Annotated in this window: 37 protein-coding genes and 1 pseudogene; 24 read left to right on the top strand and 14 right to left on the bottom strand. The window is 66.4% G+C overall.

What is annotated here, in order from left to right:
* Positions 1 to 281: pseudogene (locus BM060_RS33085) on the top strand (IS481 family transposase); the annotation flags it as partial.
* 308 nt (positions 282 to 589) lie between these two features.
* On the opposite strand, the gene metK reads toward BM060_RS33085, so the two are convergent.
* The gene (metK, locus tag BM060_RS29335) at positions 590 to 1,780 is read right to left on the bottom strand and encodes a methionine adenosyltransferase (protein ID WP_058070747.1); all 1,191 of its coding nucleotides are present in this window, start codon (positions 1,778 to 1,780) and stop codon (positions 590 to 592) included.
* Positions 1,781 to 1,796: 16 nt separating this feature from the next.
* On the bottom strand, positions 1,797 to 2,798 hold the full coding sequence (locus tag BM060_RS29330; RefSeq protein ID WP_074985626.1) for an ArsR/SmtB family transcription factor: 1,002 nt from the start codon (positions 2,796 to 2,798) through the stop codon (positions 1,797 to 1,799).
* A 291-nt stretch (positions 2,799 to 3,089) separates the two neighbouring features.
* On the opposite strand from BM060_RS29330, the gene tkt reads away from it, so the two are divergent.
* The 8 genes from tkt (at position 3,090) to BM060_RS29290 (ending at position 10,917) form a co-directional block, all read left to right on the top strand.
* The gene (gene tkt, locus BM060_RS29325) at positions 3,090 to 5,087 is read left to right on the top strand and encodes a transketolase (protein ID WP_074985623.1); all 1,998 of its coding nucleotides are present in this window, start codon (positions 3,090 to 3,092) and stop codon (positions 5,085 to 5,087) included.
* A gap of 112 nt (positions 5,088 to 5,199) precedes the next feature.
* A complete protein-coding gene (gene epd, locus BM060_RS29320) occupies positions 5,200 to 6,249 on the top strand; it encodes an erythrose-4-phosphate dehydrogenase (RefSeq protein ID WP_074985620.1) in 1,050 nt (349 codons plus the stop codon).
* 27 nt (positions 6,250 to 6,276) lie between these two features.
* Positions 6,277 to 7,440 (top strand): phosphoglycerate kinase, encoded by a 1,164-nt coding sequence (locus tag BM060_RS29315; RefSeq protein ID WP_074985618.1) that lies wholly within the window; start codon positions 6,277 to 6,279, stop codon positions 7,438 to 7,440.
* Between the two features lie 116 nt (positions 7,441 to 7,556).
* Complete coding sequence (locus BM060_RS29310; RefSeq protein WP_074985615.1) at positions 7,557 to 7,898, top strand: MliC family protein; 342 nt, start codon at positions 7,557 to 7,559, stop codon at positions 7,896 to 7,898.
* Positions 7,899 to 7,991: 93 nt separating this feature from the next.
* Entirely contained in the window at positions 7,992 to 9,056 is a 1,065-nt protein-coding gene (gene fba, locus BM060_RS29305; protein ID WP_074985612.1) for a class II fructose-bisphosphate aldolase, read from the top strand.
* Between the two features lie 71 nt (positions 9,057 to 9,127).
* Positions 9,128 to 9,550, top strand: a complete 423-nt coding sequence (locus BM060_RS29300; RefSeq protein WP_074985610.1) for a hypothetical protein — start codon at positions 9,128 to 9,130, stop codon at positions 9,548 to 9,550.
* 43 nt (positions 9,551 to 9,593) lie between these two features.
* A complete protein-coding gene (locus tag BM060_RS29295) occupies positions 9,594 to 10,364 on the top strand; it encodes a class I SAM-dependent methyltransferase (protein WP_074985607.1) in 771 nt (256 codons plus the stop codon).
* 61 nt (positions 10,365 to 10,425) lie between these two features.
* Positions 10,426 to 10,917, top strand: coding sequence for a M48 metallopeptidase family protein (locus tag BM060_RS29290; RefSeq protein WP_074985605.1), 492 nt, complete (start codon positions 10,426 to 10,428; stop codon positions 10,915 to 10,917).
* A gap of 411 nt (positions 10,918 to 11,328) precedes the next feature.
* Here BM060_RS29290 and BM060_RS29285 read toward each other — a convergent pair whose 3' ends face one another.
* Complete coding sequence (locus BM060_RS29285) at positions 11,329 to 13,761, bottom strand: penicillin-binding protein 1A (RefSeq protein ID WP_074985602.1); 2,433 nt, start codon at positions 13,759 to 13,761, stop codon at positions 11,329 to 11,331.
* Positions 13,762 to 13,946: 185 nt separating this feature from the next.
* On the opposite strand from BM060_RS29285, the gene BM060_RS29280 reads away from it, so the two are divergent.
* The 11 genes from BM060_RS29280 to hemE all read left to right on the top strand — a co-directional run bounded on the left by BM060_RS29280 (position 13,947) and on the right by hemE (position 29,672).
* Positions 13,947 to 15,011 (top strand): pilus assembly protein PilM, encoded by a 1,065-nt coding sequence (locus tag BM060_RS29280; RefSeq protein ID WP_074985600.1) that lies wholly within the window; start codon positions 13,947 to 13,949, stop codon positions 15,009 to 15,011.
* Positions 15,011 to 15,610: a type 4a pilus biogenesis protein PilN gene (gene pilN / locus BM060_RS29275; protein WP_009613648.1), complete on the top strand. Its 600-nt coding sequence runs from the start codon at positions 15,011 to 15,013 to the stop codon at positions 15,608 to 15,610. The genes BM060_RS29280 and pilN overlap by 1 nt, the downstream gene beginning before the upstream one ends.
* Positions 15,607 to 16,263: a type 4a pilus biogenesis protein PilO gene (gene pilO / locus BM060_RS29270; RefSeq protein WP_009613645.1), complete on the top strand. Its 657-nt coding sequence runs from the start codon at positions 15,607 to 15,609 to the stop codon at positions 16,261 to 16,263. The genes pilN and pilO overlap by 4 nt, the downstream gene beginning before the upstream one ends.
* Positions 16,260 to 16,784, top strand: a complete 525-nt coding sequence (gene pilP, locus BM060_RS29265) for a type 4a pilus biogenesis lipoprotein PilP (protein ID WP_074985598.1) — start codon at positions 16,260 to 16,262, stop codon at positions 16,782 to 16,784. The genes pilO and pilP overlap by 4 nt, the downstream gene beginning before the upstream one ends.
* A gap of 56 nt (positions 16,785 to 16,840) precedes the next feature.
* Positions 16,841 to 18,928: a type IV pilus secretin PilQ gene (locus BM060_RS29260; RefSeq protein ID WP_074985595.1), complete on the top strand. Its 2,088-nt coding sequence runs from the start codon at positions 16,841 to 16,843 to the stop codon at positions 18,926 to 18,928.
* Positions 18,929 to 18,936: 8 nt separating this feature from the next.
* The gene (aroK, locus tag BM060_RS29255; RefSeq protein ID WP_074985632.1) at positions 18,937 to 19,455 is read left to right on the top strand and encodes a shikimate kinase AroK; all 519 of its coding nucleotides are present in this window, start codon (positions 18,937 to 18,939) and stop codon (positions 19,453 to 19,455) included.
* A 51-nt stretch (positions 19,456 to 19,506) separates the two neighbouring features.
* Positions 19,507 to 20,613, top strand: coding sequence for a 3-dehydroquinate synthase (aroB, locus tag BM060_RS29250; RefSeq protein ID WP_074985593.1), 1,107 nt, complete (start codon positions 19,507 to 19,509; stop codon positions 20,611 to 20,613).
* 6 nt (positions 20,614 to 20,619) lie between these two features.
* Positions 20,620 to 22,296, top strand: coding sequence for an AAA family ATPase (locus BM060_RS29245; protein ID WP_074985590.1), 1,677 nt, complete (start codon positions 20,620 to 20,622; stop codon positions 22,294 to 22,296).
* Positions 22,297 to 22,515: 219 nt separating this feature from the next.
* A complete protein-coding gene (gene gltB, locus BM060_RS29240; protein ID WP_074985587.1) occupies positions 22,516 to 26,961 on the top strand; it encodes a glutamate synthase large subunit in 4,446 nt (1,481 codons plus the stop codon).
* 27 nt (positions 26,962 to 26,988) lie between these two features.
* Complete coding sequence (locus tag BM060_RS29235; protein ID WP_061562993.1) at positions 26,989 to 28,407, top strand: FAD-dependent oxidoreductase; 1,419 nt, start codon at positions 26,989 to 26,991, stop codon at positions 28,405 to 28,407.
* Between the two features lie 200 nt (positions 28,408 to 28,607).
* The gene (gene hemE / locus BM060_RS29230; RefSeq protein WP_074985585.1) at positions 28,608 to 29,672 is read left to right on the top strand and encodes a uroporphyrinogen decarboxylase; all 1,065 of its coding nucleotides are present in this window, start codon (positions 28,608 to 28,610) and stop codon (positions 29,670 to 29,672) included.
* 180 nt (positions 29,673 to 29,852) lie between these two features.
* On the opposite strand, the gene gabP is transcribed toward hemE, so the two are convergent.
* Both gabP and BM060_RS29220 read right to left on the bottom strand, forming a co-directional pair.
* On the bottom strand, positions 29,853 to 31,247 hold the full coding sequence (gene gabP / locus BM060_RS29225; protein ID WP_074985583.1) for a GABA permease: 1,395 nt from the start codon (positions 31,245 to 31,247) through the stop codon (positions 29,853 to 29,855).
* 261 nt (positions 31,248 to 31,508) lie between these two features.
* Positions 31,509 to 32,831 carry an MFS transporter gene (locus tag BM060_RS29220; RefSeq protein ID WP_074985582.1) on the bottom strand — a complete coding sequence of 441 codons (1,323 nt, stop codon included), beginning with the start codon at positions 32,829 to 32,831 and terminating at the stop codon, positions 31,509 to 31,511.
* 183 nt (positions 32,832 to 33,014) lie between these two features.
* Here BM060_RS29220 and BM060_RS29215 point away from each other — a divergent pair, with 183 nt between their 5' ends.
* Together BM060_RS29215 and BM060_RS29210 are read left to right on the top strand one after the other, a co-directional pair.
* Complete coding sequence (locus BM060_RS29215; RefSeq protein ID WP_074985579.1) at positions 33,015 to 33,908, top strand: LysR family transcriptional regulator; 894 nt, start codon at positions 33,015 to 33,017, stop codon at positions 33,906 to 33,908.
* A gap of 89 nt (positions 33,909 to 33,997) precedes the next feature.
* Positions 33,998 to 34,765, top strand: a complete 768-nt coding sequence (locus tag BM060_RS29210) for a ParA family protein (protein ID WP_074985576.1) — start codon at positions 33,998 to 34,000, stop codon at positions 34,763 to 34,765.
* Between the two features lie 18 nt (positions 34,766 to 34,783).
* Here BM060_RS29210 and BM060_RS29205 read toward each other — a convergent pair whose 3' ends face one another.
* From BM060_RS29205 to BM060_RS29170, 8 genes are all read right to left on the bottom strand, one after another.
* Positions 34,784 to 35,593 carry a universal stress protein gene (locus BM060_RS29205; protein ID WP_074985573.1) on the bottom strand — a complete coding sequence of 270 codons (810 nt, stop codon included), beginning with the start codon at positions 35,591 to 35,593 and terminating at the stop codon, positions 34,784 to 34,786.
* 76 nt (positions 35,594 to 35,669) lie between these two features.
* Entirely contained in the window at positions 35,670 to 36,113 is a 444-nt protein-coding gene (locus BM060_RS29200) for a PaaI family thioesterase (protein ID WP_074985571.1), read from the bottom strand.
* 104 nt (positions 36,114 to 36,217) lie between these two features.
* Positions 36,218 to 36,652, bottom strand: coding sequence for a thioredoxin TrxC (gene trxC / locus BM060_RS29195; RefSeq protein ID WP_074985568.1), 435 nt, complete (start codon positions 36,650 to 36,652; stop codon positions 36,218 to 36,220).
* A gap of 52 nt (positions 36,653 to 36,704) precedes the next feature.
* Positions 36,705 to 37,982 (bottom strand): bifunctional O-acetylhomoserine aminocarboxypropyltransferase/cysteine synthase, encoded by a 1,278-nt coding sequence (locus BM060_RS29190; protein WP_074985566.1) that lies wholly within the window; start codon positions 37,980 to 37,982, stop codon positions 36,705 to 36,707.
* 123 nt (positions 37,983 to 38,105) lie between these two features.
* Entirely contained in the window at positions 38,106 to 39,566 is a 1,461-nt protein-coding gene (gene selO / locus BM060_RS29185) for a protein adenylyltransferase SelO (protein ID WP_074985629.1), read from the bottom strand.
* Between the two features lie 63 nt (positions 39,567 to 39,629).
* Entirely contained in the window at positions 39,630 to 42,998 is a 3,369-nt protein-coding gene (gene mscK / locus BM060_RS29180) for a mechanosensitive channel MscK (RefSeq protein ID WP_074985563.1), read from the bottom strand.
* 131 nt (positions 42,999 to 43,129) lie between these two features.
* Positions 43,130 to 44,872, bottom strand: a complete 1,743-nt coding sequence (locus BM060_RS29175; protein ID WP_074985560.1) for a potassium/proton antiporter — start codon at positions 44,870 to 44,872, stop codon at positions 43,130 to 43,132.
* A 419-nt stretch (positions 44,873 to 45,291) separates the two neighbouring features.
* Complete coding sequence (locus BM060_RS29170) at positions 45,292 to 47,109, bottom strand: acyl-CoA dehydrogenase (RefSeq protein ID WP_074985558.1); 1,818 nt, start codon at positions 47,107 to 47,109, stop codon at positions 45,292 to 45,294.
* Positions 47,110 to 47,242: 133 nt separating this feature from the next.
* Between BM060_RS29170 and BM060_RS29165 the strand changes: the two genes are divergently transcribed.
* A complete protein-coding gene (locus BM060_RS29165) occupies positions 47,243 to 48,091 on the top strand; it encodes a 23S rRNA (adenine(2030)-N(6))-methyltransferase RlmJ (protein WP_074985554.1) in 849 nt (282 codons plus the stop codon).
* Between the two features lie 323 nt (positions 48,092 to 48,414).
* Here the strand turns inward: BM060_RS29165 and msrA are convergent, their stop codons facing one another.
* Positions 48,415 to 49,062 carry a peptide-methionine (S)-S-oxide reductase MsrA gene (gene msrA, locus BM060_RS29160; RefSeq protein WP_074985552.1) on the bottom strand — a complete coding sequence of 216 codons (648 nt, stop codon included), beginning with the start codon at positions 49,060 to 49,062 and terminating at the stop codon, positions 48,415 to 48,417.
* Positions 49,063 to 49,353: 291 nt separating this feature from the next.
* Here msrA and BM060_RS29155 point away from each other — a divergent pair.
* Positions 49,354 to 53,814, top strand: a 4,461-nt coding sequence (locus BM060_RS29155; protein WP_074985550.1) for an RHS repeat-associated core domain-containing protein, incomplete at its 3' end; no start/stop codon positions are given.

Raw genomic sequence — 53,814 nt, 5'->3', positions numbered from 1 at the left:
GTCCGCATCAGGCGCTGGGCCAGAAGCCGCCCTTGACGCGTTACCGGAGCAGCCCCAGGCCATACCCGGAAAAGTTGCTGGAAGTGGAGTACGAGCCCGGCGAGCGGGTGCTGACGGTACATACCAAGGGCCAGATTCGCCTCGATGGCCGAATGGTATTCGTCAGCGAAGGTCTGGCGGGTGAGCGAGTCGCCATCCGCCCCGCCAAGGAGGATGGCGTACTCGACATCATTTTCATCAACAAAACGGTCCGGCAGGTCGACCTCAGGCAGCCGGAGTGACCATGGGAAACCGTTACCCATGTGTCCCGACAGGCGTTACCTATGTGTCCCGGCAGAACACTTGCGAAACCCATGCGGTTGCGCTGATGGGTATCGCTTCGCTCAACCCATCCTACGAAAAGCCATGCTCGCTCATGCGGTAGGAGACTCTGTCCGCGATGGGATTGAGGTCGGAGCGAAGAACAGGATGCGTGCGCGAAGCCATGGCCCACCCCATACGAAAAATGCCGTTTCCCCCAGACAGAGAAACGGCATTCTTTCTTACCGTGAACGGCCCACCGGAGTGGGGCTATTCCGTCGGGCGAACCTTACAGGCCAGCCGCGTCACGCAGGGCGGCAGCCTTGTCGGTGCGCTCCCAGGTGAAGGCGGTGAAGGTATCGTCACCGTAGGTCAGCTCATACGGATTGCGACCGAAGTGACCATAGGCCGCAGTCGGCTGGTACATCGGGTGCAGCAGGTCGAGCATCTTGGTGATCGCGTACGGACGCAGGTCGAAGTGCTCGCGGACCAGTTGGACGATCTTCTCGTCGCTGATCTTGCCGGTGCCGAAGGTGTTCACCGAGATGGAGGTCGGCTGGGCCACGCCGATGGCGTAGGACACCTGGATCTCGCAACGCTCGGCCAGGCCGGCGGCAACGATGTTCTTGGCCACGTAGCGGCCGGCGTAGGCAGCCGAACGGTCGACCTTGGACGGGTCCTTGCCGGAGAAGGCGCCGCCGCCGTGGCGGGCCATGCCGCCGTAGGAGTCGACGATGATCTTGCGCCCGGTCAGGCCGCAGTCGCCCACCGGCCCGCCGATGACGAAGTTGCCGGTCGGGTTGATGTGGAACTGGGTGTCCTTGTGCAGCAGCTCGGCCGGCAGCACGTGCTTGATGATCAGTTCCATCACGCCTTCGCGCAGGTCGGCGTAGGAGACGTCCGGGTTGTGCTGGGTGGACAGCACGATGGCGTCGATGCCGACCACCTTGCCGCCTTCGTAGCGGCAGGTGACCTGGCTCTTGGCGTCCGGGCGCAGCCACGGCAGCAGGCCGGACTTGCGTGCTTCGGCCTGGCGCTCGACCAGGCGGTGGGAGAAGCAGATCGGCGCCGGCATCAGCACGTCGGTCTCGTTGCTGGCGTAGCCGAACATCAGGCCCTGGTCACCGGCGCCCTGGTCTTCGGGCTTGGCGCGGTCGACGCCCTGGTTGATGTCCACCGACTGCTTGCCGATGATGTTCAGCACGCCGCAGGTGGCGCCGTCGAAGCCGACGTCGGAGCTGTTGTAGCCGATGTCGATGATGACCTTGCGCACCAGGTCTTCGAGGTCGACCCAGGCCGAGGTGGTGACTTCGCCGGCGATGATGGCGACGCCGGTCTTCACCAGGGTCTCGCAGGCCACGCGGGCGTACTTGTCCTTGGCGATGATGGCGTCCAGCACCGCGTCGGAGATCTGGTCGGCGATCTTGTCCGGATGGCCTTCGGATACGGATTCGGAGGTGAAAATCGAGTATTCGCTCATCTAACGGTTCCTGTCTTTACCGGTGGGTGAGGACGCTTCGCGAATCCGGCTTGGCGAAATGCCGCACCTGGATCTGAAAGCCATTACGTAAACCAATGTACAAGCTCTCGCCGGGGGCGAGCCCCGCGGCATCGGCCCAAAGGGCCAGGTCTTCCTGTTCGAACCCCAGCCAGAGGTCCCCGCAGGCTTCGCGGGCCCAGCTCTGGTCGTGGCTGCACAGTTCGGTCACCAGCAGGCTGCCGCCCGGCTTCACCAGGCGCGCCAGCTGGCGCAGGGCCTCGGCGGGCGCCGCGAAATGGTGCAGCACCATGTTCAGCACCACGCAGTCGGCCGGTTCGGCGGCGTCCTGCAGAGCGTCGGCCAGGTCCAGCCGCACGTTCGTCAGCCCTGCCTCCAGGCAGCGCCGGCGGGCCAGGTCGAGCATGGCCACGCTGTTGTCCAGCGCGGTCACCCGCGCGAAACGCCGGGCCAGCTCGGGGAGGAATCCGCCGTCGCCGGGGCCGACTTCCAGCGCCGTGGCGCCGGGGGCGAAGCTCAGTGCGTCGAGCAGCGCCAGAACACTTTCACGGTATTGCGGCAGCCCTGCGATCAGGTCCTGCGTGGCCTGGAACTTCTCTGCGCTGCGGGCGAAGTAGTCGCGGCTCACCGCGGCGCGCTGGGCATGCACCGCGGCGACGCGGGCGTCCACCTCGGGCGGCAGCGCCAGCTCGTCCACTTCCGCCAGCAGCGCCCCGTGCAGCTTGCCGCCGAGGTTGTCGGCCTGGGGCAGGGCGCGGCGGTAGAAGATCGCGTTGCCTTCGCGGCGCGTCGCCACCAGGCCGGCCTGGGCCAGCACCTTCAGGTGGTGGCTCATGCCCGACTGGCGGATGGCGAAGATCTGCGCCAGCTCCAGCACGCCGAACGAATCGTTGGCCAGCACCCGCAGCACGTTCAGCCGCAGCGGGTCACCGCCGGCCTTGCACAGCGCGGCCAGCTCGTCGCAGGCATCGTGGCGGATCAGGGGCATGCGCAGGCTCATAGGGGGCGGAGTCTAGAGCCCCGGGAGGATGGTGGCAACGGCTGTATCAAAAAGTTTTGATATTGGAGACGGAAGGTAGCGACAAGCTGTAAGCGGCAAGCCGCAAGCAAGGGCGGGGAGGGCGCGCGGGCCAAACGCAGGAGTTTGCAGTTTGAAGCTTGGAGCTTGTGGCTTGCCGCTTCGGAACCGGCCGCCCGATTGTCATTGCCCCGCGATGGCCGGCTGGGCGAAAATGGCCGCCTTTTTTCATCCCTTCGATCAATCGAAGCAGCCCCCGCAGGAGATTCAGCGATGCCCAGCCGTCGTGAGCGAGCCAATGCCATCCGCGCACTGAGCATGGATGCCGTGCAGAAAGCCAACAGCGGCCACCCCGGCGCCCCCATGGGGATGGCGGACATCGCCGAAGTGCTCTGGCGCGACTTCCTCAGGCACAACCCGGGCAACCCGCAGTGGGCCGACCGCGACCGCTTCGTGCTGTCCAACGGCCACGGCTCGATGCTGATCTACTCGCTGCTGCACCTGACCGGCTACGACCTGGGCATCGAGGACCTGAAGAACTTCCGCCAGCTCAACTCGCGCACCCCGGGCCACCCGGAGTACGGCTACACCGCCGGCGTCGAGACCACCACCGGCCCGCTCGGCCAGGGCATCGCCAACGCCGTGGGCATGGCCCTGGCGGAGAAGGTGCTGGCCGCGCAGTTCAACCGCGAAGGCCACGGCATCGTTGACCACTACACCTACGCCTTCCTCGGCGATGGCTGCATGATGGAAGGCATCTCCCACGAGGTCGCCTCCCTGGCCGGCACCCTGCGCCTGAACAAGCTGATCGCCTTCTACGACGACAACGGCATCTCCATCGACGGCGAGGTCCACGGCTGGTTCACCGACGACACCCCGAAGCGCTTCGAGGCCTACGGCTGGCAGGTGATCCGCAACGTCGACGGCCATGACGCCGACGAGATCAAGACCGCCATCGAGACCGCGCGCAAGAGCGACGCCCCGACGCTGATCTGCTGCAAGACCATCATCGGCTTCGGCTCGCCCAACAAGCAGGGCAAGGAAGAAAGCCACGGCGCCGCCCTGGGCGTCGACGAAGTGGCCGCCACCCGCGCTGCGCTGGGCTGGAACCACGGCCCGTTCGAAGTCCCCGCCGAGATCTACGCCGAGTGGAGCGCCAAGGAAACCGGCGCCGCCCGCGAGGCCGAGTGGAACCAGCGCTTCGCCGCCTACCAGGCCGCGCACCCGGAACTGGCCGCCGAGTTCCAGCGCCGCGTCAAGGGCGAACTGCCGGCCGACTTCGCCGAGCAGGCCGCGGCCTACGTCGCCGAAGTCGCCGCCAAGGGCGAGACCATCGCCAGCCGCAAGGCCAGCCAGAACGCGCTGAATGCCTTCGGCCCGCTGCTGCCGGAACTGCTCGGCGGCTCCGCCGACCTGGCCGGTTCCAACCTGACCCTGTGGAAGGGCTGCAAGGGCGTGACCCCCACCGACGCCTCGGGCAACTACGTGTTCTACGGCGTGCGCGAGTTCGGCATGAGCGCCATCATGAACGGCGTGGCCCTGCACGGCGGCTTCATCCCCTACGGCGCGACCTTCCTGATCTTCATGGAGTACGCCCGCAACGCCGTGCGCATGTCCGCCCTGATGAAGCAGCGCGTGCTCTACGTGTTCACCCACGACTCCATCGGCCTGGGCGAGGACGGCCCGACCCACCAGCCCATCGAGCAACTGGCCAGCCTGCGCCTGACGCCGAACCTGGACACCTGGCGCCCGGCCGACGCGGTCGAATCCGCGGTGGCCTGGAAATACGCCATCGAGCGCAACGACGGTCCCTCGGCGCTGATCTTCAGCCGCCAGAACCTGCCGCACCAGGCGCGCGACGCCGAGCAGCTGGCCAACGTCGCCCGCGGCGGCTACGTGCTCAAGGACTGCGCCGGCGAGCCGGAGCTGATCCTGATCGCCACCGGCTCGGAAGTCGGCCTGGCCGTGCAGGCCTACGACAAGCTGAGCGCAGAAGGCCGCCAGGTGCGCGTGGTCTCCATGCCCTCCACCAGCGTCTTCGAGCAGCAGGACGCCGGCTACAAGCAGGCCGTGCTGCCGGTGCAGGTCGGCGCGCGCATCGCCATCGAGGCCGCCCACGCCGACTACTGGTACAAGTACGTGGGCCTGGAAGGCCGCGTGATCGGCATGACCACCTTCGGCGAGTCGGCCCCGGCGCCGGCGCTGTTCGAGCACTTCGGCTTCACCGTCGAGAACGTGCTCGCGGTTGCCGAAGAACTCCTGGAAGACTGAAAAGACGCTGGAGGCTGGAGGCTGAAGGCTGGACGACAAGCGGCGCCGAGCTGCTGTTTCGTCCAGCCTTCAGCCTTCAGCTTTCGAGCGGCTTGTGATTAGGCAGGCCCGAATGCCCCGGAATCCGTCCTACCGTGTCGCCCTCAATGGCTACGGCCGCATCGGCCGCTGCGTGTTCCGCGCCCTGCACGAGCGCGGCGCGAAGGCCGGCTTTTCCATCGTCGCGCTGAACGACCTGGCCGACCTGCCGAGCCTGGAATACCTGACCCGCTTCGACTCCACCCACGGCCGCTTTCCCGGCGAGGTGAGCGTGGCCGACGGCTGCCTGCACGTCGGCGGCGACTGCGTGAAGGTGCTGCGCCAGGCCGAGCCCGAGGCCATCGACTGGGCGGCGCTGGACCTCGACCTGGTGCTGGAATGCTCCGGCGTCTACCACAGCCGCGCCGATGGCCAGCGCTTCCTTGCCGCCGGCGCGCCGCGGGTGCTGTTCTCCCAACCCATGGCCAGCGAGGCCGACGTCGACGCCACCGTGGTCTTCGGCATCAACCAGCAGCAACTGTCCGGCGCCGAGAAGCTGGTCTCCAACGCTTCCTGCACCACCAACTGCAGCGTGCCGCTGCTCAAGCTGCTGAACGAGGCCGTGGGCATCGAGTACGTCTCGATCACCACCATCCACTCGGCGATGAACGACCAGCCGGTAATCGACGCCTACCACCACGAGGACCTGCGCCGCACGCGCTCGGCCTTCCAGTCGGTGATCCCGGTGTCGACGGGGCTGGCGCGGGGCATCGAGCGCCTGCTCCCGGAACTTGCCGGGCGAATCCAGGCCAAAGCCATCCGGGTGCCGACGGTGAACGTCTCGGCCCTGGACATCACCCTGCAGGTTTCCCGCGACACTTCCGCTGCGGAGATCAACAGGGTGCTGCGCGAGGCCGCCGGCAGCGGGCCGCTCAAGGGCCTGCTGAACTACACCGAGCTGCCCCACGCCAGTTGCGACTTCAACCACGACCCGCACTCGGCGATCGTCGACGGCAGCCAGACCCGCGTTTCCGGGCCGCGCCTGGTGAACCTGCTGGCCTGGTTCGACAACGAGTGGGGCTTCGCCAACCGCATGCTCGACACCGCGGGGCACTTCCTGCGGGTCGCCGCCAGTGAACGTTAAACAACCAGCCCAGACAGGACTGATGTCATGACCGTTTTGAAGATGACCGACCTCGACCTCCAAGGTAAGCGCGTGCTGATCCGCGAGGACCTCAACGTGCCGGTGAAGGACGGCGTGGTGAAGAGCGACGCCCGCATCCTGGCCTCGCTGCCCACCATCAAGCTGGCCCTGGAGAAGGGCGCGGCGGTGATGGTCTGCTCGCACCTGGGCCGCCCCACCGAGGGCGAGTTCTCCGAGGAGAACAGCCTCAAGCCGGTCGCCGACTACCTGAGCAAGGCCCTGGGCCGCGATGTGCCGCTGGTGCGCGACTACCTCGACGGTGTCGAGGTCAAGCCGGGCGAGCTGGTGCTGTTCGAGAACGTGCGCTTCAACAAGGGCGAGAAGAAGAACGCCGACGAGCTGGCGCAGAAGTACGCCGCGCTGTGCGACGTCTTCGTCATGGACGCCTTCGGCACCGCCCACCGCGCCGAGGGCTCGACCCACGGCGTGGCCAAGTTCGCCAAGGTCGCCGCGGCCGGCCCACTGCTGGCCGCCGAGCTGGACGCCCTGGGCAAGGCCCTGGGCAACCCGGCGCGGCCGATGGCGGCCATCGTCGCCGGCTCCAAGGTTTCCACCAAGCTCGACGTGCTCAACAGCCTGGCGCAGATCTGCGACCAGCTGATCGTCGGCGGCGGCATCGCCAACACCTTCCTCGCCGCGGCCGGCTACAAGGTCGGCAAGTCGCTGTACGAGGCCGACCTGGTCGACACCGCCAAGGCCATCGCGGCCAAGGTCAGCGTGCCGCTGCCGGTCGACGTCGTCGTGGCCAAGGAATTCGCCGAAAGCGCCGCCGCCACCGTCAAGGCCATCGCCGACGTCGCCGACGACGACATGATCCTCGACATCGGCCCGCAGACTGCCGCGCAGTTCGCCGAGCTGCTGAAGTCGTCGAAGACCATCCTGTGGAACGGCCCGGTGGGCGTCTTCGAGTTCGACCAGTTCGGCGAAGGCACCAGGACCCTGGCCCTGGCCATCGCCGAGAGCCCGGCATTCTCCATCGCCGGCGGCGGCGATACCCTGGCGGCCATCGACAAATATGGCATTGGCGAGCGGATCTCCTACATTTCCACCGGTGGCGGCGCCTTCCTCGAGTTCGTCGAAGGCAAGGTCCTGCCGGCCGTGGAAGTGCTGGAGCAGCGCGCCAAGCAGTAAGCCTGGCGGCGTCCGCCCCCAACCGACAAGCCGGTGAAATGCCCCTGAACCGGGGCGTTGGGGCGGCGCGGGGCTGAATGGACATACGGCATCGCCGTGAGAGGGAGAATTGCCCGATGAAGCGTTACCTCGCCGCCCTGGCCCTGGGCGCCCTGCTGGCCGGTTGCTCCAGCCACCCCGCGGGAAGCGGCGCCGGCACCGCCAAAGGCGGCTGGAACCACTGGACCTGCGACAGCGGCGCCGTGGTGATCTGGCGCTACGTCGAAGGCGCCCGCTCGTCGGTGGTGGACCTGCGCCTGGGCGAGGACGACGTCGTCCATCACCTGGAGGAGGAACCCGGCGGGTCCGGTGCTTTCTATAGCGATGGACTGGTCGGCTTCAGCGTCACCGGCGAGCAGGGGCTGATCTACTGGGTGGAGAGCAACGACCTGATCGGCCGTGGCTGCCGCGCACGCTAGAACCGCGCGGCGCAACAGACTTGAATGCGGCCTGCCCCTGCGGCAGGCTGTCGAACCATAGAACGAGCCCAACTTCCTGGGAGAAGTGAAAACATGGCACTCATCAGCATGCGCCAAATGCTGGACCACGCCGCCGAGTTCGGCTACGGCGTCCCGGCTTTCAACGTCAACAACCTCGAGCAGATGCGCGCCATCATGGAAGCGGCCGACAAGACCGACTCCCCGGTGATCGTGCAGGCCTCGGCCGGCGCCCGCAAATACGCCGGCGCGCCCTTCCTGCGCCACCTGATCCTGGCGGCCATCGAAGAATTCCCGCACATCCCGGTGTGCATGCACCAGGACCACGGCACCAGCCCTGACGTGTGCCAGCGCTCCATCCAGCTGGGCTTCAGCTCGGTGATGATGGACGGCTCGCTGAAGGAAGACGGCAAGACCCCGGCCGACTACGAATACAACGTCCGCGTGACCCAGCAGACCGTGGCCTTCGCCCATGCCTGCGGCGTGTCCGTGGAAGGTGAGCTGGGCTGCCTGGGCTCCCTGGAAACCGGCATGGCCGGCGAGGAAGACGGCGTCGGCGCCGAAGGCGTGCTGGACCACAGCCAACTGCTGACCGACCCGGAAGAAGCCGCCGACTTCGTCAAGAAAACCAAGGTCGATGCCCTGGCCATCGCCATCGGCACCAGCCACGGCGCCTACAAGTTCACCAAGCCGCCGACCGGCGACATCCTCGCCATCGACCGCATCAAGGCGATCCACGCGCGCATCCCGGGCACCCACCTGGTGATGCACGGCTCCTCTTCGGTGCCGCAGGACTGGCTGGCGATCATCAACGAATTCGGCGGCGAAATCCCGGAAACCTACGGCGTTCCGGTGGAAGAAATCGTCGAAGGCATCAAGTACGGCGTGCGCAAGGTGAACATCGACACCGACCTGCGCCTGGCCTCCACCGGCGCCATCCGTCGCTTCCTGGCGCAGAACAAGAGCGAGTTCGACCCGCGCAAGTACTTCGCCAAGACCATCGAAGCCATGCGCGACGTGTGCATCGCCCGCTACGAAGCCTTCGGCACCGCCGGCCACGCCTCCAAGATCAAGCCGATCTCCCTGGAAGGCATGTTCCAGCGCTACGCCAAGGGCGAGCTGGAGCCGAAGATCAACTGATCCGGCCCCGCCCCTGAAGAGCCCCGCCCTGGCGGGGCTCTTTCGTATCCACGCCAGACACAGAGGCTGCCATGCGTCGGCTCATCCCCCTGCTGATGTTCCTGCTCGCCGGCTGCGCCGCGCAGCCGCCCGGCACGCCCGCACCCGCCGCAGCCCCTGCGCCGCGAGCGCCGGCGGTCGACCTGCCGGCGGATGCGCAGAACTGCCTGAGCCACACCGAGTGCACGTTGAAGACCTCGCGCTCGCTACTGTTCGTCTTCGACTACGCCGCGGCCGGCGCGCCCCTGGTGGTCAGCGAAGGCCGCCTGCTGAGCACCCCGGAGAAGGCGCCAAGCAAGGGCTGGCCGGCATTGCGCATCCAGCTCGCCGAGCCCGACGGCGGGCGCTTCGAGTTCCACAGCCAGTGCCGGCAGAAGCGCTGCCGGATCAGCGAGGCCAGGCTGCTCGCCTGCTACCGCGACTACCTGGAAGGCAAGGCCTGCCGCCTGCGCTGAGTGTGCTATACCGGAGGGCGATCCCCTACAGGAGAGCCGTTCCATGGACAGCGTCCACGCCAGCGCCCAGCAGGGCTTCGGCCAGGAGGCCGAGACCTACGCCCACGGGCGTCCCGAATATCCCGACGAGCTGCTCGGCTGGCTCGACGGCAGCCTCGGCATCCATGCCGGCAGCAAGGTGGTCGACCTTGGGGCCGGCACCGGCAAGTTCACCCGCCTGCTGCTGCGCACCGGCGCCGAGGTGGCCGCCATCGAGCCGGTGGCGGCCATGCGCGAGCGCCTGCACCAGGAACTGCCCGACGTGCGCGTGCTGGAAGGCACGGCCCGGGGCATGCCGCTGGCCGACGCCAGCCTGGACGCGGTGCTCTGCGCCCAGGCCTTCCACTGGTTCGCCAACCCCGAGGCGCTGCGCGAGATCCACCGTGTGCTGCGCCCGCGCGGCCATCTGGGCCTGGTGTGGAACGTGCGCGACGAGCGGGTGGATTGGGTCGCCGAACTGACCCACATAGTCGCGCCCTACGAGGGCAGCACCCCGCGCTTCCACACCGGCGAATGGCGCCGGGCCTTCGCCGGCGCGCCCTTCGGCCCGCTGCAGCTGCGCGAGTTCAGCTACCGCCACGTCGGCCCGGCGGAGCAGGTGATAGTGGCGCGGACAATGTCGATCAGCTTCATCGCCGCGCTGCCGGCGGAACAGAAGGCGCGGGTCGAGCAGCGCCTGCGCGAGCTGATCGCCACCCACCCGGCCCTCAAGGACCAGGCCGAGGTGGCCTTCCCCTACCGCACCGAAGCCTATTCGGCGGTGGTGCTGGACTGAGCCTGCGAAGGGGCGCGTGGATCGGCTAGACTGCGCGCCCCGTCACCGCGAACCGATCTCCATGCAACCGCTCCGCTACCTCCAGGCCTACCCGCAACAGCTGCAGGACCAGGTCCGCCAGTTGATTGCCGAGGACCGCCTGGGCGAGTACCTGCAGCGCCGCTACCCCGGGCGCCACGAGGTGCAGAGCGACAAGGCGCTGTACGCCTACGCCATGCAGCTCAAGCAGGAGCACATGCGCAACGCGCCGGCGGTGGACAAGGTGCTCTACGACAGCAAGCTGGACGTGGTGCAGCGCGCCCTGGGGCTGAACACCGCGATCTCGCGGGTGCAGGGCGGCAAGCTGAAGGCGAAGAAGGAAATCCGCGTGGCCTCGCTGTTCAAGGACGCGGCGCCGGAATTCCTCAGGATGATCCTGGTGCACGAACTGGCGCACCTGCGCGAGCGCGACCACAACAAGGCCTTCTACCAGCTCTGCGAATACATGCTGCCGGGCTATCACCAGTTGGAATTCGACCTGCGCGTCTACCTGACCTGGCGCGAACTGGGCTGAACTCCCGGCGCCTAGACTGGGTTGCCGCGGGAAGCTCCCGGCGATCGGATGGGGTTCGACCGCGCAGGAGCCTTCCCCCGCCGCATCCGGAGAGTAATCAAAAGGCTTGGCATATTGCCATCAGTCTTTTCGGAATTTTTTCCCATTTGGGGGAAAATCGTCGCGGACGTAGGGCGCGCCATTCCCATGTAGGAGCAACTGTCTCACCGACTGCGCCGAGCTGCTTTTCGTAGGATGGGTTGAGCTTGCGAAACCCATGCGGTTGCGCTGATGGGTATCGCTTCGCTCAACACCATCCTACGAAAAGCCACGTTCGCTCATGCCGTAGGAGCGGATTCATCCGCGATCCGTTCCACGAAAAACGCCGTCCCCCTCAGGAGAACGGCGTTCCCGTAAAACCAGCGCTCGCGATCAGAACAGATCCATCGGCGCGCCTTCGTCGGCCGGCAGCGGCGTGCCCGGCGCGCCGCTGCCCAGTTCGCTCATGGGCGGCGGGGTGTCTTCGCTCTTGAACAGCTCGAAGTAGGCGCCCGGCGTGCCCGGCGGCGCGGCGCGGCCGCTGAGCGGGTCGATGCGCAGGCTGACCAGGCCGGAGGGCTCGGGCAGCGTGTGCGAGGGCTTGTCCTTGAGCGCCGCGCCCATGTAGCGCATCCAGATCGGCAGCGCCACGTTGCCGCCGAACTCGCGGCGGCCGAGGCTTTCCGGCTGGTCGAAGCCGACCCACACGGTGGTCATGTAGTCGGCGTTGAAGCCGGAGAACCAGGCGTCCTTGGAGTCGTTGGTGGTGCCGGTCTTGCCCGCCAGGTCGTCGCGCTTGAGGGCCAGGGCGCGGCGGCCGGTGCCGCGCTTGATCACGTCCTGCAGCATGCTGGTCATGATGTAGGCGGTGCGGGCGTCGATGATGCGCTCGGCCGGCGTCGGCTCGATGGTGGTCCTGGCGTGGGCCGGGTCGTTGTCCTCCACCGGCGCGGCGACGGGCTGCGCGGCATCCTTGTCGGCGACCTGCGGGTTGTCTTCCACCGGCACGCTGGGCGGGTTGGCCTGGAACAGCACCTGGCCGTCGCGGCTTTCGATGCGGTCAACCACGTAGGGGCTGATCTTGTAGCCGCCGTTGGCGAAGGTGCTCCAGGCGCCGGCGATCTCCAGGGGCGTGAGGGTCGCGGTGCCCAGCGCCATGGACAGGTTCGGCGGCAGTTCCTGGGCATCGAAGCCGAAGCGGCTGATGTACTGGCGCGCGCGCTCCACGCCCAGGGCCTGCAGGGTGCGGATCGACACCATGTTGCGCGACTTGTACAGCGCCTCGCGCAGCGGGATGGGGCCGAGGAAGGTGTTGGTGTCGTTCTTCGGCCGCCAGACCTTGTCCAGGTACTCGTCGACGAACACGATGGGCGCATCGTTGACCAGGCTGGCGGCGGTGAAGCCGTTGTCCAGCGCGCAGCTGTAGATGAACGGCTTGAAGCTGGAGCCGGGCTGGCGCTTGGCCTGGACGGCGCGGTTGTAGCTGCTCTGCTCGAAGGAGAAGCCGCCGACCAGGGCCATGATGGCGCCGTTGTCCGGGTTCAGCGAGACCAGCGCGCTCTGCGCCGCCGGCACCTGGGTCAGGCGCAGGGCGCCGTCGTCCTTGCGCTGCACGCGGATCAGGTCGCCGGGCTGCAGCACGTCGCCGGGCTGGCGCGGCGCCGGGCCCATGCTGTTGCTGCTGAGGAAGGGGCGGGCCCACTTCATGTTGTCCCAACTGATGGTGTCGTCCTTGCCGTCACGGGTGACGACCATCACGCCGCTCTTCTCCACGCGGGTGACGATGGCCGGCTCCAGGCCGCCGATCGGGCGCTGCTGGGCCACCGCCAGGCGCCAGGCGTCCAGCGACTTGCCCGGCATGCGCGCCTCGGGGCCGCGGTAGCCGTGGCGCTGGTCGTATTCCTGGAGGCCTTCGCGCAGGGCGTCGTTGGCGTACTGCTGCAGATCGCTGTGCACCGTGGTGTAGACCCGGTAGCCCTCGGTGTAGGCATTGCCGCCGTAGCGGCCGACCATATCGGCGCGGGCCATCTCGGCGATGTACGGGGCCGCCAGTTCCGGGCTCGCCACGTGGTAGGAAGCTCCCACCGGCTCGGCGACGGCTTCCTGGTAGCGGGCCTGGTCGATGAAGCCGAGCTTGTTCATCCGCTCGAGGATCCAGTTGCGCCGCTCCATGCTGCGCGCCACGTTGGCCAGCGGGTTGTAGCGCGAGGGCGCCTTGGGCAGGCCGGCGATCATCGCCATCTGCGCCAGGCTCAGTTCCTTGATCGACTTGCCGTAGTACACCTGGGCGGCGGCCTCGATGCCGTAGGCGCGGTTGCCGAGGTAGATCTTGTTGACGTACAGCTCGAGGATCTCGTCCTTGGTCAGCTCGCGCTCGATCTGCAGGGCCAGCAGGATCTCGGTGATCTTGCGCGAGAAGCTGCGCTCGTTGGTGAGGAAGTAGTTCTTCGCCACCTGCATGGTGATGGTGCTGCCGCCGGTCTGGATGTGACCGGTCGACAATAATTGCGCGGCAGCGCGCATAAGGCTCTTCACGTCCACGCCATAATGATTGGCGAAATTGTCGTCCTCGGCCGACAGAAGGGCGTGAATGAAATCCGGCGGGATGTCAGCGAAACGGATAGGTGTGCGGCGCATCTCGCCGAACTCTGCTATCAATTTGTTATCACTGCTGTAAACCCGCAACGGAATCTGCAGCTGCACGTTGCGCAGGGCGTCGACCGAAGGCAGGCTGGGGCTCAGGTACAGGTAGGCGCCACTTAAACCGAGCAGCACTCCACAAAAAAGGGTGACGCAAGTCCACCACAGAAACTTCAGCAGGCGCATTGGCAGGTCTTGGATTTCCAGAGAAAAGAGAGAGTTAAGCGAAAGGCGCGGCAAAAAGGGAAAAGCTGATCACATTATAAGCAGTTTTTTTGCCGGCGAGCTATTTGCGCGGGTGTCAAGTCTGGTATCTAATGTCAAAAAACATAAATCGTCCGTAAGTCTCGGATGCTGATAGGAAATCAGTCGTGCTAGGGCTCTTCACTAAGAAAGCGAACACACTGCTGGGGATCGACATCAGTTCGACTTCGGTCAAACTCCTCGAGTTGAGCCGTTCGGGCGGGCGCTACAAGGTAGAGGCCTACGCCGTAGAGCCGCTCCCGCCGAACTCGGTGGTCGAGAAAAACATCGCCGAACTGGAGGGGGTCGGCCAGGCGCTGTCGCGGGTGGTCGCCAAGGCGCGCACCGGCGTGAAGACGGCTGCCGTGGCGGTCGCCGGCTCGGCGGTCATCACCAAGACCATCGAGATGGACGGCGGGCTTTCCGAAGACGAGCTGGAGAACCAGCTCAAGATCGAGGCCGACCAGTACATTCCCTATCCCCTGGAGGAAGTCGCCATCGACTTCGAGGTCCAGGGCGTATCCGCGCGCAATGCCGAGAGCGTCGACGTGCTGCTGGCGGCCTGCCGCAAGGAGAACGTCGAGGTGCGCGAGGCCGCGCTGGCCCTGGCCGGGCTCACCGCCAAGGTGGTGGACGTCGAGGCCTACGCGCTGGAGCGCGCCTTCGGCCTGCTCGGCGACCAGTTGGGCGGCAACGCCGACGAGCTGACCGTCGCGGTGGTCGACATCGGCGCCACCATGACCACCCTCAGCGTCCTCCACCACGGCCGCACCATCTATACCCGCGAGCAGCTGTTCGGCGGGCGCCAGCTCACCGAGGAGATCCAGCGCCGCTACGGCCTGTCGGTGGAGGAAGCCGGCCTTGCCAAGAAGCAGGGCGGTCTTCCGGATGACTACGACAGCGAAGTGTTGCAACCGTTCAAGGATGCGGTGGTGCAGCAGGTTTCGCGCTCCCTGCAGTTCTTCTTCGCCGCGGGCCAGTTCAACGACGTCGACTACATCCTGCTCGCCGGCGGCACGGCTTCCATTCCCGACCTGGACCGGCTCATCCAGCAGAAGATCGGCACCCCGACGCTGGTGGCCAACCCCTTCGCCGACATGGTGCTGAGCAACAAGGTGAATGCCGGGGCGCTGGCCAGTGACGCGCCGGCGCTGATGATTGCCTGCGGTCTGGCGATGAGGAGTTTCGACTGATGGCGCGCATCAACCTACTGCCATGGCGGGAGCAGCTGCGCGAGGAGCGCAAGCAGCGCTTCCTGGTCGCCCTGGGCGGCGTGCTGCTGGTCTCCGGCGGCCTGGTGTTCCTCGGTGACCAGTACTTCAGCTCGGCGATCGAGAACCAGAGCGCGCGCAACGACTTCCTGCGCAAGGAAATCGCCGTGCTGGACGCCCGCATCAAGGAGATCAGCGAGCTGAAGACGCGCCGCCAGCAACTGCTGGAGCGGATGAAGATCATCCAGGACCTGCAGGGCAACCGGCCGATCATCGGGCGCGTCTTCGACCAGCTGGTACGCACCCTGCCCGATGGCGTGTACTACACCGGCCTGAAAATGAACGGCCACACCATCGCCATCGCCGGCGCCGCCGAGTCCAACAACCGCGTGTCCAACCTGATGCGCAACCTGGACGCCTCCGACTGGCTGACCTCGCCCAACCTCACTGAGGTCAAGGCGGTCACCCAGGGCGCCGTCGACCAGGCCAACACCTTCCAGCTCACCGTGCAGCAGACGCAGCCCGGCGAGAAGGTCAAGGAGCAGGAGAAGAAGACAGTCGCGCAAGGAGCCAAGAAATGAGTCTGGCCGATTCCCTGCAAAGCCTGCGCAAGATCGATATCAACGAGCTGGACTTCAACAACGTCGGTTCCTGGCCCGCCGCGGCCAAGGTGATCGCCGGCGCGCTGCTGATGGTGCTGGTGCTGGTGCTCGGCTACCAGTTCCACCTCAAGGACCTGCAAGGCGAGCTGGACCAGCGCCGGGCCGAGGAAGAGACGCTCAAGCAGCAGTTCGGCACCAAGGCCTTCCAGGCGGCCAACCTGGAAGCCTACAAGAACCAGATGAAGGAGATGGAAGAGTCCTTCGGCGCGCTGCTGCGCCAGCTGCCCAGCGACACCGAGGTGCCCGGGCTGCTCGAGGACATCACCCGCACCGGTCTGGGCAGCGGCCTGGAGTTCGAGGAAATCAAGCTGCTGCCGGAAGTCACCCAGCAGTTCTACATCGAGCTGCCGATACAGATCAGCGTGGTCGGCGGCTACCACGACCTGGCGACCTTCGTCAGCGGCGTGGCCAGCCTGCCGCGGATCGTCACCCTGCACGACTTCGAGATCAAACCCGTGAGTGCGGACAGTACCACCAAGCTGCGCATGACCATCGTGGCCAAGACCTACCGCTACAACGACAAGGGCGTGCAGGCCAAGCCGGCGGCCAACAAGGCGGGGGCGAAGAAATGAACAAGCGCCTGATGCTGTGTGGCCTGTTGCTGCTGAGTCTGAATGGTTGCGGTTCGGGTGGCGATTTCGCCGACCTGCAGGCGTACATGGACGAAGTCCGTGCGCGGCCCAAGGGGGCCATCGAGCCCCTGCCCAAGTTCCAGCCCTACGAGGCCTTCACCTACAACGCCTCGTCCCTGCGCAGCCCGTTCCAGCCGCCGGTGAAGATTGACCTGGCGATCAAGCAGAAGGGCTCCAAGGTGGTCAAGCCCGACGAAACGCGGGTCAAGCAGTTCCTCGAAGGTTTCAACATCGAGACCTTCGAGATGGTGGGGACACTGTCCAACCAGGAGGGTACGTTCGCCCTGGTCCGCGGTGCAGGAGGGGTGCACCGGGTCAAGGTGGGGGATTATCTGGGGCGCAACGATGGGAAGATCGTTTCCATCAGCGAAGGCAAGATCGATGTAGTCGAGATCGTTCCTGACGGTGAGGGTGGCTGGCTCGAGCGTCCGCGCAGCCTGACTCTCAAGGAGCGCTCCTAAGGGCGGGGATGACCATGGATAACAAACTGCTGTCTGCACGACGGATACAGACGACGATGAACAGAACTATGACCCGCCTGGGCTTTGCCCTGTTGGCCGGCCTTTTCGCGCCGAGCCTGCTCGCCGCCAACCTGCAGCGCGTCGATGTGGCCTCGTTGCCGGGGGATCGCGTGGAGCTCAAGCTGGGCTTCGACGAGCCGGTGGCCGCGCCGCGTGGCTACACCATCGAGCAGCCGGCGCGCATCGCCCTGGACCTGCCGGGCGTGCAGAACAAGCTGGGCAGCAAGAACCGCGAGCTGGGCGTGGGCAACGCGCGCAGCCTGACCGTGGTCGAGGCCAAGGACCGCACCCGCCTGATCATCAACCTGACCACCCTGGTGCCGTATTCCACCCGCGCCCAGGGCAACGACCTGATCATCCTGGTCGGCCAGGGTGGTGGCGCGCCCGCGGCGGCGGCCAGCTCCGCGCCGAGCGCGGCCCCGGCCTATGCCGCGGCGCCTCGCCCGGCGCAGCCCAAGCCCTACGTGCCGGTGGGCAAGGCGATCCGCAACATCGACTTCCAGCGTGGCGAGCAGGGCGAGGGCAACGTGGTCATCGACCTGTCCGACCCGAGCGTCAGCCCGGACATCCAGGAGCAGGGCGGCAAGATCCGCCTGGACTTCCCGCGCACCCAGCTGCCCGACAGCCTGCGCGTGCGCCTGGACGTGAAGGACTTCGCCACTCCGGTGCAGTTCGTCAACGCCTCGGCGGCCGGCGACAAGGCCAGCATCGTCATCGAGCCCAGCGGCCTGTACGACTACCTGGTGTTCCAGACCGACAACCGCATGACCGTCAGCATCAAGCCGATGACCAGCAACGAGGCCGAGAAGCGCAAGAAGGACAGCTTCGCCTACACCGGCGAGAAACTGTCGCTGAACTTCCAGGACATCGACGTGCGCTCGGTGCTGCAGCTGATCGCCGACTTCACCGACCTCAACCTGGTGGCCTCCGACACCGTGCAGGGCAACATCACCCTGCGCCTGCAGAACGTGCCCTGGGACCAGGCGCTGGACCTGGTGCTCAAGACCAAGGGCCTGGACAAGCGCAAGGTCGGCAACGTCCTGCTGGTGGCGCCGGCCGACGAGATCGCCGCGCGTGAGCGCCAGGAGCTGGAAGCGCAGAAGCAGATCGCCGAACTGGCGCCCCTGCGTCGCGAACTGATCCAGGTGAACTACGCCAAGGCTTCCGACATCGCCAAGCTGTTCCAGTCCGTGACCGGCACCAGTTCCGGCCCGGGCGCCCAGCCTGCCGCCGGCACCGACAACCGTGGCTCCATCACCGTCGACGACCGCACCAACGCCATCATCGCCTACCAGACCCAGGACCGCCTGGACGAGCTGCGCCGCATCGTCTCGCAGCTGGACATCCCGGTACGCCAGGTGATGATCGAGGCGCGCATCGTCGAGGCCAGCGTCGACTACACCAAGGAGCTGGGGGTGCAATGGGGTGGTTCGCTGAGCAATCGCGGCAACTTCAACATCACCGGTGGCGCCAACAGCACGAGCAATACCTTCGTTGACCTGGGCGTGACCACCGCGACGCCGACCTCCGGCATCGGCATCGGCTTCGTCACCGACAACACCACCCTGGACCTGCAGCTCAACGCCATGGAGAAGACCGGCAACGGCGAGGTGGTGTCGCAGCCGAAGGTGGTCACCTCGGACAAGGAAACCGCGAAGATCCTCAAGGGCTCGGAGATTCCCTACCAGGAAGCCAGCTCCAGCGGCGCCACCTCGGTGTCCTTCAAGGAGGCCGCGCTGTCCCTGGAGGTCACCCCGCAGATCACCCCGGACAACCGCATCATCATGCAGGTCAAGGTGAACAAGGACGAGCCCGACTACCAGAACGCGCTGCTCGGCGTGCCGCCGATCAAGAAGAACGAGGTCAACGCCAAGGTGCTGGTCAACGACGGTGAAACCATCGTCATCGGCGGGGTGTTCTCCAACACCCAGACCAAGACCACCTCCAAGGTCCCGTTCCTCGGCGACGTACCGGTCGTCGGCCGCCTGTTCAAGAACGACTATGTGACGGACACCAAGAACGAGCTTCTGGTTTTCCTCACTCCCCGGATCATGAATAATCAGGCCATTGCCATCGATCGTTGATCAATGCCGTGCCCAATTTGATTCTGGTAGGCCCGATGGGTGCTGGAAAGAGCACCATCGGGCGTCTTCTTGCCAAAGAGCTGCACCTCGACTTCAAGGACTCCGACAAGGAGATCGAACAGCGCTGCGGAGCCAACATCCCCTGGATCTTCGACGTCGAGGGGGAGGCCGGCTTTCGTGAGCGGGAAACCGCCATGCTCGCCGAACTCTGCGACGGCGACGGCGTGGTGATCGCCACCGGCGGCGGCGCCGTGCTGCGCGAGGCCAACCGCGCCGCGCTCAAGGCCGGCGGCAAGGTGGTCTACCTGCACGCCTCGGTCGACCAGCAGATCGCCCGCACCGCCCGCGACCGGAACCGGCCGCTGCTGCAGAAGCCCAACCCGGGGCAGATCCTGCGCGACCTCATGGCCCTGCGCGATCCGCTGTACCGGGAGATCGCCGACGTGGTGGTGGAAACCGACGAGCGGCCACCGCGCCTGGTGGTGCTGGAGATACTCGATCGCCTGCGCAGGCTGGAGCGCCATTAAAGGGCGCGCGGTTCTGCGTTATCCTAGTGCCCTTTCCTGTCTGGGGGCTTCATGCGCACACTCACTGTCGATCTCGGCGACCGCAGCTACCCGATCCACATCGGCGAAGGGCTGCTGGATGATCCGCGTCATTTCGCGCCGCATATCCGTGGGCGGCAGGTCGCCATCGTCACCAACGAGACAATCGCACCGCTGTACCTGGCGCGCCTGCAGAAGACGCTGGCCGACTACGCGCAGATCGCCGTGGTCCTGCCCGATGGCGAAGCCTACAAGCAGTGGGAAACCCTGCAGCTGATCTTCGATGCCCTGCTGCAGGCGCGGCATGACCGCAAGACCACCCTGATCGCCCTCGGCGGCGGCGTGGTCGGCGACATGACCGGCTTCGCTGCGGCCTGCTACCAGCGCGGCGTCGATTTCATCCAGGTGCCGACCACCCTGCTGTCCCAGGTGGATTCCTCGGTGGGCGGCAAGACCGGTATCAACCACCCGCTGGGCAAGAACATGATCGGCGCCTTCTACCAGCCGCAGGCGGTGGTGATCGATGCCGCCTCGCTGCGCACGCTGCCGGAGCGCGAGCTGTCCGCCGGCCTGGCGGAAGTGATCAAGTACGGCCTGATCTGCGACGAGCCTTTCCTAGCCTGGCTGGAAGACAACGTCGACGCGCTGCTGGCGCTCGACTCCACCGCCCTGGCCGAAGCCATCGAGCGCTCCTGCGCGGCCAAGGCCCGGGTGGTGGGCGCCGACGAACGGGAATCCGGGGTGCGCGCCACCCTGAACCTCGGCCACACCTTTGGTCATGCCATCGAGACCCACATGGGCTATGGCGTCTGGCTGCACGGCGAAGCCGTGGGTGCGGGAACCGTGATGGCACTGCAGATGTCGCATCTGTTGGGCTGGCTGACCGCCGCCGAGCGCGACCGTGGCGTGCGCCTGCTGCAGCGGGCGAAACTGCCGGTGGTGCCGCCGAAGGAAATGAGCGCCGGGGACTTCCTCGAGCACATGGCGGTGGACAAGAAGGTGCTCGACGGCCGTCTGCGCCTCGTATTGCTGAAAGGGCTGGGGGATGCGGTGGTCACTGCGGACTTCCCTCGTGAGATTCTGGAAGAAACCCTGCGTACTGATTACCAGGCCCTGGTCGATCAGTTAGGAGAACATTGAGGTCCCATGTCCAGCTTGCATGCCGATGAGGCCTTCCTGGCCCACTACCAGTTCAGCCACGACCCCTTCGCTCCGCGGGTTCCTGGCTTCAAGTTCTTCCCGGCACAGCGCAAGCCGGTGCTGGGCCAACTGCACCACCTGGCGCGCTACAGCCACCTGCTGCTGGCGGTGACCGGCCCCCTGGGCAGCGGCAAGACCCTGCTGCGCCAGGCCCTGGTGGCCAGCACCAACAAGGATGCGGTGTCCAGCGTGGTGATCTCCGGCCGTTCGGCGGCCGACGAAGCCACCCTGATGCGCCAGCTGGCCCAGGGCCTTGGCATCACCCAGGTGAGCATCGAGGCCATCCTGGCCAAGGTCGCCCAGTTGGCGATCACCGGGCAGGACGTCTACCTGCTGGTGGACGATGCCGAGCAACTGCGTGACGGCGCCCTGGAAGTGCTGCTGTTGCTGGCCGCCGGCAACAGCGAGGCGCGCCTGCACGTGTTCCTGTTCGGCGAGCCCGAGCTGCTGTCGCGGCTGGAGGCGCTGTCCGAGGGCGAGGAGCGTTTCCACGCCATCGAACTGCAGCCCTACAGCGAGGAAGAAACCCGTGAATACCTGGCGCAGCGCCTGGAAGGCGCAGGGCAGGGCGCGGAGCTGATTTCCGACGACCTGCTGGCCGATATCCACGAGCAGTCCGGCGGCTGGCCGGGCTCGATCAACCAGGTGGCCCGCGACGCCCTGATCGAGGCGATGCTGGCCGACCGTGGCGGCGCCCGCAAGGCCGCTCCTGGCGCCAGCCTGCGCCTGCCGAAGAAACATCTGCTGATCCTCGGCGTGGTCGCCATCGGCGTTGTCGCCGCCTGGTTCATGCAGGGCCGCACCAGCAAGCCGGATAGCGCCGCCACCCAGGCTTCCGCGCAGTTGCCGATGGGGTCCGCCGCGCAGCCGGGCGCCGCCCAGGCGCCGGCCTCGGGCTCCGGCCCCTCGGTGGAGTTCGCCGGTTCCAACCAGCCGGTGCCGCTGCCGCTGGTGGGCGAGGCCCAGCCGGTCATCCGCGAGCCCATGGCCCAGGCCGGTGGCCAGGAAGACGCTGACGAAGGCGCCATGCCCGCGCCCGGCGTGCCGCCGACCGTGACCACCTCTGCACCGCCGCTCGCGCCGCTGGCCGGAAAGAGCGCGCCGCAACCGCTGAATCCGGTGCCGTCGGCGCCGAGCGTGGCGAGCGCTCCGGCGCAGCCGGTGGTTTCGACGCCTGCCCCGGCCCCGGTCAGCAAACCGGTGGCCAAGGCCGAGCCGGTGAAACCGGTCGCCAAGCCCGCGGCCAAGCCGGCAGAACCCAAGGCCGTGGCCAAGGCTGCGCCGAGCAAGCCTGCGGCCCCGGCCAAGGCCAGCGCCGCCGCCGGTGGTGCCGGTAGCCAGTGGTATCGCTCGCAGCCCGCGGGGAATTATGCTGTGCAGGTGCTGGGCACTGGCTCCGAGGCCAGCGCCAAGGCCTACATCAGCAAGCAGGGCGGCGGCGAGTACCGCTACTTCCGCAAGACCCTGCAGGGCAAGCCCTTCTACGTGGTGACCTACGGCAGCTTCCCCAGCCGCGCCGCCGCCGTGGCCGCGGTGAAGAGCCTGTCGGCCAAGGCCCAGGGCGGCAAACCCTGGCCGCGCACCTTCGCCAGCATCCAGCAGGAAATCGCCAGCGCCCACTGACGCGCTGTCGCAAAAATGAAAACCCGCCAGTCACAAGCACGACTGGCGGGTTTTTTCTTTCAGGAATGCGACATCCAGTTTCAGCCTCTCGCCAAAAATTTGTGAGGCGCCTTGTACCTATGTACAATGGCCTCCCTTTGCCTGTCGGAAACTTGCCGCTTGAGCGAGAAGACAGGCGAAGTCGCTGAATTAAAAAAGTTTTGCCGGTGAGAGTTCTCTATGAAAGCAGGTCTGTACCATCCTGAGACGTTCAAGGATAACTGCGGATTCGGCCTGATCGCCCATATGCAGGGCGAGCCAAGCCATGAACTTCTGCAAACCGCCATCGAAGCACTGACCTGCATGACCCACCGAGGTGGGATCAACGCGGACGGGAAGACCGGGGATGGCTGTGGGCTGCTGATCCAGAAGCCCGATGCGTTCCTGCGGGCGGTGGCCAAGGCCGAGTTCGCGACCGATCTGCCCGCCCAGTACGCGGTGGGCATGGTCTTCTTCAACCAGGACCCGGTGAAGGCCGAGGCCGCTCGCGCGAACATGAACCGCGAGATCGAGGCCGAAGGCCTGCAGCTGGTCGGCTGGCGCAAGGTGCCGATCGACACCAGCGTGCTCGGCCGCCTGGCCCTGGAGCGCCTGCCGCAGATCGAGCAGGTGTTCGTCGGCGGCGAAGGCCTGTCCGACCAGGACTTCGCCGTGAAGCTGTTCTGCGCCCGTCGGCGCTCCTCGGTGGCCAACGCCGCCGATGCCGACCACTACGTCTGCAGCTTCTCGCACAAGACCATGATCTATAAGGGCCTGATGATGCCGGCGGACCTCGCCGCCTTCTATCCAGACCTTTCCGACGAGCGCCTGAAGACCGCCATCTGCGTCTTCCACCAGCGCTTCTCCACCAACACCCTGCCGAAGTGGCCGCTGGCCCAGCCGTTCCGCCTGCTGGCGCACAACGGCGAGATCAACACCATCACCGGCAACCGCAACTGGGCCCAGGCCCGGCGCAGCAAGTTCGTCAACGAGTTCATGCCGAACCTCGACGAGCTCGGCCCGCTGGTCAACCGCGTGGGTTCGGACTCCTCGAGCATGGACAACATGCTCGAGCTGATGGTCACCGGCGGCATGGACATGTTCCGCGGCCTGCGCATGATCATCCCGCCGGCCTGGCAGAACGTCGAGACCATGGACGCCGACCTGCGCGCGTTCTATGAATTCAACTCGCTGCACATGGAGCCGTGGGACGGCCCCGCCGGCGTGGTGCTGACCGACGGCCGCTACGCCGTCTGCCTGCTCGACCGCAACGGCCTGCGCCCGGCGCGCTGGGTCACCACCAAGAATGGCTACATCACCCTGGCCTCGGAAATCGGCGTCTGGGACTACAAGGCCGAGGACGTGCTGGCCAAGGGCCGCGTCGGCCCGGGGCAGATCCTCGCGGTGGACACCGAGACCGGCCAGCTGCTGCAGACCGAAGACATCGACAACCGCCTGAAGTCGCGCCATCCGTACAAGCAGTGGCTGCGCCAGAGCGCGCTGCGCATCCAGGCGACCCTGGAAGACGACCAGGGCGTGGCCAGCTACGACAGCGACCAGCTCAAGCAGTACATGAAGATGTTCCAGGTCACCTTCGAGGAGCGTGACCAGGTGCTGCGCCCGCTGGCCGAGCAGGGCCAGGAAGCGGTCGGCTCGATGGGCGACGACACCCCGATGGCGGTGCTGTCCAAGCGCATCCGCTCGCCCTACGACTACTTCCGCCAGGTCTTCGCCCAGGTCACCAACCCGCCGATCGACCCGCTGCGCGAGGCGATCGTGATGTCCCTGGAGACCTGCCTGGGCGTCGAGCAGAACATCTTCGAAGAGTCGCCGCACCACGCCAACCAGGCCATCCTGACCACCCCGGTGATCTCCCCGGCGAAGTGGCGCAGCCTGATGAACCTGGAGCGCCCGGGCTTCGACCGCCACCACATCGACCTGAACTACGACGAGTCCGTCGGCCTGGAAGCGGCCGTGCGCAACATCGCCGACCAGGCCGAGGAAGCCGTGCGCGCCGGCAAGGTGCTGCTGGTGCTCTCCGACCGCCACATCGCCCCCGGCAAGCTGCCGGTGCACGCGGCCCTGGCCGTCGGCGCCGTGCACCACCGCCTGGTGCAGACCGGCCTGCGCTGCGACTCGAACATCCTGGTGGAGACCGCCACCGCCCGCGACCCACACCACTTCGCGGTGCTGGTGGGCTTCGGCGCCTCGGCGGTCTACCCGTTCCTCGCCTACGAGGTACTGGCCGACCTGATCCGCACCGGCGAAGTGCTGGGCGACCTCTACGAGGTGTTCAAGTACTACCGCAAGGGCATCTCCAAGGGCCTGATGAAGATCCTGTCGAAGATGGGCATCTCCACCATCGCCTCCTACCGCGGCGCCCAGCTGTTCGAAGCCATCGGCCTGGCCGACGAGGTCACCGGCCTGTGCTTCCCGGGCGTGCCCAGCCGCATCCAGGGCGCGCGCTTCCTCGATATCGAGAACGAGCAGAAGCTGCTCGCCGGCGAGGCCTGGAACAACCGCAAGGCGATCCAGCAGGGCGGCCTGCTGAAGTTCGTCTACGGCGGCGAGTACCACGCCTACAACCCGGACGTGGTCAACACCCTGCAGGCCGCCGTGCAGCAGGGCGACTACGAGAAATTCAAGGAATACACCGCGCTGGTGGACAAGCGCCCGGTGTCGATGCTCCGCGACCTGCTGCAGGTGAAGACTGCCGCGCAGCCGCTGAGCCTCGACGAAATCGAGCCGCTGGAGTCGATCTTCAAGCGCTTCGACGCCGCCGGCATCTCCCTCGGCGCGTTGTCGCCGGAAGCCCACGAGGCCCTGGCCGAAGCCATGAACCGCCTCGGCGGGCGCTCCAACTCCGGTGAGGGCGGCGAGGACCCGGCGCGCTACGGCACGCTGAAGAGCTCGAAGATCAAGCAGGTGGCCACCGGCCGCTTCGGCGTGACCCCGGAATACCTGGTCAACGCCGAGGTCCTGCAGATCAAGGTGGCCCAGGGCGCCAAGCCTGGCGAGGGCGGCCAACTGCCCGGCGGCAAGGTCAACGGCCTGATCGCCCGCCTGCGCTACGCGGTGCCCGGCGTGACTTTGATCTCGCCGCCGCCGCACCACGACATCTATTCCATCGAGGACCTGGCGCAGCTGATCTTCGACCTCAAGCAGGTCAACCCGCAGGCGCTGGTGTCGGTGAAGCTGGTCTCCGAGCCGGGCGTGGGCACCATCGCCGCCGGCGTGGCCAAGGCCTATGCCGACCTGATCACCATCTCCGGCTACGACGGCGGTACCGGTGCTTCGCCGATCACCTCCATCAAGTACGCCGGTTCGCCTTGGGAGCTGGGCCTCGCCGAGGCGCACCAGACCCTGCGCGGCAACGACCTGCGCGGCAAGGTCCGCGTGCAGACCGACGGCGGCCTGAAGACTGGTCTGGATGTGATCAAGGCGGCCATCCTCGGCGCCGAGAGCTTCGGCTTCGGTACCGCGCCGATGATCGCCCTGGGCTGCAAGTACCTGCGCATCTGCCACCTGAACAACTGCGCCACCGGCGTGGCCACCCAGAACGACAAGCTGCGCAAGGACCACTTCATCGGCACGGTCGAGATGGTGACGAACTTCTTCACCTTCATCGCCAGCGAGACCCGCGAATGGCTGGCCAAGCTGGGCGTGCGCAGCCTCGCCGAGCTGATCGGCCGTACCGACCTGCTGGAAATCCTGCCCGGCGAAACCGCCAAGCAGGGCAACCTCGACCTCACCCCGCTGCTGGGCAGCGACCTGATCCCGGCCGAGAAGCCGCAGTTCTGTGAAGTCGAGAAGAACCCGCCGTTCGACCAGGGCCTGCTGGCCGAGAAGATGGTCGAGCTGGCCCGCGGCGCCATCGAAGGCGCCAAGGGCGGCGAGTACGAGCTGGACATCTGCAACTGCGACCGTTCCATCGGCGCGCGCGTGTCCGGCGAGATCGCCCGGGTGCATGGCAACCAGGGCATGGCCAAGGCGCCGATCACCTTCCGCTTCAAGGGTACCGCGGGGCAGAGCTTCGGCGTGTGGAACGCCGGCGGCCTGCACCTGTACCTGGAAGGCGACGCCAACGACTACGTGGGCAAGGGCATGACCGGCGGCAAGCTGGTGGTGACCCCGCCCAAGGGCAGCCCGTTCAAGACCCAGGAGTCGGCCATCGTCGGCAACACCTGCCTGTATGGCGCCACCGGCGGCAAGCTGTTCGCCGCCGGCACCGCGGGCGAGCGTTTCGGCGTGCGCAACTCCGGCGCCCACGCGGTGGTGGAAGGCACTGGCGACCACTGCTGCGAGTACATGACCGGCGGTTTCGTCTGCGTACTGGGCAAGACCGGCTACAACTTCGGCTCCGGCATGACCGGGGGCTTCGCCTACGTCCTGGACATGGACAACACCTTCGTCGACCGCGTGAACCATGAGCTGGTGGAAATCCAGCGGATCAGCGGCGAGGCGATGGAGGCCCAGCGCAGCCACCTGCGCAAGGTCCTGGTGGAATATGTCGAGGAAACGGCGAGCGAGTGGGGTGCGAACCTGCTGGAGAACCTCGACGACTACCTGCGTCGGTTCTGGCTGGTGAAACCGAAGGCCGCGAGCCTCGGTTCCCTGCTGACCAGCACCCGTGCCAACCCGCAATAAGCGCCTGAAGTCTGAAGAGGTCTTGAAATGTCTGAACGTCTCAACAATGACTTCCAGTTCATCGAAGTCGGGCGCAAGGATCCGAAGAAGAAACTGCTGCGCCAGCGCAAGCGCGAGTTCGTGGAAATCTACGACCTGTTCAAGCCGCAGCAGGCGGCTGACCAGGCCCATCGCTGCCTGGGCTGCGGCAACCCGTACTGCGAGTGGAAGTGCCCGGTCCACAACTTCATCCCCAACTGGCTGAAGCTGGTTTCCGAAGGCAACATCCTGGCCGCCGCCGAGCTGTCGCACCAGACCAACACCCTGCCGGAAGTCTGCGGCCGGGTGTGTCCGCAGGACCGCCTCTGCGAGGGTGCCTGCACCCTCAACGACGGTTTCGGCGCGGTGACCATCGGCTCGGTGGAGAAATACATCACCGACACCGCCTTCGCCATGGGCTGGCGCCCGGACATGTCCAAGGTCAAGCCCACCGGCAAGCGCGTCGCGGTGATCGGCGCCGGCCCGGCCGGCCTGGGCTGCGCCGACGTGCTGGTGCGCAACGGCGTGACCCCGGTGGTGTATGACCGCAACCCGGAAATCGGCGGCCTGCTGACCTTCGGCATCCCCGAGTTCAAGCTGGAAAAGCACGTGCTGTCGCGCCGCCGCGAAGTCTTCACCGGCATGGGCATCGAGTTCCGCCTGAACACCGAGATCGGCAAGGACGTGACCATGGAGCAGTTGCTCGATGAGTACGATGCCGTGTTCATGGGCATGGGCACCTACACCTACATGAAGGGTGGCTTCCCCGGCGAGGACCTGCCCGGCGTGCACGATGCGCTGGACTTCCTGATCGCCAACGTGAACCGCAACCTCGGCTTCGAGAAGTCCCCCGAGGACTTCGTCGACATGAAGGGCAAGCGCGTGGTGGTCCTGGGCGGCGGCGACACCGCGATGGACTGCAACCGCACCTCCATCCGCCAGGGCGCCAAGAGCGTGACCTGCGCCTATCGCCGCGACGAAGAGAACATGCCCGGTTCGCGCAAAGAGGTGAAGAACGCCAAGGAAGAGGGTGTGAAGTTCCTCTTCAACCGCCAGCCCATCGCCATCGTCGGCGAGGACAGGGTGGAAGGCGTGAAGGTGGTCGAGACCCGTCTCGGCGAACCGGACGCCCGTGGCCGCCGCAGCCCCGAGCCGATCCCGGGCTCCGAGGAGATCATCCCGGCCGAAGCCGTGCTGATCGCCTTCGGCTTCCGCCCGAGCCCGGCGCCCTGGTTCGAGCAGCACCAGGTCGAGATCGACAGCCAGGGCCGCGTCATCGCCCCGGCCGCCGCGCAGTTCAAGCACCAGACCAGCAACCCGAAGATCTTCGCCGGCGGCGACATGGTCCGCGGTTCCGACCTGGTGGTGACGGCGATTTTCGAAGGCCGCACGGCCGCCGAAGGCATCCTCGACTACCTCGGCGTCTGACACCTGCTCTTGTAGGAGCGAGCTTGCTCGCGAACCCTAGCCCCGCTGCAGGGGTTTGTTCGCGAGCAAGCTCGCTCCTACGAAGAGCAGAAGCACCAGCGCTGCGGCAGAATGCCGCGATGGACAAAAGGCACGGCCCCCGCCGTGCCTTTTGCTTTGGGCTTTGCGAAAATGCCCGCACTTTTTTGCCGGATGCCGCCATGACTGCCCTGAAGAACGATCGCTTCCTCCGTGCCCTGCTCAAGCAGCCCGTCGACGTTACCCCCGTGTGGATGATGCGCCAGGCCGGCCGCTATCTCCCGGAATACCGCGCCACCCGCGCCAAGGCTGGGGACTTCATGAGCCTGTGCATGAACCCGCAGCTGGCCTGCGAGGTGACCCTGCAGCCGCTGGACCGCTATCCGCAGCTGGACGCGGCGATCCTCTTCTCCGACATCCTCACCATCCCCGACGCCATGGGCCAGGGTCTGTTCTTCGAGAGCGGCGAGGGCCCGCGCTTCAAGAAGGTGGTCTCCAGCCTGGCCGACATCGAGGCGCTGCCGATCCCCGATCCGGAGAAGGATCTGGGCTACGTCATGGACGCCGTGCGCACCATCCGCCGCGAGCTGAACGGCCGGGTGCCGCTGATCGGCTTCTCCGGCAGCCCCTGGACCCTCGCCACCTACATGGTCGAAGGCGGCTCCAGCAGGGACTTCCGCAAGTCCAAGGCGATGCTCTACGACAACCCGCAGGCCATGCACGCGCTGCTCGACAAGCTGGCGCAGTCGGTCACCGGCTACCTCAACGGGCAGATCCGCGCTGGCGCCCAGGCCGTGCAGATCTTCGACTCCTGGGGCGGCAGCCTGTCGTCGGCGGCGTACCAGGAATTCTCCCTGGCCTACATGAAGAAGATCGTCGACGGCCTGATCCGCGAGCACGATGGCCGCCAGGTGCCGGTGATCCTCTTCACCAAGGGCGGCGGCCTGTGGCTGGAGTCCATGGCCGACACCGGCGCCGAAGCGCTGGGCCTGGACTGGACCTGCGACATCGGCAGCGCCCGCGCCCGCGTCGGCGACAAGGTGGCGCTGCAGGGCAACATGGACCCGTCGGTGCTCTACGCCAACCCGGAAGCCATCCGCCGCGAAGTGGCGCGCATCCTCGGCGCCTACGGCCAGGGCAGCGGCCACGTGTTCAACCTCGGCCACGGCATCACCCCGGAAGTCGACCCGGCCCATGCCGGCGTCTTCTTCGAGGCGGTGCACGAGCTGTCGGCGCAGTATCACTGACGCTTTGCGTGGGGCGAATAACCGTTCGCGGTTATCCGCCCTACGGGCATGGTCGGGAAATTCAGTGCCAACCTGTAGGAGCGGGCCCTGCCCGCGATTCGCGCGCAGGGCGCGCTCCTACAAAACACGCGCCCAACGAAAAAGCCCCGCCAATGGCGGGGCTTTTTCATGGGCGCTGCGTCAGGCGGCGTCGGCCGCGTAGCCTGCGGCGCGCTGGGCCTTGCGACGGTTCGAGACCAGCAGGCCGGAGCACACGACCACGATGGTCAGCAGGGCGGTGGCGACCACCTCCATGCGGTGGTCCGGGCGGATCATCATGATCACCAGCGCGGCGCTGATGAAGATGATCACCGCCCAGGTCAGCCAGGGGAACAGCCACATCTTCAGCGTCAGCTGGTGGCCCTGGGCGAGCAGCTTCTTGCGCATGTTCAGCTGCGAGATGGCGATCACCAGGTACACCAGCAGGGCGATGGCGCCGGAGCTGGCCAGCAGGAAGTTGAACACTTCGGCCGGGGCCAGGTAGTTGGCGAAGGTGCACAGGAAGGCCATGGCGGTGGACAGCAGCACGGCGTACACCGGGGTGCGGCTGGCGCTGGTCACCTGGGCGATGCGCGGGGCGTCGCCGCGCTTGCTCAGCGAGTACATCATCCGCGAGGCGGTGTAGAGCGCCGAGTTCAGGCAGCTGGTCACCGAGACCAGGACGATGATGTCGACGATCAGCTTGGCGTAGGGCACGTGCAGGTGCTCCAGCACGGTCTGGTAGGAGCCCATGCTCACCAGGCGCGGGTCGTTCCACGGCACCAGGCAGACCACGATCAGGATCGACAGCAGGTAGAACAGCGCGATCCGCCAGATCACCGAGTTGGTGGCGCGGGTGATCTGCTGCGCCGGGTCCTTGGACTCGGTGGCGGCGATGGTGACGATTTCCGAGCCCATGAAGGAGAACATTGTGGTCAGCAGGGCCGCCAGCACGGCGCCCCAGCCCTTGGGCAGGAAGCCGCCCTCGGCGTACAGGTGGCTGATGCCGCTGACCTCGGGGTTCAGCGAGACGCCGAAGATGGCCGCGCAACCCATGACCAGGAAGGCGATGATCGAACCGACCTTGATCAGCGCCAGCCAGAACTCGAACTCACCGTAGTTCTTCACGCTGAACAGGTTGGTCACGGTCAGCGCCGCGGTGATCACGAAGGCCAGGACCCAGATCGGCGCGCCGGGGATCCAGGCGTGGATGATGGCGGCGGCGGCGTTGGCCTCCAGCGGGATCACCAGCACCCAGAACCACCAGTACAGCCAGCCGATGGTGAACCCGGCCCAGTGGCCGATGGCGCGGTCGGCGTAGGTGGAGAAGGAGCCGCTGTCCGGCTGCGCGACGGCCATTTCGGCCAGCATGCGCATGACCAGGACCACCAGCAGGCCGGCGGCCAGGTAGGAAACCATGACGCCCGGGCCGGCTTCGGCGATGGCGTGGCCGGAGCCGACGAAGAGGCCGGCGCCGATGGCCCCGGCGATGGACAACATGGTGACGTGACGGTTCTTCAGGCCCTGGGCCAGACCGGCGGATGGGGTACTGCTCATGCGTTACCTACAGCGAGAAAAGGAAGGAAATGCGTCCTGCGCAGCCGAAGCCGTTTTGATAATCCAACGAGGTGTTCCTTTTCCTGAACGCAAGATGCGCGCCACATTTTGTTACGACCTTGGTCGTAGGCGCGAAAGAATTGGGTAGAAGCGCCACGACGCCCCGGGATAGGGGCGTCGCGATCATGGGAATGTCATATCCGGAGGCGACACTGGCATATCTGTCGCCGACAGAATCAAAGCTGAGTGTGTGGAAACTACTCAGTTATGCGAAGTGCTCAGCGCGGGAAGGGTGCGCGGTAACACTGCCAGGCGCGCCAGGTGCAGGGCCACCAGCACGGCGACCGACAGCAGCGCGGCGATGAACAGGCCGACGCCGGTCCAGCCGAAGTGGTGCCAGAACACCCCGCCGGTAGTGCCGGCCACGCTGGAGCCCAGGTAGTAGCTGAACAGGTACAGCGACGAGGCCTGGCCCTTGGCCTTGAGCGCGCGGCGGCCGATCCAGCTGCTGGCCACCGAGTGCGCGGCGAAGAAGCCGAAGGTGAACAGCAGCATGCCCGCGACTATCAGCGGCAGCGCCGGCAGCAGGGTCAGCAGCAGGCCGCTGAGCATCAGCACTATCACCGCCCAGAGCACCTTGCGCCGGCCCAGGCGGTCGGCCAGCGAGCCGACCCAGGCGGAGCTGTAGATGCCCACCAGGTACACCAGCGAGAGCACGCCGACCACGGCCTGGCTGAGGTGGTACGGATCGGCCAGCAGGCGGTAGCCGATGTAGTTGAACAGGGTGACGAAGGCGCCCATCAGCAGGAAGCCCTCGAGGAACAGCCAGGGCAGGCCGGCGTCGCGCAGGTGCGAGGCGAAGCCGTCGGCCAGTTGCCGGAGGTTCAGCGGGGTGGGGCGGAAGTTGCGCGACTCCGGAAGGATGCGCCAGAACACCACAGCCGCCACCAGGGCCAGGCCGCCGAGGATGGCGATGGCCGCGTGCCAGGACATGAAGTCCACCAGCACGCCGGTGATCAGCCGCCCACTCATGCCGCCAATGGCGTTGCCGCCGATGTACAGCCCCATGGATAGGCCGATGTGCTGCGGGTGGATTTCCTCGCTCAGGTAGGTCATGCCCACTGCCGCCAGGCCGCTGAGCGACAGCCCGACCAGCGCGCGCATGGCCAGCACCCCGTGCCAGGTCGGCATCACCGCGCTGGCCAGGGTGAAGAGGGCGGCGAAGGCCAGCGAGGCGACCATGATCGGCTTGCGCCCGATGGCGTCGGAAATCGGCCCGGTGACCAGCAGGCCGAGGGCCATCATGATGGTCGCGATGGACAGCACCAGGCTGCTCTGCGCGGCGCTGAGGGCGAAGGTCTGCGACAGCACCGGCATCATCGGCTGCACGCAGTAGAGCAGGGCGAAGGTGGCGAAGCCGCCGGAGAACAGCGCAAGCGAGGTGCGCATGAAGGCCGGGGTGCCTTTCTCGATGTAGCTCTCGATGTCGTTCACGGCGCCGGCCAGCGCCTGGTTGGCCACCTCGGCGGCCTGCAGCAAGGCGGGTTCGGAATCCGACGAAGCCCGCACGGCAGAGTGACTCACAACTCACCTCGATTCTGGAAAGGAGTGTGCCTCGCGGCGAGCGAAATCGGCCCGCGCAGCCAGGCTGGCAGAAAGTGGAAAGTCGTTATTGGGCTTGTGTGACAAGGATAAGGAAGGGCTTTTATTATTTCCAATATATTGATCGACACGTTTGATATGTAATTCGACTCATTCGGAGTTCCCATGGAGCTGCGTCACCTGCGTTACTTCATCGCCGTCGCCGAGGAACTGCATTTCGGCCGCGCCGCCGAGGCCCTGGGCATTTCCCAGCCGCCGCTGAGCCAGCAGATCCAGGCGCTGGAAGAGGAGATAGGCGCGCGCCTGCTGGAGCGCACCAACCGCCGGGTGGCGTTGACCGAAGCCGGCCGGCTGTTCCTCGACGAGGCCCGCCAGGTGTTGGCCCAGGTCGACCGCGCGGTGCTGCTGGCGCGCCGCGCGCACCAGGGCGAACTGGGCGAGTTGCGCATCGGCTTCACCGCCTCGGCGCCCTTCACCTCGGCCATCCCGCGCAGCATCCACGCCTTCCGCCAGGCCTACCCGGAAGTGCACCTGGACCTGCAGGAGATGAGCAGCCGGCAGATCGTCGAAGCGCTGCAGGAAGAGCGCCTGCAGGTCGGGGTGATCCGCTCCTTCCAGCTGCCGGCCTCGCTGGAGGCGGTGGAGCTGTTCAGCGAACCGCTGGTGGCGGTGCTGCGCGCCGACCACCCGCTGGCCCGCGATTCGCTGGAGGGCCTGGAACTGGCGGCGCTGGCCGAGGAGCCCTTCGTGTTCTTCCCGCGCAGCTACGGCACCGGGCTGTACGACCAGTTGCAGGCGCTGGCCCGGCAAGCCGGCTTCACCCCGCGCATCAGCCAGGAGGCCGGCGAGGCCATGACCATCATCGGCCTGGTGGCGGCGGGCCTGGGGGTTTCCATGCTGCCCGGCTCGTTCCGCCGCACGCGGGTGGACGGGGTGGTCTACCGCACCCTGCTGGACCCTGGCGCGACCAGCTCGGTGTGGCTGGTGCGGCGGCGCAGCGAGACCTCGCCGGCGGCGCTGGCCTTCATCGAACTGGTCACCCGAGGCGCGGCGGGTTAGACGCCGCCCGGCGGCATGCGCAAGTGCTCGCCCTTGTCATGGGCATTGCATAGAATCCGGTGTCACTTGAACGGCTTGGAGGGGTGCTCATGCGTCGCGTGGTTTTCAATCAGAAGGGCGGGGTCGGCAAGTCGAGCATTGCCTGCAACCTGGCCGCCGTGAGCGCCGCCGAGGGCTACCGCACGCTGCTGGTGGACCTGGACGCCCAGGGTAATTCCACCCACTACCTCACCGGCCTGACCGGCGACGACGTGCCCATGGGCATCGCCGATTTCTTCAAGCAGAGCCTCTCCAGCGGCCCCTTCGCCCGCAAGGGCAAGGTGGACATCTACGAGACGCCGTTCGAAAACCTCCATGTGGTGACCGCCACCGCCGAGTTGGCCGACCTGCAGCCCAAGCTCGAGGCCAAGCACAAGATCAACAAGCTGCGCAAACTGCTCGACGAGCTGGCCGAGGACTACGACCGCATCTACCTGGACACCCCGCCAGCGCTGAACTTCTACACGGTATCCGCGCTGATCGCCGCCGACCGCTGCCTGATCCCCTTCGACTGCGACAGTTTTTCCCGCCAGGCGCTGTACGGCCTGCTGCGCGAGATCGAGGAGCTGAAGGAGGACCACAACGAGGGCCTGGAAGTGGAGGGCATCGTGGTCAACCAGTTCCAGCCGCGCGCCAGCCTGCCACAGCAACTGCTCGACGAGCTGGTGGAAGAGGACATGCCGGTGCTGCCGGTGTACCTGATGAGCTCGGTGAAGATGCGCGAGTCGCACCAGGTCTGCACCCCGCTGATCTACCTCGATCCCCGCCACAAGCTGACCCTGCAGTTCGTCGAACTGCACGGCCTGCTCGAAGCTTGAAGCTTATAGCTGCTCTATTCAGGCACTGACCAGCAGGTCGCAAGGCGGCCGGCGCAGGTAGTAGCGCGCCGTGCTGCCCAGCAGGGCCTGCTGTAGCGCGCCGCGCCCGCGGCTGCCGAGCACCAGCAGTTGCGGCCGCCAGTCGGCCAGGCTGTGGTCCAGCGCTTCGCGAACCCCCATCGAACTCACCAGGCACTCGAGTTGCGGCAGCGGGCCGCCCACCTGCTGGCTCTCGTCGTGCATCAGCTGTTCCAGCAACTGGCGTTGCTCGTCCAGGCGTTCGCGCAGCCGGCCGGGGTCGTTGCCGGCGTCGTAGGCATGCAGGGCCAGCAGTTCGCCGCCCGGCGCCAGCCAGGCGCAGGCGCTGCGCCAGGCGTGGCAGGCGCCGACGGAGAAGTCCAGGGCGCTGAGCGCCCGCTGGTAGGGGCGCAGCTGCGAGTCGGTCACCAGCAGGGCGGGCACCCGGCTGCAGCGCAGGATCTGTTCCAGGGTGGTGCCGTCGAAACGCTCCACCAGCGCCTGGCGGTGGGTACCGGTGACCAGCAGGTCCGCCTGCAGCTCCTGCGCCGTGGCGGCTATCACGTTGGCCGGGCGGCCCTCGGCGACCAGTGGCTGGTAGTGTTCCAGGCCGGCGCTGTGGGCGCTGTCCTGCAGCGCGGCGACGGCGCTCTGCCGGGCCTTGGCCAGCAGCGGCGCGCCCAGGGGCTGTTCGATGACGTGCAGCAGGCTGACGCGGGCGTCGTGCTCGGCGGCCAGTTGCGCGGCGCGGCGCACGGCGACGTCGGCTTCGACGCTGAGGTCGTGGGCGACCAGGATGTGCTTGGGCATGGTGGGATCCTCCGGCGGTCCCACCACTCTGGCCCAGCCGCGCGCGCCCATGTTGACACAGCGCAAGGGCCGCGGATCAACGGCTGCGCAGCTGATAGACGGCGTGGCTCTCGGCGACCACTTCGCCGTGTTCATCCTTCAGTTGCAGGTCCAGCACGTACTCGGCCTTGCCGTTGAGCGTGGCCTCCTCGGCGATGCGGGCGATCTCGGCGTCGCTCAGGCGGGCCTCGACCCAGACGTCGCTGGTGGCGGGGCGGCGGAAGCGCAGGCCGGCTTCCTTGACGATGGGGTAGAAGCGGTGGCTGTCGAAGCTGGTCAGGGTGATGACGCCGCCGGGCAGCTCGGCGAGGGTGAAGAGGGCGCCGGCGTACATGTTGCCCAGGTGATTCTCGTTGCCGTGCAGCGGCATGCGCAGGCGCACGTGGCCGCGTTCGAGGATTTCGGCCTTGAGCCCGTAGCGCTTGACGAAGGCGATGTGCTCTTCGGTCATCTGGCGGACGAATTCGACGGGAAAGGACATCGGGCGGCTCCGCTTCTTGTTCTGTTCAGGCAAGCCTAGCCGCCCTGCCGCGGCGGGCAATGACCGCTTCGCTCAGGCGCGCTGACCGAAGCGGTCACGGCGCCTCACAGGCCCTGGCGGGCCAGCCAGTCGAGCAGTTGCGGCAGCGGCAGGGCGCCGCTCTGGCGCGACGCTTCGCGGCCGTCCTTGAAGAGGATCAGGCTGGGGATGGAGCGGATGCCCAACTGCCCGGCCAGGCGCTGGTTGGCTTCGCTGTCCAGCTTGGCCAGGCGGCAGCGTCCGGAAAGCCGCGCGGCGGCCTGTTCGAAGGTCGGCGCGAAGGCCTTGCATGGGCCGCACCAGTCGGCCCAGACGTCCAGCAGCAGCGGCAGGTCGCCCTTGAGCTGGGCGGCGAAGCCGGCCTCGTCGACGGCGAAGGGCTTGCCCGGCAGCACCTCGTGCTTGCAGCGCCCGCAGCGCGGATGGTCGCCCAGGCGTTCGGCTGGCAGGCGGTTGAGGCCGCCGCAGTGGGGGCAGGGAATCAGCAGGGGTTCGGACATGGCGCGGCTCCAGCGGGGGATTCCCCCAATCTGGAGCCGCGCCCGGCGGATATCAAGCCGCGGCGGCGGCCAGGGCCTGTTCGAGGTCGGCGATGATGTCGTCGCTGTGCTCGATGCCGATGGACAGCCGCACCATGTCCTGGCTCACCCCGGCGCGGGCCAGTTCCTCGGCGTTGAGCTGGCGGTGGGTGGTGCTGGCCGGGTGGCAGGCCAGGGACTTGGCGTCGCCGATGTTGACCAGGCGCACCACCAGCTTCAGCGCGTCGATGAAGCGCGCGCCGGCCTCGGCGCCGCCCTGGATGCCGAAGGACAGGATCGAGGCCGGCTTGCCGCCCATGTAGCGCTTGGCCAGGGCGTGTTCGGGGTGCTCCGGCAGGCCGGCGTATTTCACCCAGGCCACCTGCGGGTGCTGCTCCAGGTAGTGGGCGACCTTCAGCGCGTTCTCGCAGTGGCGCTCCATGCGCAGGGCGAGGGTCTCCAGGCCCTGGAGGATGAGGAAGGCGTTGAACGGCGACAGCGCCGCGCCGGTGTTGCGCAGCGGCACCACGCGGCAGCGGCCGATGAACGCCGCCGGGCCGAAGGCTTCGGTGTAGGTCACGCCGTGGTAGGACGGGTCCGGGGTGTTGAGCAGCGGGAAGCGTTCCTTGTGCTGCGCCCAGGGGAACTTGCCGGAGTCGACCACCATGCCGCCGATGCTGGTGCCGTGGCCGCCGATGTACTTGGTCAGCGAGTGCACCACGATGTCCGCGCCGTACTCGAAGGGCCGGCAGAGGATGGGCGTGGCCACGGTGTTGTCGACGATCAGCGGCACGCCATGGCGGTGCGCGGCGTCGGCCAGGGCCTGGAGGTCGACGATGTTGCCTGCCGGGTTGCCAATGGACTCGCAGAACACCGCCTTGGTGCGCTCGTCGATCAGCGCTTCCAGCGCGGCCACGTCGTCGTGGGACGCGAAGCGCGTCTGGATGCCGAAGCGCGGCAGGGTGTGGGCCAGCAGGTTGTAGGTGCCGCCGTAGAGCTTGGCCACCGAGACGATGTTGTCGCCGGCCTCGGCGACGGTCTGAATGGCATAGGTGATGGCGGCCATGCCCGAGGCCACGGCCAGCGCGCCCACGCCGCCTTCCAGGGCGGCGACGCGCTGCTCCAGCACGTCGTTGGTGGGGTTCATGATCCGCGTGTAGATGTTGCCGGCCACCTTCAGGTCGAACAGGTCGGCGCCGTGCTGGGTGTCGTCGAAGGCGTAGGAGGTGGTCTGGTAGATCGGCACGGCCACTGCCTTGGTGGTCGGGTCGGGGCTGTAGCCGGCGTGGATCGCCAGGGTTTCCAGTTTCATTGTTCGAGCATCCTTGGTGGGCAGAAAGCCCTGAGGATGCGAGCGGCGCCCCGACCGGTCAATGACCGGGAGCAATGCCCGCCGGGCGGCGGCAGAACGATTTCGCCTGAGCTTATAACCGCCTCAGGAGGAGCAACTGATCTCCAGGTGCCGGCCCCAGTCCGGCGGGCGGCGGGTGAAGGCTTCGCGTCCGGGCTGTTCTTCGAAGGGCTTGCTGAGCGTCTCGTGCAGCTCGCGCACCACTGAGTAGTCGCCCTGTTCGGCGGCGGCGATGGCTTCCTGGGCCAGGTAGTTGCGCAGCACGTACAGCGGGTTCACCGCGTGCATGCGGGCGCGGCGCTCGTCCTGGCTGCCGCCTTCGTGTTCGGCGCGGGCGCGGTAGTCGGCGGCCCAGGCGTCGAAGCCGGCGAGGTCGACGAAGTCTTCGCGGACCTGCGCCAGCGCCTGTTCCGGCGCCTGCTCGCCGAGGCGGCGGAAGAACAGGCTGTAGTCCACCGCGCCACTCTGCATGGCCTGCAGCAGGCGCTGCACCAGGTCCAGATCGCCGTCCTCCGCGGTGGTGAAGCCCAGGCGGCGGCGCATCAGGTCCAGGTAGTGGGCCTGGTACAGCGGCAGGAACAGGCCGAGGGCCTCGCGCAGTTCGTCCACCTCGACGAAGGGCGTCAGCGCCTGGGCCAGGGCCGCCAGGTTCCAGTGGGCGATGGGCACCTGGTTGTTGAAGCTGTAGCGCCCGGCGTCGTCGGAGTGGTTGCAGATGTGCTTGGCGTCGAAGTCGTCGAGGAAGGCGTAGGGGCCGTAGTCGAAGGTGATGCCGAGGATCGACATGTTGTCGGTGTTCATCACCCCGTGGCAGAAGCCGTAGGCCTGCCAGTGGGCGATGAGTTCGGCGTTGCTTTCCACCACTGCGCGGAAGAACGCGGCATAGGGCTGCGGCTGCTCCAGGCACTCGGGGAAGTGGTTGGCCAGGACGAAGTCGCCCAGCTCCTTCAGCTTGTCGTGCTGCTGGGTGTAGTAGAAGTACTCGAAGTGGCCGAAGCGCACGTGGCTGGGCGCCAGGCGCAGCAGCATGGCGGCGCTTTCCCTGGTCTCGCGCCATACCGGGGTGTCCGAGCCGGTGACGCAAAGCGCGCGGCTGCTGGGGATGCCCAGGGCGTGCAGGTATTCGCTGGCGAGGAATTCGCGGATCGAGCTGCGCAGTACCGCGCGGCCGTCGCCCATGCGTGAGTAGGGCGTCTGCCCGGCGCCTTTGAGGTGCAGGTCCCAGTGCTGGCCGGCGTCATTGACCACCTCGCCCAGCAGCAGGCCGCGGCCGTCGCCCAGACGCGGGTTGTAGGCGCCGAACTGGTGGCCGGAGTAGACCATCGCCCGCGGCTCGGCCTCGGACCAGAGCTTGTGCCCGGAGAAGATTTCGGCGAATACCGGTTCCCCGGCCACCGCCGGGTCGAGGTCGAGCAGCGCCATCGCGGCGGGGCTGGCCACCACCAGGCGCGGCTCGGCGATGGGGTCGGGCAGGACTTCGGTGGAGAAGGCGTCGCCCAGGCGGGCGAAGCGGTTGTCGAAGGTCAGTTCGTCGAGCTGTTTCAAGGTCACAGGCGGGCTCCGGTAAGTCCGAGCATTGTGCTCGGACTTGTCCGGAGCCGTCCAGACTCAGGGCTTGCTGCCGGGCGGCAGCGGCGGGTCCTGGTCCTTCAGCGGCGCGCCGGGCAGCGCCAGGGGCAGCTGGGTGACGTTCTGCGCCAGGTGGATTTCCTTGCCCTCGCCGTTCTTGACGAACACGTCCAGCTGGTTGAAGGCCATGTCCACGCCGTGCTCGCGGAAGCTCAGGGCGATGGCGGTGAGCAGTTCGTCCACCGCCGGGTTGCGGTCGCCCAGTTCGCGCACGTGGAAGCGCAGCTCGTAGTCGAAGGTGCTGGCGCTGATGGCCAGGAAGTACAGCGATGGCGCCGGGTCGTTGAGTACCCGTGGGTTGGCGCGCGCGGCTTCGAGCATGAGCTTGCGCGCCAGGGCCAGGTCGCTCTCGTAGGCCAGGCCGATCTTGATGGTCACGCGGGTCACGGTGTCGCTCAGCGACCAGTTGATCAGTTGCCCGGTGATGAAGGTCTGGTTGGGGACGATGATTTCCTTGCGGTCGAAGTCGGTGATGGTGGTGGCGCGGATGCGGATGCGGCTGACGGTGCCGGACAGGTTGCCGATGGTCACGGTGTCGCCGATGCGCACCGGGCGCTCGAAGAGGATGATCAGGCCGGAGACGAAGTTGGAGAAGATCGCCTGCAGGCCGAAGCCCAGGCCCACCGAGAGGGCGGCCACCAGCCACTGCAGCTTGTCCCAGCTGACGCCCAGGGTGGACAGCGCGCTGACGATGCCGACGCCGCTGATGGCGTAGGACAGCAGGGTGGTGATGGCGTAGGCGCTGCCCTGGGCCAGGGTCAGGCGCTGCAGCACCAGCACTTCCAGCAGGCCCGGCAGGTTGCGCGCCAGGGCCACGGTCACCGCGGCGATGACCAGCGCCATGAGCACGTCGCCGAGGCTGATCGGCAGGCTGGTGGCGCTGTCGCCGCTGCCGCCGGTGTACTGGTAGAGGGTGACGTTGTCCAGGTAGGCGGCGACGCTGATCAGGTCGGCCCAGACCCAGTACAGCGCCACCACGAAGCCGATCAGCAGGCCCAGGCGGATCAGGCGCAGGGACTGCTCGTTGATCTGCTCGATGCCCAGGGTCGGCTCTTCCGCGGTCTCGTTGCCGTCGGCGCCTTCCTTCGGCGGGTTCTGCCGCTTGGCCTGGGCGCGCTGGTAGGCCAGGCGCCGCGCCGCAACGCTGAGGCCGCGGACGAAGGTGGCCTCGATCACCACCCAGACCATGAGCAGGAACAGGGTGTCGATCAGTCGGTCGCTCAGGCGCAGGGCGGTGTAGTAGTAGCCGAAGCACACGGCGACGAAGAGCATCACCGGCAGCGCGGTGAAGAGCACGCCGACCACCATCTTCACCACCGACGGCCGGCTGGTGCTGGGGCTGGCGAAGAGCATGCGCGCCATCAGCCAGGTCATCACCGCGAAGCCGCTGAGCACCACGGCGATGCCGATGACGTCGTCGGCCAGGCTGCCGGGTTGGCGCTCGGCCACCGTGACCACCGCGGCCAGGGCCATGACCACCACGCCGAGGCGGCGGATCAGCTTGCTGCTGAAGCGCACCTGGGCCTGGCTCCAGTGGAAGTGCCGCTCGGCGATGCCGCCGGGGCTGAGGATGCGGTGCGCGGCGTAGAACACCAGCCAGACCTCGGCCATCTGCAGCAGCGCGGCGCCCAGGGTGGCGTTCTGCCCGCGGGCGTCGAGCATCAGGGCCAGGCCGGCGATGGCCAGGGTCAGGGTGCCGGGCAGCGCCAGCAGCAGCGCCAGCAGCAGGGCCAGCGGCGTGTGCGCCTGGCTGTCGCGCTTGAAGTGGCCGATGTCGTCGTTGATCGAGGCGAGCTTGTCGTAGAGGTAGCGGCGTTTCCACAGCAGCCCGGCGATCAGCAGCAACAGCGGCAGGAACAACAGCGGGCGGTCGATCAGGCCCTCGCCCACCTCGACCACCGCCGAGCCCCAGGGCACCTCGGAGAGCTGGTGCTGCAGCAGCGTCGGGGTCATCTTGAACCAGGACAGGTCCAGCGGGCGGTTGCTGGGAATCCAGAACATCTGCTCGTCGAGGGTGGCGCGCAGGTTGTCGCTGGTGTCCTTGAGCTGCTTCTGGTTCAGCTGCAGGGTGATGGCCTCGTTGAGCACGGCGTTGAGCTCGTGGTTGAGGCGCTCCATCAGCTCGCTGCGGGTGTCCGCCAGGGTGGACAGGTCCTTGCGCAGCTGCGGAGTCACGGCTTCCTGGGGCTGCTGGGCGAGCAGGTCGTCGATGTACTGCTGCGGGTTGGCCAGTTCGTCGCGCTTCTGGTTCAGCTCGAACTGGTACAGGCGCAGGTCGGCGATCTCGTCGGCCAGTTCCTGGTCGGTCTTGATCTTCGGCAGCGACTGCTTCTGCTGGTAGAGCACCTTGGACAGCAGCAGGCTGCCGCGCAGCACGTTGATCTGCTGGTCGAGGGTCTGGTCCAGCTGGGTCAGGCTGTCCAGGTGCTGCTTGGCCTCGAGGTTGCGCCGCGTCAGCTCGTTGAGGCGGTCGGTGGTGCGCAGCAGGTAGTCGGACAGGCGCAGGTTCTCGGCGTTCTCCTGGCTCAGCAGGCTGTCGCTGCCGGCGCCCTGGCTGCCGTCGCGGGCCAGTTCGGCGACGGTCTTCTCCGACTGCTCGCGGCGCATGCCGCTGATCATGGTCTGCAGTTCGAGGGTCTCGCGCTCGGCGCGGGCGACCTGCTCGCCCAGCAGGTCCTGCTGGCTGCTGGCCAGGTCCTGCAGCAGGTTGTTGCCGGCCAGTTGCTGGCGCAGCAGCTGGATCTGCGCGTTGAGCGCGACCTGCTCGGCGAGCAGCTCGTTGCGCCGCTCGGGGGCCAGCGCCTTGCCGGTCTCCTTGCCGACCTTGAGGATGTTGCCGATCTCCAGCAGGCGCGCCTGGGCGTTGCTGATGTCGGACTGGGCGCGCTCCGGGCGGGTCTGCGCGGTGATGTACTGGCTCTTCGCTTCGGTCAGCTGCTTCTGCCAGTCGGCCAGCTGGGTGGAGCGGTCGTTGAGCAGCATCTCCAGGCGGCTGACGTTCTCCCCGGCGTAACGCTGGGCCGCCGGCTTCTCGCCGCTGCCCTTCAGGCGCGCCAGGGCGCGCTGGTTCTCCAGTATCTGCCGGGGGGCGTCGGCCAGGCTGGCCTTCAGCTCGGCCAACTGCTTCTCGCTGTCGTCGCGTGCGCCGAGCAGCTTCAGGGTGCGCTCGAGGCTGGCCTTGGTGGCCTTGGCATCGGCGTCGGCGAGCTTGCGCTCGGCCAGGCCGTCGAGGCTTTGCTGGACGGCTTCGGCGGACGGTGGCTGGTTGCTGTCCTCGGCGTGCGCGGGCAGGACGGCGAGGCAGCCGCCGAGCAGGGCGGTGGCGAGCAGGGTGCGCAGGAATTGCATGGTCGCGATCAGCGGCTCTCGGTAGGTTGCAGTGAGGGTAGTGCGCCCGGTGCGGCGCCGGCAAGGCACGGCCGACGCACCGCCGCGGAGGGGCGTGGGCTGGCTTGGCTAGCGTCCGTGGAGGTGGTCTGTCAGAGGAACAACCCGGGGCCCGGGCGACCTTCGGGGAATTTGACCCCCACCTTGCGGATCTTGTTCCCGTCCAGGGCGGCCACGGTCCAGGTCAGGCCGTTCCACTCCACCTGGTCGCCGATGATCGCCTGGCCGCCGATCTGCTGGGCGATGAAGCGGCCGAGGTTCTGCTCGCCGTCGACGCCGTCGAGCTTTAGGCCGTAGAGCGAGGCCACCGCCGAGAGCTGGGCGTCGCCCTCCAGCACGAAGTCGCCGAAGAAGCGCGCGCCCAGGCCGCGGTCCGGGGCCTGGCTGAACAGCTTGCCGAGGGCCGGCAGGTCGTGCTCGTGGCCGATCACGCAGAGGATGTCGTCGGCCTCGAGGATGGTACTGCCGGAGGGGTGCAGCAGCTGGGTGCCGCGGAACAGCGCGGCGATGCGGGTGCCCTCGGGCATCTTCAGCTCGCGCAGGGCCGCGCCTATGCACCACTTTTCCTTGCTCAGGTGGTAGACGAACAGCTCCCACTCGCTGGTCGGGTGCACTTCCAGGCCGGCGCGGGAGATCGGCGCCGGGTCCGGCGGCACCACCACGCGCAATAGCTTGGCGGCCCAGGGCAGGCTGGTGCCCTGCACCAGCAGCGAGATCAGCACGATGAAGAAGGCCACGTTGAAGAACAGCTGGGCGTTGGGCAGCCCGGCCATCAGCGGGAACACCGCGAGGATGATCGGCACCGCGCCGCGCAGGCCGACCCAGGCGATGAACACCTTCTCGCGGCCATGGAAGGCGCGGAACGGCGCCAGGCCCACCAGCACCGACAGCGGCCGGGCGAAGAGGATCATCCACAGCGCCAGGCCCAGGGCCGGCAGGGCGATGGGCCAGAGGTCGTGGGGCGTGACCAGCAGGCCGAGGACCAGGAACATGCCGATCTGCGCCAGCCAGGCCATGCCGTCGAGCATGTGCAGGATGCCGTGGCGCGAGCGGATCGGCTGGTTGCCCAGCACCAGGCCGCACAGGTAGATGGCCAGGATGCCGCTGCCGTGCACGGCGTTGGACAGGGCGAAGATCAGCAGGCCGCCGCTGATCGCCAGCAGCGGGTAGAGGCCGCTGGCCAGCTGCATGCGGTTGATCATCTGCAGCAGCAGCCAGCCGCCGCCCAGGCCGAGCACGGCGCCGATGCCGAACTCGCGCAGGAAGTGGGCCAGGAAGCTCCAGCTCATCTCGCTCTGGCCGTGGGCGAGCATGTCGATCAGGGTGACGGTGAGGAACACCGCCATGGGGTCGTTGCTGCCCGACTCGATTTCCAGGCTGGCGGTGACCCGCTCGTTGAGGCCCTTGCCGCCGAGCAGGGAGAACACCGCCGCGGCGTCGGTGGAGCCGACGATGGCGCCGATCAGCAGGCCTTCCATCCAGCTCAGCTTGAACAGCCAGGCGGCGGCCAGGCCGGTGAGCCCGGCGGTGATCAGCACGCCCACCGTGGCCAGCGACAAGGCCGGCCAGAGCGCCACGCGGAAGCTCGCCACGCGGGTGCGCAGGCCGCCGTCGAGGAGGATCACCGCCAGCGCCAGGTTGCCCACCAGGTAGGCCATGGGGTAGTTGGAGAAGCCGATGCCGCCGGGGCCGTCGGTGCCGGCGACCATGCCCACGGCGAGGAAGATGACCAGGATCGGGATGCCCAGGCGCGAGGACAGCGAGCTGACCAGGATGCTCATGCCCACCAGCACCGCGCCCACCAGGAAATAGGTGTTGATCGAGACGGCATCCAAGGCGGCGGATCTCCTGGCGGGGCGAGGGGGGGAAGCGGCGGCGTTGACGGGAAGGATGCAGGCCGCATGCCAAGGGATTCTAACCTGCGGATTTGCAAGGCTGTCAAAGGCTAATTGCAGTGCCTTTCAGCGAGCTTTCAGGGGGCCTTTCATCGATGCCGGATCCCCCTGTAGGAGCGAGCTTGCTCGCGAACCGCCGAAGGTTCCAGGATGACGCCTGGCTTCCCGCGCATGCCGATCGGCCCCCTCTCCCTTCAGGGAGAGGGTTGGGGAGAGGGGAGGAGCCCAACCCGGCACACCGTTGCAACCGGGATACTCCGTTCGCGAGCAAGCTCGCTCCTACGAAAGCCAGCCTGTCGCCAGGGTTTGGCCCATAAAAAAGCCCCGGACGTGACCGGGGCTGGAAGGGGCAGGCGGGACTAGAACCAGGCGTCCCGCATGCTGGAACAGGTGTCGTCGCGGGCTTCGAGCAGGGCCAGCTCGTGGTGGCAGGACGGCACTTCCCAGGTCAGGAAGTAGCGCGCCGCCTGCAGCTTGCCGCGGTAGAAGTCCTCGTCGGCGGCGTTGCCCCCGCCGTTGTGGAGCAGGGCCAGACCTTCCTCGGCGCGGATCGCCTGTTCCAGCCAGCGCCAGCCGATGACGGTGTGGCCGAACGCCTTCAGGTACAGCGCCGAGTTGGCCAGGCCCTGGGCCACCTTGCCCTGCATCAGGTCGCCGAGCAGCGCCAGGGTCACTTCCGACAGGCGCGCCAGCAGTTGCTCCAGCGGCTGGCGCAGGGCGTCCAGCGACGGGTACGTCCGGGCGCGTTCGCAGGCCTGGTGGATCAGGCGCGTCAGCTGCTTGAGGCCGGCACCGCCGTTCTGGCTGAGCTTGCGGCCCAGCAGGTCCAGCGACTGGATGCCGTGGGTGCCTTCGTGGATGGGGTTCAGGCGGTTGTCGCGGTAGTACTGCTCCACCGGATATTCGCGGGTGTAGCCGTGGCCGCCGAGGATCTGGATGGCCAGCTCGTTGGCCTTCAGGCAGAACTCCGAGGGCCAGGACTTGACGATCGGGGTGAGCAGGTCGAGCAACTCGTGGGCCTGCTTGCGCGCTTCCTCGGTGGGCAGCGTCTCGCAGTCGTCCACCAGGCGCGCGGCGTACAGGCCGAGGTCGAAGGCGCCCTCGACGTAGGCCTTCTGCGTCAGCAGCATGCGCTTGACGTCGGCGTGCTCGATGATCGAGACCTGCGCCGAGGTCGGGTCCTTGGCGTCCACCGGGCGGCCCTGGGGACGCTCGCGGGCATATTCCAGGGAGTACAGGTAGCCGGCGTAGCCGAGCATGATGGCGCCCATGCCGACGCCGATGCGCGCCTCGTTCATCATCTGGAACATGTAGGCCAGGCCGTGGTGCGGCTTGCCCACCAGGTAGCCGACGCAGTCGCCGTTGTCGCCGAAGTTCAGCGCGGTGGAGGTGGTGCCGCGCCAGCCCATCTTGTGGAACAGCCCGGCCAGGGCCACGTCGTTGCGCTTGCCGAGGCTGCCGTCCGGGTTCACCAGGAACTTGGGCACGATGAACAGCGAGATGCCCTTCACCCCGGGCGGCGCATCCGGCAGCTTGGCCAGCACCATGTGGACTATGTTTTCCGAAAGGGGATGGTCGCCGCCGGAGATGAAGATCTTGTTGCCGCGGATGCGGTAGCTGCCGTCGGCGTGCGGTTCGGCGCGGGTGCGGATGTCGGCCAGGGACGAGCCGGCGTGGGACTCGGTCAGGGCCATGGTGCCGAAGAAGCGGCCTTCGATCATCGGCTGCAGGAACAGGCGCTTCTGCTCCTCGTCGCCGAAGGACTCGATCAGGTGACTGGAGCCCATGCTCAGCATCGGGTAGGACGAAGTGGCGATGTTGGCCGACTGGAAGTGCGCGAAGCAGGCGCGCGACAGCAGGTGCGGCAACTGCATGCCACCCTGTTCGAAGCTGCGCGAGGCATTCTGGAAGCCGGCTTCGTTGAAGGCGTCCACCGCCGGCTTGACCTCGGGGATCAGCACCGCGGCGCCGTCCACGTACTGCGGCTCGTGCTCGTCGTTCTTGCGGTTGTGCGGGGCGAACAGCTCCTCGGCGATGCCGCGGGCGGTGGCCAGGGCGGCGTCGAAGGTCTCGCGGTTGTGGTCGGCGAAACGTTCGCGCTGGGTCAGGGCCTCGGCGTCGAGCACTTCGTAGAGCTCGAAGGCGAGGTTGCGGGAGCTGAGCAGGGTCTCGGACATGGTCGGCCTCCAGGGGAATGGCCGCAGTCTAGTCTGGTGAATGAAGCAGGCACAGCAACATCCATGAGCGTGATAAAGGCCTAAAACAATGCCGGTGCAGCTAAACTGCACGCCCCCAAGGAGTCTGCCGTCCATGAACTACCGCCACGCCTACCACGCCGGCAACCACGCCGACGTCCTCAAGCACCTGGTCCTGTCGCGGATCTTCGCCCTGATGGTGCGCAAGGACACGCCCTTCGCCTTCCTCGACAGCCATTCGGGCATCGGCCTGTACGACCTGCAGGGCGACGAGGCGAGCCGCACCGGCGAATGGGAAGCGGGCATCGGCCGCCTGTGGCAGCTCGACGAGGTGCCGGAGCTGGCGACGGACTATATGGAAGTGGTGCGCGCGCTGAACCCCGATGGCGAGCTGCAGTACTACCCCGGCTCGCCCGAGCTGGCGCGGCGCCTGACGCGCTCCCAGGACCGCGTGCACCTGAACGAGCTGCACCCGGAGGACGGCCGCCTGCTCAAGGCCAACATGGGCGGCGAGCGGCGCATCGCCGTGCACCAGAACGACGGCTGGCTGCTGCCGCGGGCGCTGCTGCCGGTGCAGGAAAAACGCGGGGTGCTGCTGATCGACCCGCCCTTCGAGGAGGCCGACGAGCTGGAACGCTGCGTCATCGCGCTGGAAGAGGCCATCGGGCGCATGCGCCAGACGGTGGTGGCGATCTGGTACCCGATCAAGGACGAGCGCCAGCTCAAGCGCTTCTACCAGGGCCTGGAACGCAGCAAGGCGCCCAAGCTGCTGCGCGTCGAACTGCTGGTGCACCCGGCGGACAGCGCCGACCGCCTCAACGGCTCCGGCCTGGCCATCGCCAACCCGCCATGGCCGCTGGAGGAAGAACTGCGCGAGCTGCTCCCCTGGCTGGCCGAGGTGCTGGCGCAGAGCGAGGGTGGCTGGCGGCTGGATTGGCTGGTCGAGGAAGGACGCTCTTCGTAGGAGCAACTATCTTGCCCGCTGCGCCAGGGTGCTTTTCGTAGGATGGGTTGAGCCTTGGCGAAACCCATGCGGTGGCGGCGATGGGTATCGCTTCGCTCAACGCCATCCTACGACGGATCGCGAACAGGGGCCGTTCGCGCCACCGGGGCGTCCGGCGTGGCTGGGGATCCAATCGCGGACAGAGTCCGCTCCTACGCCCGTGCTTCCCTGCAACCGTAGGAGCGGACTCCGTCCGCGATCCGGCCGCCAGGCCGGTACCATGCCCCGCCGAGCGCCGGCGTCTGCCGGCGCCATCGCGGATGAATCCGCTCCTACGGGTCGCGTTATGCCGGCAGGCACACGCCGGTGCCGCGCAGGCCGCAGTAGCCGTTGGGGTTCTTCGCCAGGTACTGCTGGTGGTAGGCCTCGGCGTAGTAGAACGGCGGCACTTCGCGGATTTCGGTGGTGATCTCGCCGTAGCCGCCGGCGCTGAGCTCCTTCTGGAAGGCGGCGCGGCTGGCTTCCACCGCGGCTTTCTGCGCCTGGTCGTACCAGTAGATGGCCGAGCGGTACTGGGTGCCGGTGTCGTTGCCCTGGCGCATGCCCTGGGTCGGGTCGTGGGATTCCCAGAACACCTTGAGCAGCTGCTCCAGGCTGGTCTGCTGCGGGTCGAACACCACCAGCACCACCTCGCTGTGCCCGGTCAGGCCGGAGCAGACTTCGTCGTAGGTGGGGTTGGGCGTCAGGCCGCCGGCGTAGCCCACGGCGGTGACCCATACCCCCGGCTGCTGCCAGAAGCGCCGCTCGGCGCCCCAGAAGCAACCCAGGCCGAGGACGATCTGCTGCAGGCCGCCGGGGAACGGCGGGCACAGCGGATGGCCGTTGACGTAGTGGGTTTCCGGCACCGGCATCGGCGCTTCACGGCCGGGCAGGGCCTGGGCCTGGGTGGGCAGTTCCTGCTTGTGCACGAGTATCTGCGAGCGAAGGGTCATGGCATTCGTCTCCTCTGGAAGAGCGGTAATGGACTCTCGGAACAAGCAGAGATTACAGCGGTGAAGGATTATCTGGGGTGTTCCGGCAGTAAGTGATCAAGCTTTCCTTGCTTGGGAGGAATTTTCTTCTACCCCTGTAAGGCATGCGACGCTGGGAAGTTGAGGAAGTCGGACGTTTCGTATTTGTAGTGACTTGGATCATGCATTGCTCGCGACCAGTTTGACGCTCATTGGTGTCGAGCCGGAAAAGAGCCCCATCCGAATGCCCCAATATTCAAGGATGGGCCCGTCATGCAGAGGATGTTCCGAACCATCATTCGTTCGACTCTCGTCGTGCTGATTTCCTGCGTTGGAACAACCGCACTGGTTGCGCAGGCGTCATCGCCACATACGGCATCAATGGCCGCCGCGGCCGAATCCGGCAAGTTTCCCCGTGTCTTCGAAGAACCATTGTTGGCAGATGGCCAGGCATCCCGAGCCCAGACCAAGTTAATGCTCAATGCATTGCACGCCTATCGTGAGCAAAGTGACCCCGCTGACCTCGGGCGTTTCGAGGTGTTGCTCAAAGCCTGGCCAGATCTGCCCTGGCGCGTTTCCCTGCAAACCAACCTGGGGTTGACTTACTACCACTACGGCTATTTCAGCCGAGCGATCTCGGCCTGGGAGGATGCCTGGCGGCGAGGCAAGTCATTGCGTCAGCCGGAGCAGAGGGCCGTGGTGGATCGGGCGGTGGGGGAACTCATCCGCATGTATGCGCGCATTGGCCGCGCCGACCGTGTGGAGGCGTTGCTGAAGGAACTCGAAAAGCGCCCAGTCAATGGCAGCGCCACCGAGATGGTGGCGGGTGCGCGGGAGGGGCTCTGGGTCATGCGCAATGAGCCTGGCATCTCCTATCTCTGTGGGCCGATGGCCCTGCGCAGCATCCTGGCGACCGGCACGACCAGTTCAGGGCCATCGTCGTCTGTCGTCACCCAGGCGAGACCGGGGGCCCTGAGTGTGTTGGATGCATATCGCTCCAAGCCGAACGGCGTGAGCCTGAATGAGGTCGATGCGCTGGCGAGGCAGACCGGCCTCGATCTGGTCGTGGCTTATCGCGATGGCGCACAGGACATTCCGCTGCCAGCTGTCGTGCACTGGAAGGTCAACCACTATGCCGCCATCGTTGATGAGAAGGATGGGCGCTATCACCTGAAGGATCCAACTTTCGGTACGGATCTGTGGATCAGCCGCGATGCCCTGGACAGCGAGTCAAGTGGCTATTTCATGATCCCCTCTGAAGTCGCGAGAAAGCCGGGGTGGCGCGCTGTCGCAATGGAAGAGGGCAAGCGTGTACGAGGCATGGGGTATCCCAGCAGCGGTGACTCTGACGCCTATACACCAGACGATGACAAGGAGTGTGATCCCTGCAATCCGGGCAAGGGCATGGCGCATGCCAATGTCCATAGCATGCTGGTCAGCCTGAATATCCAGGACACCCCGGTGGGGACGAATCCGCCGTATGGACCCAAGCCCAAGGTCACCTTCACCTACAACCAGCGCGAGTCACTTCAGCCGACCAGCCCACGCTACTCCAACGTTGGGCCGAAATGGACGTTCAACTGGCTGAGCTACATCCAGGACGATCCTACGTTGGCAGGCGCCAAGGTGAAGCGCTATGTCGCCGGGGGTGGCGGCCTCAATTACAGCGGTTACAACAGTAGCACCGGTATGTTTGCCGCAGAGCGCCGGCAGAGGGCCACTCTGGTGAAAACGGCGAACAACCCAGTGCGCTATGAGCGGCGCCTGCCGGATGGAGGCGTGGAGATCTACGCACAGTCCGATGGTTCCACAGCCTACCCACGCAAAGTACTTCTCTCCCAGGTCAAGGATCCGGTTGGTAATACCTTGACCTTGAATTATGACTGGCAGACGCGCTTGGTAAGCCTCAAGGACGCCACTGGCGGAAAAACATCCTTCGTCTACGACAACCCTGGCAATCCTCTGTTAATCACTCAGGTTATCGACGCTGCTGGTCGCAAGGCCAAGCTCGACTATGACGCCAGGGGGCGGCTGGTCAGGATCGTCGATCCTGCAGGCATGGCTTCGGAGTTCACCTATGCAGCCGGTGACTTCATAGACAGCATGACCACGCCCTATGGGACCAGCCGCTTCGCATACGGAGAATCGGGCGTCGGCCGTTGGTTGGAGCTTACCGACCCGAGCGGAGCCACTGAACGCGTGGAGTACCGTCGTCAGACCGCTGAAATTCCTTCTAGTGACGCGAAGGTTCCGGTAGGGATGCGCCTGGCAAATAGCCGCCTCGATGCACGCAATACCTTCTACTGGGACAAGGAGGCTCATGCACAGCATCGTGGCGATTATACCAGGGCACGTATCAAGCACTGGCTGTATGGGCAGAATAACGCCAACATAACTTCCGGGGTGCTGGAAAGTATCAAGTATCCGCTGGAGAGTCGGATCTGGTTCAATTATCCAGGACAAAGCGGATTCAACAACAATGGGGTTTCGGAAAAGCCCTCCCTGAAGGGCCGTGTGCTGAGCGATGGTACTACCCAGATTGAGCGCTACGTCTATAACAGTGCGGGCAGTCTTATCCAGTACACCGATCCGAGGGGGAGAGAACTGCACCTTGAATACGCTGCCAATCAGATAGACCTACTGAAGATCAAGCGCAGAACTTCCACTGGTTTCGTCACGCTGGGCAGCTATACATGGAATGAGTTACACAGGCCCACCAGTTACATCGATGCGGCGGGTAATATGACTCGTTGGAGTTATAACCGTAGAGGGCAGCTGGCTTCGGTAATCAATCCATTGGGAGAAAGGTATAATTACATCTACCATGGCAATGGTCATCTCTGGAGAATCGTGAACCCCTATCACAGGGCTCAAGGGTTCTTCGAGTTCGATAATGCCGGCAGACTCGCCAAGCATACCGATTCGCAGGGGATGGAGGTCGCCTACTTCTACGATGATCTGGATCGCCTCACCCGTATTGACTATCCCCAGAGCGCACGGAGTGAAACTTTCCAGTGGAGCCGTTTGGACCTTGCCGGCTGGCAAAGACGAGATGGACGCCATACTACCTACACTTATGACAATCTGGGGCGCCGGCTCTCGGAAGTGATGTCCGGGGTTTCGTCTGGCGGCACCGGTAACGATCAGATTCAATACGGGTACGACCGAGCGGGCAGGCTGACTTCGCTCACTGACGGCAACGGCAACGTCACCACCTGGCAGAGGGATATCCAGGGGCGCGTCATTGCCAAGACGTACGCCGATGGCAAAGTGGAAAAGTACGGCTACGAAACCGCTACCAGCCGCCTGTTCGATGTGACCGATGAGTTGGGGCAGCGGCGCATCTACACCTATCACCAGGACAATCTGCTGAGGAGCAAGGGCTACTTCCGGCCAAAGTTCCCAACACCCAATGTAGTTTTCGGTTATGACGAATATTTCCCTCGCCTCACTTCCATGTATGACGGTATCGGCACGACCTACTATGGCTACGCCGCCAAGCCGAGCGGCGGGTTGGGGCAGGACAACCTCGTCAGCGAAGACGGCCCTTTCACCAATGACACCATCGCTTATACATACGACCGCTTGGGGCGGGTGACCAAAAGGAGCATAGGCACCCAGGTCGAAACCTTCGCCTACGACAAACTGGGCCGCCGCGTGAGCCACTCCAGTCCACTGGGAGATGCCTCGTACTCTTACCTGGGGGACAGTGGGCAACAGCTTCAACAGACCTGGTCCGGCAGCCCGCTCACCTCTCTTCGACAGTACTTGCCGAACGAGCAGATGCGGCAACTGGAAAAACTGACCCACATCGGTAGCGGCTGGCGTGACGAACAGGGTTTCGCCTATGACGCCGCCGAGCGGATCGTATCCATCACCCGTACATCCGATGCCGGTTCCGACCAGGCCATTACCGAGACCCACGACTACGACCACCGGGACCGTCTGCTCAGGACCCAGATGCATGGGCAGGGATCCATTGGGTACGATTTCCGCTACACCCGCGATGCCGCCGACAACATCGTCGAACAGCAGCTGACGACCTCCGGGCCGCAAAGCACGCCGGTCAACGTGGTGAACCAGATCGACAAGCCCGGTTATCGGTACGATGCCAATGGCAGCCTGCTATCCGACGGAGACCGTGAATATACCTGGGATGCCGAGAACCGCCTGGTGCAGGTGAAGAACCTTACCAGCGGCGCCTCCGGCAAGCTCGAGCCCGGCCAGATCACGCGCTTCAGGTACGACGGATTGTCACGCCTGGCGGTGGTCACGGAGACGCCGCCGTCCCTCTCCACCGACCCCGAGACCCGCTACCTCTGGTGCGGCAGCAGCCTGTGCCAGGCTCGCAATAGCCGCGACATGCTGCTGACTGCCTATTTCGAAGACGGCCAGATACTGGAGGGCCGGGCCGAGTACTACGTGAAGGACTCCTTGGGCAGTGTGATCGGCCGTAGCACGGGTAGCGGACCCCTGCAGCGCCTCCACTACACACCCTACGGAGGCAACCGGAGCACCCCGGACGATCCTCAGCCGAGTCCGGCCAACAGCAATGGCACCTTGGCGAGAGGTTTCGCGCAGTTGCACTGGCATCAGGCCAGTGGCCTGTACCTGGCCCTCTACCGGGCCTACGACCCGGAATCTGGGCGATGGCTGAGCCGTGATCCGATTGGGGAACGAGGGGGGATTAATCTTTATGCGTATGTAGAGGGAAATCCTATTTCGTTGCATGAC

The sequence above is a fragment of the Pseudomonas citronellolis genome (assembly GCF_900112375.1).
Classification (GTDB): domain Bacteria; phylum Pseudomonadota; class Gammaproteobacteria; order Pseudomonadales; family Pseudomonadaceae; genus Pseudomonas; species Pseudomonas citronellolis.
Note: the sequence above shows the minus strand (reverse complement) of the source record. Positions and strands in the feature narration are given on the sequence as shown.

Excerpts from the sequence above, each read along its gene's own strand:
- pilN (WP_009613648.1), top strand. The coding sequence starts at position 15,011 with ATGGCGCGCATCAACCTACTGCCATGGCGGGAGCAGCTGCGCGAGGAG.
- BM060_RS29290 (WP_074985605.1), top strand. The coding sequence starts at position 10,426 with ATGCAACCGCTCCGCTACCTCCAGGCCTACCCGCAACAGCTGCAGGAC.
- hemE (WP_074985585.1), top strand. The coding sequence starts at position 28,608 with ATGACTGCCCTGAAGAACGATCGCTTCCTCCGTGCCCTGCTCAAGCAG.
- BM060_RS29210 (WP_074985576.1), top strand. The coding sequence starts at position 33,998 with ATGCGTCGCGTGGTTTTCAATCAGAAGGGCGGGGTCGGCAAGTCGAGC.
- epd (WP_074985620.1), top strand. The coding sequence starts at position 5,200 with ATGCCCCGGAATCCGTCCTACCGTGTCGCCCTCAATGGCTACGGCCGC.
- mscK (WP_074985563.1), bottom strand. The coding sequence starts at position 42,998 with ATGCAATTCCTGCGCACCCTGCTCGCCACCGCCCTGCTCGGCGGCTGC.
- gabP (WP_074985583.1), bottom strand. The coding sequence starts at position 31,247 with ATGAGCAGTACCCCATCCGCCGGTCTGGCCCAGGGCCTGAAGAACCGT.
- BM060_RS29205 (WP_074985573.1), bottom strand. The coding sequence starts at position 35,593 with ATGCCCAAGCACATCCTGGTCGCCCACGACCTCAGCGTCGAAGCCGAC.
- BM060_RS29300 (WP_074985610.1), top strand. The coding sequence starts at position 9,128 with ATGCGTCGGCTCATCCCCCTGCTGATGTTCCTGCTCGCCGGCTGCGCC.
- BM060_RS29285 (WP_074985602.1), bottom strand. The coding sequence starts at position 13,761 with ATGCGCCTGCTGAAGTTTCTGTGGTGGACTTGCGTCACCCTTTTTTGT.
- gltB (WP_074985587.1), top strand. The coding sequence starts at position 22,516 with ATGAAAGCAGGTCTGTACCATCCTGAGACGTTCAAGGATAACTGCGGA.
- aroB (WP_074985593.1), top strand. The coding sequence starts at position 19,507 with ATGCGCACACTCACTGTCGATCTCGGCGACCGCAGCTACCCGATCCAC.
- BM060_RS29330 (WP_074985626.1), bottom strand. The coding sequence starts at position 2,798 with ATGAGCCTGCGCATGCCCCTGATCCGCCACGATGCCTGCGACGAGCTG.
- BM060_RS29235 (WP_061562993.1), top strand. The coding sequence starts at position 26,989 with ATGTCTGAACGTCTCAACAATGACTTCCAGTTCATCGAAGTCGGGCGC.
- metK (WP_058070747.1), bottom strand. The coding sequence starts at position 1,780 with ATGAGCGAATACTCGATTTTCACCTCCGAATCCGTATCCGAAGGCCAT.
- pilP (WP_074985598.1), top strand. The coding sequence starts at position 16,260 with ATGAACAAGCGCCTGATGCTGTGTGGCCTGTTGCTGCTGAGTCTGAAT.
- msrA (WP_074985552.1), bottom strand. The coding sequence starts at position 49,062 with ATGACCCTTCGCTCGCAGATACTCGTGCACAAGCAGGAACTGCCCACC.
- pilO (WP_009613645.1), top strand. The coding sequence starts at position 15,607 with ATGAGTCTGGCCGATTCCCTGCAAAGCCTGCGCAAGATCGATATCAAC.
- BM060_RS29165 (WP_074985554.1), top strand. The coding sequence starts at position 47,243 with ATGAACTACCGCCACGCCTACCACGCCGGCAACCACGCCGACGTCCTC.
- BM060_RS29310 (WP_074985615.1), top strand. The coding sequence starts at position 7,557 with ATGAAGCGTTACCTCGCCGCCCTGGCCCTGGGCGCCCTGCTGGCCGGT.
- tkt (WP_074985623.1), top strand. The coding sequence starts at position 3,090 with ATGCCCAGCCGTCGTGAGCGAGCCAATGCCATCCGCGCACTGAGCATG.
- trxC (WP_074985568.1), bottom strand. The coding sequence starts at position 36,652 with ATGTCCGAACCCCTGCTGATTCCCTGCCCCCACTGCGGCGGCCTCAAC.
- BM060_RS29215 (WP_074985579.1), top strand. The coding sequence starts at position 33,015 with ATGGAGCTGCGTCACCTGCGTTACTTCATCGCCGTCGCCGAGGAACTG.
- BM060_RS29315 (WP_074985618.1), top strand. The coding sequence starts at position 6,277 with ATGACCGTTTTGAAGATGACCGACCTCGACCTCCAAGGTAAGCGCGTG.
- BM060_RS29200 (WP_074985571.1), bottom strand. The coding sequence starts at position 36,113 with ATGTCCTTTCCCGTCGAATTCGTCCGCCAGATGACCGAAGAGCACATC.
- BM060_RS29170 (WP_074985558.1), bottom strand. The coding sequence starts at position 47,109 with ATGTCCGAGACCCTGCTCAGCTCCCGCAACCTCGCCTTCGAGCTCTAC.
- BM060_RS29190 (WP_074985566.1), bottom strand. The coding sequence starts at position 37,982 with ATGAAACTGGAAACCCTGGCGATCCACGCCGGCTACAGCCCCGACCCG.
- BM060_RS29245 (WP_074985590.1), top strand. The coding sequence starts at position 20,620 with ATGTCCAGCTTGCATGCCGATGAGGCCTTCCTGGCCCACTACCAGTTC.
- BM060_RS29260 (WP_074985595.1), top strand. The coding sequence starts at position 16,841 with ATGAACAGAACTATGACCCGCCTGGGCTTTGCCCTGTTGGCCGGCCTT.
- fba (WP_074985612.1), top strand. The coding sequence starts at position 7,992 with ATGGCACTCATCAGCATGCGCCAAATGCTGGACCACGCCGCCGAGTTC.
- BM060_RS29295 (WP_074985607.1), top strand. The coding sequence starts at position 9,594 with ATGGACAGCGTCCACGCCAGCGCCCAGCAGGGCTTCGGCCAGGAGGCC.